This is a genomic window from Modestobacter sp. VKM Ac-2978, assembly GCF_026968025.1.
Taxonomy (GTDB): domain Bacteria; phylum Actinomycetota; class Actinomycetes; order Mycobacteriales; family Geodermatophilaceae; genus Modestobacter.
Map to the genome: position 1 here is coordinate 1 of NZ_JAPVBP010000004.1, position 57,118 is coordinate 57,118.

Genomic DNA, 57,118 nt, shown 5'->3' on the forward strand with positions numbered 1-57,118 from the left:
CGGGGAGGTCAGCCCTCCCCGCGCGACCCGGAGCCGGATCAGGCCTGGTCGGCCTGACGACGGCGGTAGGCGATCGCACCGGCACCCGCGGCACCGGCGGCGGCCAGGACGCCGACGCCGATCACGGCGGTGTTCTCGGTACCGGAGGTGCTGCCGGCACCGGTCTCGGCGCCACCGGCCGGCGTGGCACCCATCTGCGCCACCTCGAGCGCGCCACAGGCGGCGGGGGCGGTGGCCTCCATCGGCAGCGACGGGTCGAGGTCGCTCATGACGTCACCGTCGTAGGCACCCGAGCCGTCCTGGTCGATGCCGTGCACGACCAGGACGGCCGTGCCCGCCTCGAACGCCGCGTGGACGTCGTCGGTGACCTCGAAGGTCCGCTCGTAGCTGATCGTGCCGTCGTCCGCGGTCGGGAAGCGGTCGATGGCCAGGCCGCTGTCCGGGCTGGTGTCGCCGGTGGTGGTCAGCGAGGAGCCGATGGCGCCGTAGTACTTGGCGGCCTCGGTGACGCTCACGAAGCCGTCGCCGTCCGCGTCGTCCGCGAGGTCGTTGGTCGGGCACTCGCCCAGGGCGCCGATGTGGAAGTGCTGGGCGTGCGGCGAGCCGGCGAGCAGCCCGGACGCCTCGACCATCACGGTGGCCGTGTTGCCGTCCAGCGTGACCATGCCGGTGCCGCTGACGCCGGACTGGTTCACCGCACCGAGGTCGGCCTGGTAGCTGGTGGCCCCCTCGTGGGCGAAGGCGGTGCTCATGGTGAGCAGCGGGAACGCTGCGGCGGCGATGGCGATGGCCGGGAGTGCGTGTGCCTTGCGCAAGGTGTGCTCCTCGTGATCGGAGTGCCGCTCCCACCGTGAGGTGGGAGCAGCGGACGGCGGCTGACACCGCTCGTCCGGTCGTTCGGCGGGCGCATCGTTGCCCCCGCCGCGGAACAGGTCTGGCGACCCCGGACAGCCGGCGGATCCCCCAGTGGGGATCACCCCGCTGTCGCGCTGACCACCCTGCATTCGGCAGGTGGTGCCGGATCGGTTCACTGCCCCCTCAGAAATTGCTGAGGCCGGGCTCTGCAGGGGCGGAGCGGGTCTCGTACGCGGGCGGACGACGATCAGCAGGTGCCGTTCGGCGGGGGCCGGACCAACCGGAAGAGCGGTCGCGGACGAAGAACGGGCATGACTGTTCTGCGCACCCTCCCGATCGCCGGTCCGCGCCCCGCGCCGGTGCTGCTGGTGGGGTTGCTGACCGTGCTGCTCCTCGGCATCGGGGCGCCGTCCGCCCGGGCGCACGACGCCCTCGTGAGCAGCAGCCCGTCAGCCGGTGTCGCCGTGCCCACGGCCCCGTCCTCGGTGGAGCTGGAGTTCAGCGGGACGCCGCTGCCGCTGGGCACCGAGGTGCTGGTGCTCGGCCCGGACGGCGCCGTGGCGTCCACCGGGGCCGCCGAGATCCAGGACACGACCGTCGTCCAGCCCCTGACCGCTGGGCTCCCCGCGGGGAGCTACACCGTGCAGTGGCGCAGCACCTCCTCCGACGGGCACCCGCTCACCGGCAGCTGGGACTTCACCGTCGCCGCGGGGAGCACGCCTGCCCCGGACGCGGCGGCCGCGGATGCGGCGCCCCCGTCGGTGGCGGCCGCGACGGCCGACCCGGCGCTCCCGGTCGGCTGGCTGGTCGGTGGCGTCCTGGCCCTCGGCACGGCGGCTGCGCTGCTCCTCGGCCGGCTGCGCAGCCGGCGGTGACCAGCACCGTGGTCCGCCCGGACCTGGGACAGAGCGCGCCGGAGCCGGCCCGGTGGCGGGTGCCGGCGGCCACGGCCGCGGGGGTCGGCCTGCTCGCGGTCCTGGGCTGGGCGCTCGTCGTCGGCAGCGGCCCGGCGGCTCCCTCGGCCTCCGGGCTCCGCGAGGCAGGCCTCCTGGTGGAGTGGGGTGGGCCGGTCGTCACGCTGGCCGGCCGGATCGCCGCGGTGGGCACGGTGGGCACCCTGCTGTTCGCCGCCGTCCTGCTGCCCGGGCGCACCGGGCAACTGGCCCCGCAGGCGCGGCGCGCCGTGACGTCGGCGTCGGTGTGGGCGCTGGCCTGGGCGGTGGCGACCGTGCTCGGCGGCCTGCTCACCGTCAGCCGGCTGGTGGGCGTGGCCCCGACGGCGCTGGACGCGGCGTCGCTGCGGGTGTTCCTCGCCGACACCGGCGCCGGCCGCGCCGTCCTGCTCGTCGCCGGCCTCACCGCGGTGATCGTGGTGGCGGCCCGGTCCTGCAGCGGCCGCGGGGGCACCCGGCTGCTGCTGGCCGGTGCGCTGACCGCGCTGGTGGTCCCGGTGGTGCTCAGCGGGCACTCGTCGGCCGCGGAGGACCACCTGACCGCGGTGACCACCCTGGCGGTGCACGTCGTCGCGGCGAGCCTGTGGGTCGGCGGACTGGGGGCCCTGCTGCGGTACGGCCGGGAGACACCGGCCACCGTCGCGCGGTTCAGCGCGGTCGCACTGGTGTGCTTCGCAGTGACCGCCGTCTCCGGGGTGCTGGCGGCCGGCGTGGTCCTGGGCGGTACCGGCGCCGTGCTGGCCGCGCTGGGCACCGGATACGGCACGCTCCTGCTCGCCAAGACGCTGGGGCTGACCGTGGTCGGGGTGCTGGGCTGGCTGCACCGGCGCCGCACCCTGCCGCAGCTGCGGGCGGGGCGGCCGGGCGCCTTCCGGCGGCTCGCCGTCGTCGAGGTGGCGGTGCTGCTGGCGACCGTCGCGCTGGCGGTCGCGCTCGCCGCGTCCCCTCCCCCGGTCGCCGCTGCGGTGCCGTCAGCCACTGCGGCACCGGCGGCCGCTGACCCGATGGCGGGGCACGACCACGGCGAGCTGTCCGTCGGCGTCCTGGTCGACGAGGACCGCTTCCACGTGGCCGGGCCGGTCGCCGCCGGGTCGCGGGTGACGGTGCACAACGCCAGCGGTCAGCCGGTGACGATCACCGCGGACGACGGCTCGTTCGACGTCGACGTCGCCGCCGGCACGCTGCTGACCTTCCCGGCGCCCGACCAGCCGGGCGCGTACCGGTTCACCAGCGCCCACTCATCGACGCACACCGACGTCCTCGTCGTGGAGTGACCCGTCGGCCCCCCGTGCAGGGCCCCGCGCCGAGCGGAGCGAGGTGTGGGGGGGCACGGGGGTCCTTCTATTCGTCCTCCGTTCGATAACCGAGGTTGGGTGAGAGCCAGCGCTCCGCCTCGGCGACCGTCCAGCCCTTGCGCCGGGCGTAGTCCTCGACCTGGTCGCGGCCGATCCGGCCCAGCACGAAGTACCGCGACTCCGGGTGGGCGAAGTACAGACCGCTCACGGCTGCCCCCGGCCACATGGCCATGCTCTCGGTGAGCTGGATGCCGGTGGCCGCCTCCACGTCGAGCAGCTCCCAGATCGTCTGCTTCTCGGTGTGCTCGGGGCAGGCCGGGTAGCCCGGTGCGGGCCGGATGCCGGCGTACTTCTCCGCGAGCAGCCCGTCGGCGTCCAGGTGCTCGTCGGGGGCGTAGGCCCAGAACTCGGTGCGCACCCGCTCGTGCAGCCGCTCGGCGAACGCCTCGGCCAGCCGGTCGGCCAGCGACTCCAGCAGGATCGCGCTGTAGTCGTCGTTGGCCTTCTTGAACTCGGCGACCTTCTCCGCGGACCCCAGGCCGGCGGTGACGGCGAACGCCCCCACGTGGTCGCGGAGCCCGGTCGCCCTGGGTGCGACGAAGTCGGCCAGCGACTTGCGCGGCGAGCCGTCCCGGCCCTCGGTCTGCTGCCGCAGCTGGTGCAGCGTCGCCCGGACGGCGGTGCGGGACTCGTCGGTGTAGACCTCGATGGAGTCGCCGTCCACCTGGCTGGCCGGGAACAGCCCGAAGACGCCGCTGGCCCGCAGCCACCGCTCGGCGATCAGCTGGTCGAGCATCGCCTGGGCGTCCTCGTACAGCCGGCGGGCCGCCTCGCCGGTGGTCGGGTTGTGCAGGATGTCGGGGAACCGACCGCGCATCTCCCAGGCGTTGAAGAACGGCTGCCAGTCGATGTACTCCCGCAGCTCGTCCAGCGGGTAGTCGGCGAAGCTGCGCACGAACTGGGTGGCCACCCCGTGCCGGTGGTCGCAGCTGGGCCCGGCGCAGACGTCCTTGGTCTGCTGCAGCAGCATCCGCGGCCGCGGCGGGTGGTGGGCGGACCAGTCGATCGGGGTCGCCGCCGCGCGGGCAGCGGCCAGCGGGAGGAGGGACCGGGTGTCCTGCCGGGCCGCGTGCCGCTCCCGCAGCGCGGCGTAGTCGGCGTCGGTCTCGGCGAGCAGGGCCGGGCGCTGCTCGTCGGACAGCAGCGCGGCGACGACCGGCACCGACCGCGAGGCGTCCTTCACCCAGATCACCGGGCCGGAGTACTTCTGCGCGACCTTCACCGCGGTGTGCGCGCGGGAGGTGGTGGCCCCGCCGATCAGCAGCGGGATGGTGAACCCCTGCCGCTCCATCTCGGTGGCCAGGTTGACCATCTCGTCGAGGGAGGGGGTGATCAGCCCGGAGAGCCCGATGACGTCGGCGCCCTCCTCCTTGGCGGCGTCCAGGATCCGCTGGGCGGGCACCATCACGCCGAGGTCGACGACGTCGTAGTTGTTGCACTGGAGGACGACGCCGACGATGTTCTTCCCGATGTCGTGGACGTCGCCCTTCACGGTGGCCATCACGACCTTGCCGTTGCTGCGCTCGACGTCCCCGGGCTGCTTCTCCGCCTCGATGAACGGGATCAGGTGCGCGACGGCCTTCTTCATCACCCGTGCCGACTTCACCACCTGGGGCAGGAACATCTTCCCGGCGCCGAACAGGTCGCCGACGACGTTCATGCCGGCCATCAGCGGCCCCTCGATCACCTCGATGGGCCGGCCGCCGCGGGCGCTGATCTCCTGGCGCAGCTCCTCGGTGTCGGTCTCGACGAACTCGTCGATCCCCTTCACCAGGGCGTGGGTGATCCGCTCCCCCACCGGCAGCGACCGCCACTCCTCGGTGGCGACCTCCTTGGCCGCGCCGTCGCCGGCGAAGTCCGCCGCGATCTCCAGCAGCCGCTCGGTGCTGTCCGGGCGGCGGTTGAGGACGACGTCCTCAATCCGCTCGCGCAGCAGCGCCGGCACCTCGTCGTAGACCTCCAGGGCGCCGGCGTTGACGATCCCCATGTCCATGCCGGCGGCGATGGCGTGGAACAGGAAGACGGCGTGGATCGCCTCGCGCACCGGGTTGTTGCCGCGGAAGGAGAACGACACGTTGGAGACGCCGCCGGAGACCAGTGCGCCGGGCAGGTTCTGCTTGATCCACCGGGTGGCCTCGATGAAGTCGACCCCGTAGGTGGCGTGCTCCTCGATGCCGGTGGCCACGGCGAAGACGTTCGGGTCGAAGATGATGTCCTCGGCCGGGAAGCCGACCTGCTGGGTGAGGACGTCGTAGGCCCGCCGGCAGATCTCCTGACGGCGCTGCAGGCTGTCGGCCTGGCCGTCCTCGTCGAAGGCCATCACCACGACCGCGGCGCCGTACTTGCGGCACAGCCGGGCCTGGGTGACGAACTCCTCCTCGCCGTTCTTCAGCGAGATGGAGTTGACGATCGCCTTGCCCTGGACGCACTTGAGCCCGGCCTCGATGACCTCCCACTTCGAGGAGTCGATCATCGTGGGCACCCGGCAGATGTCGGGCTCGGTGGCGACCAGCTTCAAGAACCGGTCCATCGCCGCGACGCCGTCGATCATCCCCTCGTCCATGTTGACGTCGATGACCTGCGCGCCGGACTCGACCTGCTGGCGGGCGACGGCGAGGGCGGTCGGGTAGTCGCCGGCCTTGATGAGGTTGCGGAAGCGGGCCGAGCCGGTGATGTTGGTCCGCTCGCCGACGTTGACGAACAGGCTGTCCTCGGTGACCGTCAGCGGCTCCAGCCCGGACAGCCGCAGCGCCGGGGCGACCTCGACCGGCGTCCGCGGTGCCCGGCCGGCGACCGAGCCGGCGATGGCGGCGATGTGCGCCGGCGTGGTGCCGCAGCAGCCGCCCACCAGGTTCACGAAGCCGCTCTCGGCGAACTCCCCGACGATCGCCGCGGTCTCCTCGGGCGACTCGTCGTACTCACCGAAGGCGTTGGGCAGCCCGGCGTTGGGATAGCAGGAGACGAAGGTGTTCGCGATCCGGGAGATCTCGGCGATGTAGGGCCGCATCTCCTTGGCGCCCAGCGCGCAGTTCAGCCCCACCAGCAGCGGCTCGACGTGCCGGACCGAGTGCCAGAACGCCTCGGTGACCTGCCCGGAGAGGGTGCGACCGGAGGCGTCGGTGATCGTGCCGGAGATCATCACCGGCCAGCGGCGCCCGCGCTCCTCGAACAGCGTCTCCAGCGCGAAGATCGCGGCCTTCGCGTTCAGCGTGTCGAAGATCGTCTCGATCAGCAGCACGTCCGAGCCGCCGTCGACCAGCCCGTTGGCCTGCTCCAGGTAGGCCTCGACGAGCTCGTCGTAGCTCACGTTGCGGGCGCCGGGGTCGTTCACGTCGGGCGAGATGGACGCCGTCCGGCTGGTCGGGCCGAGCGCGCCGACCACGTACCGCGGCTTCTCCGGTGTGCTGACCGCGTCGCAGGCGGCGCGGGCGAGCCGGGCGGAGGCGACGTTCAGCTCGTACGCCAGGTCGGCCATCCCGTAGTCGAGCAGCGAGATCCGGGTCGCGTTGAAGGTGTTGGTCTCGATGAGGTCGGCGCCGGCCTCGAGGTACTCGCGGTGGATGCCGCTGATGATCTCCGGGGCGGTGATGCTGAGCAGGTCGTTGTTGCCCTGGACGTCGCTGGGCCAGTCGGCGAAGCGCTCACCCCGGTAGCCGGCCTCGTCCGGCCGGTCCCGCTGGATGGCCGTGCCCATCGCCCCGTCGAGCACCAGGATCCGCTGCTGCAGCAGCGCGGTGAGCGCGGTAGTGGCGTCGGGGCGGACGTGCGGGGATGCAGGCACGGGCAGTCCTCGGTGGTCGATCGGGCACGGTCACGGAGGCGTCCGGCGCCAGGGCCCTGGCAACTCCGACGGGCGAGCGGCCTCGTCGTCCTCGAACAGCGCCCCCATCGTCGCACTTCCCTCCCCTGCCCGGGTGCACCCCGGGGCCCGGGCGGTCCCAGACGCCCCACGAGCAGCCGGGCCGGCTGGCCAGATCGACGTAGGCTCGAAGGGTGATCGATCCGAAGTCCGACGCTGACGACCTGCCCGAGCTGGACGACCCCGTGGTCGTGGTCGCGTTCGAGGGATGGAACGACGCCGGGGACGCCGCCACCGGTGCCGTGGAGCACCTGGAGCTGACCTGGAACGCCACCCCGCTCGCTGCGCTGGACCCCGAGGACTACTACGACTTCCAGGTCAACCGGCCGACCGTCTCCCTGATCGACGGCGTCACCCGCCGGGTCGAGTGGCCCACCACCCGGCTGTCGGTGGTCAAGCCGCCGGGGAGTGAGCGGCACGTCGTCCTCATCCGCGGCATCGAGCCGAACATGCGCTGGCGCAGTTTCTGCGACGAGCTGATCGAGCTGATCCAGGAGCTCGGCGCCCAGACCGTGGTCGCGCTCGGCGCGTTGCTGGCCGACACGCCGCACACCCGGCCCACGCCGGTGACCGGCTCGGCCTACGACGCCGAGTCGGCGCGGCAGTGGGGTGTGGAGACGTCCACCTACCAGGGCCCGACCGGGATCCTGGGCGTCTTCGCCGATGCCTGCGTGCAGGCCGGGTTGCCGGCGGTGAGCTTCTGGGCGGCCGTGCCGCACTACGTGTCCCAGCCCCCCTCCCCCCGGGCGACGATGGCGCTGCTGACCCGGGTCGAGGAGGTCCTGGAGGTCACCGTGCCGCTGGGCACCCTCCCCGACCAGGCCGACGAGTGGGTGAAGACCGTCGACGAGATGGCCCAGGAGGACGAGGAGGTCGTCGAGTACGTGCGCTCCCTGGAGGAGCGGCAGACGGCCAGCGACCTGTCCCAGGCCAACGGCGACCAGATCGCCCGCGAGTTCGAGAGGTATCTGCGCCGCCGCGGCGGCACGAGCTGACCCCGGCCCCGTCGCAGGGCCCCGCCGCGAGCCTGCGAGTGGTGGGGGGCGAGGGGGTCCTTCCGCTGCGCCGCCGCGGCGGCACGAGCTGACCCGCCGGCTCATGATCAGCACGGGCTGAGGGTCGTCATCTCCACGGGATGACGACCCTCAGCCCGTTCTCGTCGCCGACCCCTTCTCAGGGTGTGACGAGCAGTGGGCGCATCCGGACGGCGGCCGTGTCGTCGAAGAGCCGGTCGTACGTGGCGAGCGCGAACCGGTCGGTCATCCCGGTCACGTAGTCGACGACCTGGGTGACCAGGTCGGCCTCGGTGTCCCGGTAGCTGGCCGGCATGAGCTCGGGATGGGCCAGGTGGTGGTCGACCAGCCGGCGGATCACCTCGATCGCCACGTGCTTCTGCCCGGCGGCGATCTCGGACTCGTAGACCCGCTCGAACATGAAGGCCCGCAGCTCGTTCATCGCCTCGAGGGCGTCCGGCGGCATCCGCACGGCCGGTGCCGGCGGGCCGCCGGGGACGGCGTGCCGGGCCTCCTCGCGCGCCGAGGCGAAGGTCCCGTCGACGACCGCCTCGATCATCGCGCCGACCATCGCCCCGCCGGGCGGGCCGAAGGTGGCCAGCGTGCGGGCCGGCAGGTCACCGGCGCGCAGCACCCCGGCCCGGACGGCGTCCAGCGCGTCGTGCGAGAGGTAGCCGATCCGATCGGCGAACTTCACGCACTCCGCCTCCCGGGTGGCCGGCGGCGGGGTGATCTTCCAGCTGTGTGCCCGGACGCCGTCGCGCACCTCCCAGGTGAGGTTGAGGTCCTCGAGCACCTCGACGATCCGCACCCCCTGGGCGGCGTGGTGCCAGCCTCCTGCGACGTAGGGCTCCAGGGCCTCCTCGCCGATGTGCCCGAACGGCGAGTGGCCGACGTCGTGGGCCAGCGCGATCGCCTCGGCCAGGGTCTCGTGCAGGCCGAGCGCCCGGGCCAGTGACCGGGCGACCTGGGTGACCTGGAGGGTGTGGGTGAGCCGGGTGACGAAGTGGTCGCCGTCGGGGTGCAGGAAGACCTGGGTCTTGTGCTTGAGCCGGCGGAAGGCCTTGGCGTGCAGCACCCGGTCGCGGTCGAGCTCCCAGCAGGTGCGGAGTCCGTCGTCGGGCTCGGGGCGCGCCCGTCCCCGGCTCCGGGCGGATCGGGCGGCCGCCGGGGCCAGAGCCGTCTCCGCGTCCTCCCGTGCCTGCCGGTCGATCCGGGTGAAGGCAGGCGGGTACGCCAGCCACTCGAACCCCGTCCCGCCCTCGCTCACGGCGTGAGTGCCACGCCGAGCAGTGCGTCGACGAGGTCGCGGACGACGGCCGGCGACTGCTCGTCCCAGTCGTCGGTGGCGTGGGCTGCGGGCAGGCCCGGACCGGACGCGGCCTCGGCGAGGCTGGCGGCGGCCCAGCGGTCGACGGCGGCGATCGCGCCGGGGGTGTCGAGGTCGTCGGCCAGCCGCTCCCGGACCGTGGCCAGCACCGGACCGGCCGGCGCGCCCAGCGGCAGCTCCACGGCGCGCCGCCAGGTGTCCAGCCGCCGCTCCGCCGAGGCGAGCAGATCGGGGGTCCAGGCACGGTCCGTGCGGTAGTGCCCGGACAGCAGCGCCAGGCGGATCGCCATCGGGTCGGTGGAGTCGCCGCGCAGCCGGGAGACGAAGACCAGGTTGCCCCGGCTCTTGCTCATCTTCTCGCCGTCCAGCCCGATCATCGCGGCGTGCACGTAGGCCCGGGCGAAGGGCTTGGTGCCGGTGAGCGCCTCGGCGTGCACGGCGGAGTACTCGTGGTGCGGGAAGACCAGGTCGCTGCCACCGCCCTGGACGTCGAAGCCCATGCCGATCCGGTCCAGCGCGATGGCGGCGCACTCGACGTGCCAGCCCGGACGGCCCGCGACGCCCCGCGGGCCGGGCCAGGACGGCTCGCCCTCGCGGGCCCCCCGCCACAGCAGCGGGTCGAGCGCGTGCCGCTTGCCCGCCCGGTCGGGGTCGCCGCCCCGCTCGGCGGACAGCCGCAGCATGGTGGGCTCGTCGTAGCCGGACTCGGAGCCGAACCCGGGCGCCTGGGCGATGTCGTGGTAGACGTCACCGGTGCCGTCCTCCAGCTGATAGGCCAGGCCGGCGTCCCAGAGCGTCTCCACGTGCGCGGCGATCCGCGGGATCGACTCGACGGCGCCGACGAAGTCCTCCGGCGGCAGCACCCGCAGCGCGGTCATGTCCTCGCGGAACAGCGCCGTCTCGCGCATGCCCAGCACGATCCAGTCCTCGCCGTCGCGGTCGGCCCGCTCGAACAGCGGGTCGTCGACGTCGGTGACGTTCTGCACGTAGTGCACGGCGTGCCGGGCGTCGCGCCACACCCGGTTGACCAGGTCGAAGGCCAGGTAGGTGGCCGCGTGGCCGAGGTGCGTGGCGTCGTAGGGCGTGATGCCGCAGACGTACATCCGGGCGATGCGGCCCGGGGATGTCTCGACCACCTCGCCGCGGGCGGTGTCGTACAGCCGCAGAGCGGGGCCGGACCCGGGCAGGGTGGGGAGCAGCGGGGCAGGCCAGGAGAGCACGTCAGGAGCCTAGATCCGGCCACCGACAGGGCGGCACGGCACCCGGTCCCCGGCCCGCTCCCCCGCCGTCCGGCGGTCCGTCAGGGCCAGGTGGTGGCGTGCCGCTCGAACTCCTCGCCGGTCTGGACGCCGACCACGCAGAACAGCAGCCCGGCGGGGTCCTTCATCTGCCAGAACCCGCCCATGTCGGCCATCCGCAGCGCGCCGAGGGCCTCCAGCCTGGCCACCTCGGCGTGCACGTCGTCGGTCTCGATGTCCACGTGCCAGCGCGGTGGGGTGCCCACCCCGGTGCGCTGGACCTCCAGGTGGAACCCGCCGGCGAAGGAACCGAGCGAGGACCACGCGTCGTCGATGGTGTCGGGCTCCACGGCGTGCCCGGTGGCGGCGGACCAGAACTGCTGGCCCCGGTCGTGCAACTGGGGAGGGAGGTCGATCAACAGGACCGCGAGTCGGCTGCGATGAGGCACCCACCCACCCTGGCAGCCCGCGCCCGGGAAGTCAGCCGCCCGGGCCCCGTCACTGCCGGTGTGCGCTAGAACGGCGGCCAGGGCAGCGCGGGCCAGTCACCGCTGGGCTGGGGGTGCAGCCCGGTGCGCAGCAGCTCGGCCACCCGTTGCTGGGTGCGCCGCACCTCGCGCCGGGTGAGGTGCTCGTGCAGCTGGTCACCCAGGTCGCCGCGGAGCTGCTCGGCCAGCTGCTCCAGCACGGCCAGGTGCTCCAGCAGCAGGGGCTTGCCGGCCCAGCGCCACAACAGGGTGCGCAGCTTGGGTTCCACGGAGAAGCAGATGCCGTGGTCGACGCCGTACACGTGCCCGCCGCGCATCGGGATGATGTGGCCGCCCTTGCGGTCGGCGTTGTTCACCACCGCGTCGAAGACCGCCATCCGGCGCAGCTCGGGGACGTCGCGCCGGACGAACTCGGTGAGCTCGACGGCGGGGTCGGCGTCCATCCACAGCTGGACCATGCCGGGGCCGAATGGGCCCTCGCGCAGCACGGTGGGCGGCACGATCGACCAGCCGGTCGCCTCGGACACCAGGTGCGCGCTGATCTCGCGGCCGGCGAGGGTGCCGTCGGGGAAGTCCCACAGCGGCCGCTCCCCCGCCACCGGCTTGTACACGCAGGTGGCAGCCAGCTGGTCGGTGCGGATCGCCCCGATGAGGGTGACGTTGCTGGCGTCGAGGAGGCGGCCCTCCATGTCCAGCACGCCCTCGCGGAGCAGGGTGGCGACCTCGTCGGCGCCGCTGGGGGGCCGGCGGTCACCGTGGTCGAACGCGGCGACGTCCAGCTCGACGACGTCGCCGTCGTCCTGCTCGAACTCGTCGTCGTCCAGCTCGTCGTCGTCCAGCTCGAGGGGCTCGTCGGTCAGCGGGTGCTCCAGCCGGTCGTCGCGGGGATCAGGCGCGGTCATCGCAGCGCCGGCTCAGCGGCGGTAACCGTTCTGCCGCGGGCAGACGTGACCGGCCGGGTCCAGCGGCAGGGAGCACAGCGGGCAGGAGGGCCGGCCGGCGGCGATGACCCGGCGGGCGCGGGCGACGAACGCCCGGGCCGCGACCGGGGTGATGGTCACCCGCAGGGCGTCGGGGCCCTCGTCGCTGTCGGAGAGGATCACGTCCTCCTCGATCGGCTCCTCGCCGGCGGCGACGGCCTCGACGACGACGGCGTCCTCCTCGCCGTCCCAGGCCAGGCCCATCGCGGCGACGCGGAACTCCTCGTCGACGGGCGCGGTGAGCGGTTCGAGGTCGTCGACGTCGGCGTCGGGCGGGACGACGACGGCGGCGCGGTTGGCCACCTCGTCGAGCAGCTCGCTCATCCGGTCGGCCAGCACCTGGACCTGCGTCTTCTCCAGCGCCACGCTGATCGTGCGGCCGGCCTCGTCGGAGGCCTGCAGGTAGAAGGTGCGGTCGCCGGGCTGGCCCACCGTGCCGGCGACGAACCGGGTGGGACGGTCGAAGAGGAAGACCTGACGAGGCACGGCGATCAGGTTACGCGGCGCCGGAGCCCGCGCCGCCGCCGACGACCGCGTCGGAGGAGGGCTTGCGCCGGCCGCGCTTCTTCTTGGGCGGGATGAGGGCGGAGACGTCGCCGCCGGTGTCGTTGACCCGCACCAGGAACGGCCGGGTGTCGGTGTAGGTGACCACCGACAGGGACGCCGGGTCGACGACGATGCGCTGGAAGGAGTCCAGGTGCATCCCCAGTGCGTCGGCCAGGACCGCCTTGATCACGTCACCGTGGCTGCAGACCAGCCAGACGGCGTCCGGCCCGAGCTTCGCGTTCCACTCCCGGACGGCGGCCACCGCTCGCGCCTGGGTCTGGGCGAGCCCCTCGCCCTCGGGGCCGGGGAAGACGGCCGCGGAGGGGTGCTGCTGCACGACCTTCCAGAGCGGGTCCTTGGTCAGCTCCTTGATCGGGCGGCCGGTCCAGTCGCCGTAGCGGGCCTCGCCGAACCGGTCGTCGGTCTGCACCTCCAGCGCACGCCCCTCGGCGACCGTGCCGGCGGTCTGCTGGCAGCGCTCCAGCGGGCTGCTGACCACTGCGGCCAGCGGCACGTCCGACAGCCGCTGCGCGACCGCCTGCACCTGGGTCTGGCCGGTGTCGTCCAGCTGCACCCCGGGGGTCCAGCCGGCCAGCACGCCGGCGGTGTTGGCCGTCGTCCGGCCGTGCCGGAGCAGGATGACCGTCGTCATGGGGCTTGCCTCCTCGATCGGCCCGCGAGCAGGGGCCCGACGCGAGCCAGCGAGCGGCGGAGGACTCGCTGGCCCGTCCACACGCCGCCGACTCTATGGCCCCGTCCGGAGGCGCGCCCCGAGCTCCTGCGGGGGCGGCTCAGGTGGGCTCGAGGACGCCGGTGCCGACCAGGGCCAGCACCAGCACACCGAGCGCGATCCGGTAGACCACGAACGGGGCGAAGCTGCCGTGGGCCAGGTAGCGCAGCAGCCAGGCGATGACGGCGTACCCGATCCCGAAGGCGATGACGGTGGCCAGGATGGTCGGGCCCCAGGAGAGCGCCTGGCCCGCGGTGTCGCCGGTCAGGGACTCGTACGCCTGGAAGAACCCGGCGCCCAGCACAGCGGGGACGGCGAGCAGGAACGAGTAGCGCGCCGCCGCGGCCCGGTTGTAGCCGAGGAACCGGCCGGCGGTGATGGTGCCGCCGGAGCGGGAGACACCCGGGATGAGCGCCATCGCCTGGGCGAACCCGAACGTCAGGCCGTGCTTGACGGTCAGGTCGGGCAGGTCGCGCTCGGTGCTGCCCACCCGGTCGGCCCAGTAGAGGACCAGCGAGAAGACGATCAGGGCGACGGCGATGATCCGCAGGTCCCGGAACGTCGTCTCGATCGAGTCCTGGAACAGCAGCCCGAGGACGACGATCGGCAGGCTGCCGATGATGATCAACCAGCCCATCCGGGCGTCGGGGTCGCTGCGGGCCGAGCGGTCGGACAGCCCCCGGACCCAGGCGGTGATGATCCGCCAGATGTCGTGCCGGAAGTAGATGAGCACGGCGAGCTCCGTGCCGATCTGGGTGATCGCGGTGAACGCCGCCCCGGGGTCGCCCCAGCCGAACGCCTCGCCGACCACCCGCAGGTGGGCGCTGGAGGAGATCGGCAGGAACTCGGTGAGGCCCTGCACCAGCCCGAGGACGACGGCTTCGAACCAGCCCACGGTCAGCGCCTCCGCTGCTCGGCCGGGCGGTGGTCAGGGCACGCGGAGGACGACTGCACGGCAGGCACCCTAGGTGCCCGGACCCGGCGCAGGGCTGCGACCTCCCGGTGGTCGCCCTCCCTGGAGTGAGACGTTGGCGACGGTAGGTTGACCCGTCGTGGAACAGCGGGCGCTCGGGCGCAGTGGGCTCGTCGTCTCCCGACTGGGGCTGGGCACCCTCACCTGGGGCCGGGACACCGACGAGGACGAGGCCGCGATGCAGCTCACGGCGTTCGTCGACGCCGGCGGCACGCTGGTCGACACCGCCGACGTCTACGCCGACGGGGAGAGCGAGCGCACCCTCGGGCGGCTGCTGGCCGACGTCGTCCCGCGCGACGACGTGCTGGTCGCCACGAAGGCGGCGGGCCGCACCGGGCCCGGGCCGATGGGCCGGGGCGCCTCTCGGGGGCACCTCCTCTCGGCGCTGGACGCGTCGCTGGAACGGCTGGGGATCGACCACGTCGACCTGTGGCAGCTGCACGCCTGGGACGACGCGACGCCCCTGGAGGAGACGCTGGCCGCCTGCGACCTGGCCGTCTCCTCCGGCCGGGCCCGCTACGTCGGGGTGAGCAACTTCTCCGGCTGGCAGACCGCGCAGGCCGCCACCTGGCAGCGCGCCTGGCCCGGGCGCACCCCGATCGTGAGCACCCAGGTCGAGTACTCACTGCTGCAGCGCGGCGTCGAGCGGGAGGTGCAGCCGGCCGCGGAGGCGCTGGGGCTGGGCATCCTGCCGTGGTCGCCGCTGGGCCGGGGGCTGCTCACCGGCAAGTACCGGGACGGCACACCCGCCGACTCGCGTGGCGCGTCCGCCCAGTGGCTGGGGTTCATCGACGGGCTGCGCTCGGCGACCGCCGACCGGGTGGTGGAGGCGGTCGTCACCGCCGCGCAGGGGCTGGGCACCACGCCGCTGGGGGTCGCCCTGGCCTGGCTGCACGACCGGCCCTGCGTGGTCGCCCCGATCGTGGGCGCCCGGACCGCCCAGCAGCTGCAGGCCGCCCTCGATGCCCAGGGGGTCCGGCTGCCGCCGGCGATCACCACGGCGCTGGACGACGTGTCCGCGCCGCACTTCTCCTATCCCGAGCAGCGTCGGGAACACTGAACAGTGAGCACCCCAACCGTGAGCACCGCACCCATGAGCACCGAACCGTGAGCACCCCCACGCCCGCCGGCGACCCCGTCTTCACCGCCTTCTGCGCCGCCGGCCTCTGGCCGGGCCTGGGCAAGCGGACGGCGGCCGACCTGCCGGCCGCCGGCATCACCGGCCCGGACGACGTCAGCGCCGACCGGCTGCTCAAGCTGCCCCGGGTGGGCCGGCAGCGCGCCGAGCGGCTGTTCAGCTCGTTCCTGGCCGCCCGGTCGACCTACGAGGTCGTCGAGCTGCTGGTCGGTGCCGGGCTGAACGCCCGGCTGGCGGTGAACTCCGCGGACGCGCTCGGCCCCGACGCCGCCCGCCGGCTCCGGGACGACCCGTGGGCGCTGCTCGGCCTGACCGGGGTGACGCTGGCCGACGCCGACCGGCTGGCGATCGCCGTCCTCTCCGGCGCCGACCGGCAGGACACCCGCCGCGGCCGGGCGATCGTGGCGCTGACCTTGCGCACCGCGACCGGGGACGGGCACACCGTGCTCCCCGCCGACCTGGTGGTGGCGGCGCTGCGCGCCGAGCAGATCGACGACCCGGCGGCGGCCGTGGTGGCCGCGGTGGAGTCCGGTGAGGTGCTCGAGCACGAACCACCGCTGACCGAGCCGGACGACGACGTCGACGAGCTGCCCGAACCGGACCCGGCGCTGCGCACCCTGTCGCTGGCCCGGTACGGGATGGCGGAGGAGGCGGTGGCGGAGAACGTGCACCGCCTGTCGGCCACCAGCGGGCGGATCGCCGACCCGGCGTCGGTGCGGTCGGTGGCCAAGGGCCTGGACCCGGCGCAGCAGGCCGCGGTGGCCCAGGTGCTCGGCGCCGGCATCTCGCTGCTGACCGGCGGGCCGGGCACCGGGAAGAGCCGGACCGTCGCCTCGCTGGTGAAGCTGCTGCAGGCCAAGGGCACCGAGGTGGCCCTGGCGGCACCGACCGGCCGGGCGGCGAAGCGGCTGGAGGAGCTGACCGACCACCCGGCGGTGACCGTGCACCGGCTGCTCGGCGCACAGGGCATGACCGGCGGGTTCGCCCGCAACGAGGAATGGCCGCTGGACGCCGACGTCGTGGTGGTCGACGAGGCCTCGATGCTGGACGTCGAGCTGACCGCGGCGCTGCTGGAGGCCTGCCCGGACGGCACCCACCTGCTGCTGGTGGGCGACCCGGCGCAGCTGCCCTCGATCGGCCCCGGCCACGTCCTCGGCGACCTGATCGACTCCGGCGTGGTGCCGGTGACCGAGCTGACCACGCTGCACCGCCAGGCCGAGGGCGGGGCGATCGCGCGGCTGGCCACCGGGGTGCGCGGCGGTGAGCTGGTGCAGGTCGACTCCCCCGACCGGGAGGTGGTGATCGTGCCGGCCACCGGGAGCGCCGAGGCGGCCAAGCGGGTGGTGCAGTTGGTCACCGACTCCATCCCGCGCGCGCTGGGCATCGACCCGTCGACGGTGCAGGTCGTCACCCCGGTGCACCGCGGGCCGGCCGGCACGATCGAGCTGAACAAGGCGCTGAAGGCGCAGCTCAACCCCGGCGAGGGCACGGTGTTCGGCTTCGACGTCGGCGACCGGGTGGTCGCGACGGCGAACCACCTCGACCTGGAGCCGATCGGGTTCGCCAACGGCGAGGTGGGCGTGGTGACCGGCACCGGCGAGGGGTCGCTGACCATCGACTTCAGCTCGGGCCCGGTCAAGGTGATCGGCAAGGCACTGTCGGACCTGCGGCACGGCTGGGCGATCACCGTGCACCGGGCGCAGGGCTCGGAGTGGCCCGGCGTCGTCGTGGTGCTGCCGCCGGAGGCCGGCGGGATGCTGTCCCGACCGCTGGTCTACACCGCCCTCACGCGGGCCCAGCGGCACCTGTCGATCGTGCACGCCAGCGGCGCTGCGCTGGCCCGGGCGGTCCGGGAGGTCGACGTCCGGCCGCGGCGGACCCGGTTGGCGACGCTGCTCGCCGAACTGGCGGAGTGACCCACCCGTCAGGTCGACCGCGTTTCACAGGTTGATCTTGAGGGCACTGATGAGGACATGGGCATCATCGGTTTCCTCGTCTTCGGTCTCGTCGTCGGTGCGCTCGCTCGGCTGATCAAGCCGGGCAAGCAGAACCTCAGCATCCTGGCCACCCTGGCCCTCGGCGTCGTCGGTTCCCTGATCGGTGGCGTCGTCGCCAGCCTCCTGGGCACCGGGGACTTCTTCGAACTCAACATCATCGGCGCGATCGTCGCGATCGTCGCCGCCGTGCTGCTGATCGGCGTGGCCGAGGGCATGAGCGGCGGTCGGCGCAAGGTCCACTGACCTCGCCCCCGCTCCACGCACGACTCCCCTGCCCGGGGCGCTGACCTCGCGGTCAGCGCCCCGGGCAGGCGCGTCTCACGGCACAGAGCAGCCGGTGCACCGCCGGCCCGAGATCCTCGGCGCAGGTGACGGGCTCGGCGAACGGCACGCGCACGTCCCGGTGGCCCGCACGCTGCTCGATCCGCAGCCGGAACCCGTACCGGTCCAGGCCCAGCGGGCGGACGACGTCGCCCCTCCCCACCCAGGCGGCCGGCACCCGGGAACACAGCAGGTCCAGCTCCTCGGGGTGGGCGACGTCGAGGTGCTGCAGCGCCGGCCCCTCGACCGCGATCAACGGGTCGGGCACCGCGGTGAGGAAGTCGTCGGGGTCGATCTCGGTGACGGCTCCACACTCCCCCAGCACGACCTCGGCCAGGTCCAGGCGCAGCAGGGTGGCGCTGCGCCCGACGTCCAGCAGCGCGCCCACCGGTGCGACGTCCGCGAACGCCAGCGCGGCGTCCCGCTGGTCGATCTCGAGCAGCGGCGTGAGCCATCCGGACAACCAGACCTGGGCGCGCACCGGCTCGCGCAGCGGCACCGGGGCGTGGTCGGTGACCATCAGCAGCGCCGCGAGGTCGCCGTCGGCGGACGCCTGGACCGTGCGGCACACCTCACCGTCGGTCGGCACGACCACGAGCACCTGCCCCTGGGCGGTGACGGCGTGCCCGAGCACGCGGCTGCCGTCGATGCCGGCAGCGCAGACGGCGGCCGCCGACCGGGCCGCCACGGTGCGCGCCCGTTCGGCTCCGGTGGGCCGGAGGGCGTCGGACGAGGGCCCGGGGGCGGCGGGGCGGGTCGATCGTGTCATGCGGCACTCCGGGTTCAGGGCGACTCAAGATCGGGTAAGGTGAGCCTAACCGAACCGGAGGATCGTGTGAACAGCTCCCGCCCCAAGGTCCGGCGCTCACGTGCGCTGGGCATCCCGCTCACCCCGAAGGACGTCCGCTACTTCGAGCGGCGCCCGTACCCGCCCGGTGAGCACGGCCGCAAGCGCAAGAACACCAGCGACTACAAGACGCGACTGATGGAGAAGCAGCGGCTGCGCGCGCAGTACGACATCAGCGAGACCCAGCTCCGCTCGGCGTTCGACCGGGCCAAGCGCACCGGTGGCAAGACCGGCGAGGAGCTGATCACCCACCAGCTCGAGGCCCGGCTGGACGCGACCGTGCTGCGCGCCGGGTTCGCTCGCACGATCTACCAGGCCCGGCAGACGGTCAGCCACCAGCACGTCACGGTGAACGGCAAGCGGGTCGACCGGCCCAGCTACCAGGTGCAGCCCTACGACGTGGTCGAGATCGCCGAGCGCAGCAAGGCCAAGCTGCCCTTCCAGGTCGCCGCCTCCGGCGCGCACGCCGCCGCCCCGGCCTACCTGGAGGTCCAGCTCTCCGAGCTCCGCTGCGTGGTCCTCCGCCGGCCGCAGCGCTCCGAGGTCCCCGTGGTGTGCGAGGAGCAGCTGGTCGTGGAGTACTACTCCCGCTGAGCCGACCCGGCGACCGGGGCCGATCAGGCCCCGGCGTCGGTCGCCGGAGCGCTGTTGAGCCGGATGGCCCGATGTCGGAGAGCCCTCCGATGACCAGGGCGGAGGCGACGTTCACCACCAGCGCCACGAACCACAGCACGGCCAGCAGGAACACGATCCGCTGAGCCCGTGAGCCGCCGCCGCGCCCCAGGAGAGCCAGCTGGGCCAGGGACTCGCGGGCCAGATCGACCGCAGCGCCACGCAGCCGCTCGTCGGCCAGCGCCTCACCCCGGGTGACAGCAGACCCGACCCGGGCCTGCTCCGCAGGGCTCAGGCCGTGCCGACGCGCGAGGCCACCCCAGGGGTCCGGGCCTCGGCCGGGCTTCAGCCGGCCCCACACCGAACGGCCGCCGATCCACCAGGCCAGCAGCGGCAGCCCCACGAGGATGAGCAGCACGGTGATCAGCGCGGCGGTCACGGGCCAGATCCTCACCCGCCGTGACGGGCGTCGCGGCCGGCCGGCGTCCGGACCACCCGATCAGGCGATGCCCGGCACCCGGCCGCCCGCGGCTCCGGACGGGGTCAGCCGCGCTGCTCGTCCTCGTCGTCGTCCGGCACGGCCGCCCGCTGCTCGAGGACGTCGGCCTCGTCGGCCTCCGGGTCGGCGTCCCGCATCGTCGAGGAGGTGCCCGGCGTCGCGCTGAGCTGCTGCTCGATGCCGTCGGCCTCCGGGACCTCGGCGCCCAGCGGCGTCACCTCGTCGGCGAGCTCCGGGCCGGTCGCGGCGGTGGTCCGCTGCTGCTCCAGGCGGTCGGCGTCGTTGGCTTCGGGGTCGGTCATGAGGGCTCCTCGCCGGTCGGGGGCCCGGCCGGGTGCCGGGCCGCGCCGTCCTCCCCTGCCCGCACTCCGCCGGGGCGACACCCGGACCGGGTGGCTCCGTGGTGACCACCACGTGACCCGCGGGCGTCCGGCAGGCACAATCGACGAGGTGTCAGCACCCGGCGAGTACGAGTACGCCCCGCTGCGCATCCCGGCGGGCATCTCCCGCTCCGCGGCGGCGCAGCTGATGAGCATGCAGTCCGACACCGGCGGCTGGGAACTCGCCCGGCTCCAACTGCACGCCGACGGCACCCGCAAGGTGATCATGCGGCGCCGGATGCGGCTGTCCTACCTCCCCCGCCCCATGGTCTGACGAAGGACCCCGTTGCCCCCCGCCCGCTCGCAGAGTCGCGGCGGCACCCTGCTGATGGCCCCGTCCAGAGGCTCGGCCCGAGCCTGCGAGGGCTGAGGAGGACGGGGTCCTTCTTCAGGGCGTGAGGACGACCTTGCCGACGGTGCTGCGGTCGGCGATCGCGGCCATCGCCTGCGGCAACTCGGTGAGCGGCAGCGACTGACCGACCAGCGGGTCGATCGCCCCGTCGGCGAACAGATCGCACAGCGCCTCGTGCACCAGCCCGATCCGGGCCGGGTCGTGCTTGCGGTACAGGCCCCAGTGCAGCCCGACGATGCTGTAGTTCTTGACCAGCGCGTGGTTGACCGGCGCCTGCGGGATCGTGCCGCTGGTGAAGCCCACGACCACGAGCCGCCCCTCGAAGGCGATGCACTTGCGGGACTTGTCGAACACCTCGCCGCCGACCGGGTCGTAGACGACGTCGGCGCCGTGCCCGCCGGTGATCTCCTTGACCAGCGGGACGAAGTCCTCGGCCGTGTAGTCGATGACGTGGTCGGCGCCGAGCGAGCGGCAGACCTCGGTCTTCCGCTCCCCACCGGCGGTGGCGATGACCTTCGCGCCGGCGGCCTTGCCGAGCTGGATCGCCGCCGTCCCGACGCCGCCGGCCCCGGCGTGCACCAGCAGCCACTCCCCCGCCTGTAGGGCTGCGCGCCGGTGCAGGCCGACGTAGCCGGTCTGGTAGGTCAGGTACAGCGAGGCAGCCTGCTCGTCCGACATCGCGTCGGGCACCGGCCAGGCCGCGGCGGCGTCCATCAGCGCGTACTCGGCGAACGCCCCGGGACCGCCGGACGGTGACCCGAGCACCCGCTGGCCGGTCTCGACGATCTCACCGCACAGCTCCACGCCCGGGGTGTAGGGCAGCGGCGGCCGCTCCTGGTACTGGCCCATCGCCATCAGCACGTCGGGGAAGTTCAGCCCGGCGGCCCGCACCTTGACCAGCACCTGGCCGTCGGCCGGGGTGGGCTGTTCGACCTCGTCGAGGGACATGACCTCGGCCGGGTTCCCGAGGGAGTGGACTCGCCATGCACGCATGCCGGCACCCTGCCAGAACGGCGGTGACGCCGGTCACCCGGGGGCCGAGGACTCGTTGCACGCAACCAGGCACCTCGTACCCTGGAACGGTTGGCGTCGAGAGGACGGCGTCGCAGAACACCGGAGGACGAGAACCCCCGTGAGCTCCACCATCGATCCCGTCGCCGTCCGCACGCTGGGCCGGCTGGGCGCCGACCTGGCTGCCGGCAGCCCGTCGCACGACCTCGTCGAACGCCTCGTCGACGACCTGAGCCGGCCGTTCGGGCTGGACTTCTCCATCCGGTACGAGCTGCCCCCGGCGGCCGGTGAGCTGCGCCTGCACACCACCATCGGCGTGCCTGCGCAGCACCGGACGGACCTCGCAGTCGTCCCGCTCGGTGTCGCCGTCTGCGGGATGGTCGCCGAGCAGCGCCGTCCGGAGGCGCATGCCCGGGTGGACGCGGACCCCGACGAGCGGCTCGCCCTGGCCCGAGAGCTGGACGCCACCGCCTACGCCAGCTTCCCGCTGGCCGCGGGCCCGGCCGTGCTCGGCACCCTGTCGGTCGGCTCCCGGACCCGCCCGGAGTTCGGCGACGCAGAGCTGGCCGTCCTGGGCGCCGCCGCGGACCTGGTCACCGTGGCCGCTGCCAGGGAGCGGGACCGCGCCATGGTCGAGTCCGCCCTCGCCGGGCAGGCCGCGGCCGAGGCGCGCATCGCACACCTGGAGACCGCGCTGGTCACCAACCGCACCATCGCCACGGCCATCGGCGTGGTGATGACCCGCCGGCGCGTGACCGACGAGCAGGCCCACCGGTGGCTGGTCGAGCTCAGTCAGCGGACCAACCGGAAGCTGCGGGTGGTCGCCGAGCAGATCGTGCACACCGGTTCGCTGGAGGTCTGACGTCCCTCAGCGCATGGACGGCCGGCGCAGCGCGGTCGGGACGACGGCGGTCTCACCGCTCGCCGTCCGGGCGGCCGGCACGCCCTTGAACTTGTAGGGCACGGCGCCCACGCCCGGCTGGACGACGTAGGCCGCGCCCGGCTCGGCGCCGGCCCAGGCGGCGACCATCGCCTCGGCCACCTCACCGGCCGAGAGCACCGGGAAGTCGGCGGCGGCGAACTCGTCGCGGAGCGGGTCGATGATGGCGGTGTCGGCGAACCCGGGGCAGATGGCGGAGATGGTGATGCCGTCGTCCACGAGGCGGGAGGACATCGACCGGACGAAGGCCACCGCCCCGCCCTTGGCGACGCTGTAGCCGGGGTCGGTGGCCATCGGCGAGAGCCCGGCCAGCGATGCGGTCACCACGATCGACCCGCCACCGGCGCGGCGCAGAGCCGGCAGCGCGGCCTCGGTGCCGTAGACGACGCCGAAGAGGTCGACGTCGACCACCTTGAGGAACTCGTCGACGTCCAGGGCGTGCCGGGACTGCCCGGCGATGCCGGCGTTGAGGAAGACGGCGTCCAGCCGGCCGTGCTCGGCCTCCACGGCGGCGACAACGGCGGCGTTGGCCGCCCGGTCGGTGACGTCCAGGGCAGCGAAGTGCGCGCCGAGGCCCGCGGCGACCTCGCGGTTGGCCGGGCTGTCGAGGTCGGCGAGGACGACGGTCACCCCGCGCTCGCGGAGCAGCGCAGCGAGGGCGCGGCCGAAACCGCCGGTCCCTCCGGTGACGAGGGCGACGTCGCCCTGGGCGGGCGAACCGGGCGCGGCAGTGGTGTCGGTCACGCCCGGCATCACATCACGCCTGGCGCAGGAACCGGTCGAGCACCCGGATGCCGAACTGCATGGAGTCGATGGAGATGCGCTCGTCGATGCCGTGGAACAGCGAGGCGAAGTCGAGGTCGGCGGGGAGCTTGAGCGGGGAGAAGCCGAAGCAGCGCATGCCCAGCGTCTCGAAGCTCTTGGCGTCGGTGCCGCCGCTCATGGTGAACGGGACGGCGCGGGCGCCCGGGTCCTCGGCCTGCAGCGCCTGGACCATCAGGTCGACCGAGGGGCCGTCGAACGTCGTCTCCACGGCCTGGTCGTAGGTGATCCACTCGCGGCTGACGCCCTCGCCCAGGAGCTCGTCGAGCTGCTTCTCGAACTCGGCCTCCTGGCCGTACAGGAAGCGACCGTCGATGGTCGCGCTGGCGGTGCCGGGGATGACGTTGGTCTTGTAGCCGGCGTCGAGCATCGTGGGGTTGACCGTGTTGCGCAGCGCCGCGCCGATCATCCGGCTGATGCTGCCCAGCCGGGCGAGCGCCTCGTCGGGCTGGTCCGGGTCGATCTCCACGCCGTAGGCGTCGCTGACCGCGTCCAGGAACTCGCGCATCGGCGGGGTGAGCACGGTGGGCAGCCGGGTGGTGCCGATCCGGGCGACCGCCGCGGCCAGCCGGGTGACGGCGTTGTCCTCGTGCACGAAGGAGCCGTGGCCGGGACGGCCCTGGGCGGTCAGTTTCATCCAGGCCAGGCCCTTCTCGGCGGTCTGCACGAGGTAGAGGCGCAGGTCGTCGCGGACGGTGATGCTGAACCCGCCGACCTCGCTGATCGCCTCGGTGCAGCCCTCGAAGAGGTCGGCGTGGTGGTCGACCATGTAGTGGGCGCCCTTGCGTCCGCCGGCCTCCTCGTCGGCGACGAAGGCCAGCACGATGTCGCGGTCGGGCTTGACGCCGGTGCGGGCCCAGTCGCGCACCAGCGCGAGGGTCATCGCGTCCATGTCCTTCATGTCGACCGCGCCGCGGCCCCACACGTAGCCGTCGCGCTGCTCGCCGCTGAACGGGTGGACGCTCCACTCGGCCGGGTCGGCCGGGACGACGTCCAGGTGGCCGTGCACCAGCAGGGCAGGGCGGTCGCGGTTCGTACCTTCGATCCGGGCGACCAGGCTGGCCCGACCCGGCTCGGACTCGTGGATGACGCTGCTGATCCCCACCTCGTCCAGCTTGGCGGCGACCCACTCGGCGGCCTTCCGCTCCCCCGCGCTGGTGGCGGAGTCACCGGTGTTCGTGGTGTCGATGCGGATGAGGTCGGAGAGCAGGTCCGCGACCTCGGACTGGGCACCGGCCAGGGGCGTGGGCTGCGACATGCGGACGATGGTGCCACCGGCCCCCGTCCCGAGCCGGGGTCGGCCTCGGTTATGCTCATCGAGGCGCTCCACGGAGCGCTCACCTTGTCCGGGTGGCGGAATGGCAGACGCGCTAGCTTGAGGTGCTAGTGCCCTTTATCGGGCGTGGGGGTTCAAGTCCCCCCTCGGACACCGAGTTGAACCCTCAGGGCCCTCACAGCCGCTGGGGGTTCACCTGTCTCTGGCATCGGCAGACTTTCTGTATGACTGAACAACTGCTCCGTCTGACAACTGCTCCGTCCGCTGACGTAGTGGAACGCCGGCTGGTCGCTTCGCCTCTCGGGCGAGGAGTTGGACGGGACCGCCGGCCGTTCCGTTCGGTGAACAAAGGGATGGGCCCCGGCACAGCGCTGGGTGCCGTCGATCGCGGTGACTCCTGTCCTTCCATCGAGCAAGCATGAAGGTCAGGGCAGGTCGGACCCCGTCGGCGGCAGTAGTTCGAACGGCGCGGGCCCCGTCAGGACCCCGTTCACCTGCAACGCGATCGCGTGGGCGCCCGGGTAGTAGCGGCGGGTGGTGATCTGCCGGAAGGAGTGCGCCCTGTCGATCTCGAACTCCTCCCCCACGGCCAGGGTCCGGCTGGCGAGCTTGAAGGTCTTTCCGCTCGACCCGCCATTGGCCTTCCGGTGGTGGACGACGTAGTCGATAGCGACCCGGGCGCTCTCGGCACCGACGTTGCGGAGCACTGCGCGGAAACGGACGCTGCCGCCCCACGGGACCTCGTTGTCGAGAACGTGCGGGCCGTCGATGTCCACCGCGGCGGGTGCGAAGCCCAGGAGGCCCAGGGCTCCGGGGTTCCCGCGCTTGACGAGGGTCCGCAGGCCTCGTCGCACGAGCGCAGCTGTCGTGGACGCCGGGGCGTCGAGCCATCGGCCTGCTGTGTCGACGACGAGATCCGGTTCGTCGCGGCTGAGATCGTTCAGATGGTTGGCCACGGAACGGCGCACGTACTCGCTCCCGTCCCGGTACAGCGCGTCGAGGATCGGCACGGTGACGCCGGGACGGGCGAAGAGCTCCGGGACACGCGTCGCCCAGGGCAGATATGGCCGGGTGCCCTCGCTGGCCAGTCGCCGCACGTGCTCGTCGGGAGAGTCCGTCCACATCCGGACGCTCTCGAGTGCCAGGTCCAGGTCGTGGCGCAGAAGCGCGCGGACCGCGAACTCGGAGGTCAGTCTGCCCGTGAGCTCGGCGAGGAGCGCCATGGCATCCACGAAGACCTCATCCGTGCTCTGCTGCACAGCACGGCTGGCGACCGCGCTCGTGACCGGCCAGATCAGCCACCCGCCGAACGCCGGAGACGCATCCCGGGCCGCACGAACGACGTCTGCCAAAGCGCGATAGTCCCCGGGGACGTCCGCGAGGAGGGCATCGCGCAGCAGGTCGGCCCGCGCCCGCAGGGACAAGCCGTCGAGCGCACCGGCGCCCTGCGGCAGCACACGCAGCGATCGGCCGGGGGCCGCAGCCTGGATGGAGCGAGCCAGCGTGTGGGCGACCTGCGGACCGATGAGCTCCTCAGCGAAGGGCATGAGCCCATGATCGCGGCCTTCGACGGACGCTGGCGGGGCGCGCTCCCCTAGGAGCACTGCACCCTGGGCGGGACGGGAGCCAGCGCCCAGAGTCGGCCGTGCCATCCGGCACACCGAGCCTGCTGATCCGCTCCGGAGCGGCGGGCCACCACGAGGAGACCGACATGTCGGGCACCGAGCAGAACACCGCCGTCAATGGACGGACCGCCACCACCACCCGCGACGCAGCCGAGCACCCGCGGCGACGTCCCCGCCTCGATCGAGGCCACCACCGCCGGACGGTGGGAGACCTCCTGCGCACCGCCACTCGTGGCCGTCGCCGTGGGCTCACCGCCGTGGTGGCGGGCGTCATCACCTCACTCCTGGCGATCCTCGGGCTCGCCGGCCCCGCCAGCGCCGGCGGCGGCCACGACAAGCCGACGGTCGTCATCGTCCACGGCGCCTGGACGGACGCGGGGTCCTTCAGCGAGGTCCAGCAGCGGCTGCAGCAGCGCGGCTACCCGGTCCTCGACTTCGCCAACCCGCTGCGGTCGCTCAGCGGCGACAGCGCAGCGCTGGCCTTGTTCCTGCAGCACCGGACGAGCGGCCCGGTGGTCCTCGTCGGCCACTCCTACGGCGGCGCAGTGATCACCGAGGCCGCGACCAGCGACCCTGACGTGCGCGCCCTCGTCTACGTCGACGCCTTCGTGCCGGAGAAGGGCGAGAGCCTGCTGGCCCTGCTCTCCAGTGCGGGCCCGGTCGACCCGTCGGCCCTGTTCGACATGGTGCCCTACCCCGGAGCGCCGGAGGGTGACGTGGACCTGTACCTGCAGGAGGCCGCCTTCCACGCCACGTTCGCCAACGGGCTCCCGCGCAAGGAGCGGGACGACCTCTACGCCCGGCAGCGCCCGATCACGTTCAGTGCGGTGAACGAGGCGGCGGCGAACGAGCCCGCGTGGACGTCGCTCCCCTCGTGGTACGTCGCGGGGACCGAGGACGGCTCCATCCCGTTGGAGCTGCAGGAGCGCATGGCCTCCCGCGCCGGCGCGGAGCTCACCACGGTGAAGGCCGGACACCTCGCGATGACCCGCCACCCCACCGCGGTCGCGAAGGTGATCGAGCAGGCCGCCGCCGCGACGGACCACTCCTGAGTCGATGTCGCCGCAGGGCGAGCAGCCGGTGGTCCATCAACCGCGCGCCCTGCGGCGGCGACGTCGTCCTCACTCTGTGAGACCCGCACGCCATCCGACCGACCAGTCAAGGGAAGGACGTCAGCCATGCGTTCTGTCCAGCTCGGCACCTCGCCGCAGGGCCCCAGCCGTGGCGGAACGCAGCCCGGCCGTCAGGCCGGCAGGACCGCGCTCGTCACCGGAGGCGCGCGGGGCATCGGCGCCGGCATCGTCGCGCGCCTCGCCGCCGAGGGCGCCCACGTCTTCTTCACCTATGCCTCAGCAGCGGCCGACGCCGACGCTGTCGTCGCCGACATCGAATCCAGGGGTGGCCGCGTGACTGCGATCGCGGCGAACAGCGGCGACAGGGAACAGGTGCGACAGCTCGTGAACACGGTCCTGGAGCGCAGCGGTCGCCTGGACATCGTCGTGAGCAACGCCGGCGGCGGAACCATGAAGCACGTCACCGACCTCAGCGATGGCGAGATCGATCGGATGATCGACGTCAACATCCGCGGAACCATCGACCTGCTGCGATACACCGCGCCGATGATGGGCCCGGGCGGCCGGCTCATCACGATCGGCAGCGTCAGCGCCCACCACCTGCCCGACAGTGCGTCCTCGACCTACGGGATGACCAAAGGTGCCGTCGCAAGCCTCGTCCGGGGCTTGGCGCGCGAACTCGGCCCGCGAGGGATCACGGTCAACAACGTGCAGCCGGGCCCCGTCGACACCGACGCCAATCCCGCCGACGGCCCAGCCGGGGAAACCCTCCGGTCACTCATCCCGATCGGACGGTTCGGGACGGTCGCCGAAGTGGCCTCCTTCGTCGCGTACGTCGCCAGCGACGAGGCCAGTTATCTCAACGGCGCTTCCCTGGACATCGACGGCGGCTACAGCGCCTGACGGGCAATCGCTGCTCACCGCCGACTCCGAGGTCGAGACGTCGGCTGGAGCTCCCCGCCACGCGATCTCCTGCCCTGGCCCCCAAGGGCACTGCTTCCTCCATCACCGACCTTGATCCAACCCACGAGAGAACGAGGAACCCGCCATGTCAGACAACCGCTGTACGCCACACCTCCACGCCGCCGACGAGCCCGAGATCGTGCGCGCCCCGGCCGTCCACTACGTCTCCATCAGAGGCTCCGGCGCCCCGGGAACCGACGCGTTCTACCGCAAGAAGGCCGCCGTCGCCGAGGTTGCTCGGGCTCTGCACGACGATGAGTCCGACCCGGTGGTGGAGCTGCAGTACTGGTATCCGGCAGGGTCGACGCCCGTCGAGATCGCCGACTTCTACAGCGTCAACCCCATCCCCTCACTCCAGTACCGAGTACTGGCGATGGTTCCTGCCGACACGACGACGGACGACCTCGCCGCAGCACGTGCCCGTGTGGCGAGCCCCTCGAAGCTCGACGAGATGGAGCTGTTCGCGCTGCCCGAGCAGGACGTCGTGCAGGTGATGCACCACGGGCCATTCGCAGAGGAGTTCGGGACGCTCGCCCGGCTCGGCAGGTTCGCCGAGGGCCTCGGTCTGCACCGCAGCGGGCCCCACCATGAACTTCACCTGGACGGCTTCACCCGGGACACTCCCCAGCAGTCCCTCCGCACGATCCTGCGCGACCCCGTGGCATAGGTGCAGGCTCGGCGTTCGGGCACGGCCGCATGAGAGTCGTCGACCGAAGCATGCCCGCTGGCCATGCGGGACCATGACGACCGCCCGCACGGCACCCACGACTGGCACGGAACGGGCACGTCGCCATCGCGCTGCTGGCACGGACGGGGCGGCTCAACGCGCAGGCGGCAGCTCAGGACTGAGTCGTGGGGTCTGCCGGCCGGGGGGCGAGGCCTCGCTCGATCGTGTCCATCGTGTCCGCGAAGGCAGTGGATATGTCGATGCCGAGGCGCTCGGCGATGACGATCACCCACCACAGCGACTCGGACAGCTTGTGTGCCAGCTGCGCGTCCGCGTCGCCGTCGATCTCCCAGGTCCCCTCGTGGGCCAGGACCAGTCGACCGACGGTGCCGACGCCGTTGCCGAATCCCAGCATGAGCTCCTGGAGGGTCCACACCTGTCCGTTCACCCTGCGTTCGATGGCCTCGTAGAGGGCTCGGACCTCCATCGCCCGCCGACGCGCTGACTCCAAGTCGACCTGTTCCGGGTGGTTCACGAGAACTCCTGTGTCGGTGAAGTGCGGGGAGCACCCGGCTGCCGAAGGCCTGGCGCGCCCTCGCGCTGAGTCGCCTCGATCGTGCCGAGCAGGGCCAGCGCGTCCTCGCTGGGACTGCCTGGCGCAGCACTGGCCACGGTCAACTGCAGTCCCGGGGACTCGCGGACGTCGAACGTCTGGTAGGACAGCTCGAGCTCGCCGACGGCGGGGTGCTGGATGTGCATGTGCACGGTCGTGAGCCCCGCGACCTGGTGGTCGTCCCACATGGCGGCGAACGCCGGGCTGCGGACGTAGAGGCGGCGCACGAGGGCGGCGACCTCGGGGTGGGGCGGCGAGAAGCCCGCAGCGAGGCGGATGCCGCTCACCGCGGCGCGGGCGGCATCGTCCCAGTGCACGAAGTACGTCGGCGCGGTCGGATCGAGGAACATGTACTGCAGCACGTGGCCGTCGTGGTTGGCGGGTGCGATCAGCCCGGTCGCGATGTCGTTGGCGGCGATCACCCGGAAGGCGGGATTCACCACGTAGGCCGCGGCCTTCGGGAACGAGTTCATCAGCTGCCGCAGGTGCGGGCTCGCCTGCTCGTCGGTGACCCGGGTCGTCGGGGCGAGCCTCGCCAGGCGGAAGGCGTGGTCACGGGCATCCGCGCCGAGCTGCAGCGCGCGTGCGACCGCCTCCATGAGCTGCGGGGAGGGGGTGCGCTCGCGACCTTGCTCGAGGCGGGCGTAGTAGTCGGAGCTCACGCCGGCCAGCACGGCGACCTCCTCGCGTCGCAGGCCGATGACGCGTCGGCTGCCGATGCTGCGCAACCCGGCGGACTCGGGGGTGAGCCGGGCGCGTTGAGCTCGGAGGAAGTCGCCGAGCTCGTTGCCTCTCCCGCAGGGGTTCGTTCCGGGCATGGTCAGCTCCGTTCGGTGTTCACCATCACGAACCGGCTGCAGCGGCCGGACTCCTCGAAGGTCACGGTCCAGAGGTTGTCGAAGTCGCCGAGCTTCGCGTACCGGCCGATCCCGGTGATGACGACGTCCCACCCGTCGATGGCGGTGATGGACCACTCGAACTCCCATCCGCCACTCTGCCACTCCCATCGGCTGCGCCAGCCCTCGACGATCGCGTCCCGACCGATCCACCGGGTATCGAAGGGCGACTCGTGGTACTCGGCGTCGACGGTGAAGAGGTCTTCGATATCGCCACGGGCATTGCTCGTCCAGGCCGTCACGTAGTCCTCGACCCACCGGGTGACCGAGGCAGTCGTCGGGCGCGGGCCGGCCGGGGGGCCCGCATGCGCGGGGTCGGGCGTCATGGGTCCGATGCTGCCCGGGGGTGAGGACTCCAGGCAGGGTGCACTGCTCCTAGGGTGTTGCCCCCTTCACCGGCGAGGTGGCCGCCAGCAGGCTCGAGAGCGGAGAGCCTCTCCGATGAACCGCCTCGCTCGCCCCTGAAGGGTGCACCCAGCCATGACCGATCCAGCCCGCAAGCCCACCGTGGTCATCGTCCACGGCGCGTGGACCGACGCGAGCTCGTTCGCGGGAGTCCAGCGCCTCCTGTCCCCGGAGGGCTACACGGTCCTCGAGTTCGCCAATCCGCTGCGCTCGCTCGCCGGCGACGCGGACTACCTCGCCACGTTCCTCCGAGCGCGCACGAGCGGCCCCGTCGTCCTGGTGGGCCATTCCTACGGCGGCGCCGTCATCGGGGCCGCCGGCCTCGCCGTGACCGACGTGCGTGCCCTGGTGTACGTGAACGCGTTCGTGCCGGCCGAGGGCGAGAGCCTGCTCGACCTGCTCAACAGCGTCGGACCCGTCGACCCCGGCCAGCTTTTCGACATGGCGCCCTACCCGGGCGCTCCTGAGGGCGACGTCGACCTGTACATCCAGCGCGGGCCGTTCGAGCCGGCGTTCGCGACCGGCCTCTCCGACGAACTCCAGACGGAGTTCTACGCCAAGCAGCGCCCCATCACCTCCGCAGCGGTGGGAGCGCCGGCGGCCCCGGGCCAGGCTTGGGAGCAGCTGCCCTCCTGGTACGTGGCCGGAACGGTCGACGGGAGCATCCCGCTGGACCTGCAGTTGCGGATGGCCAAGCGCGCAGGATCGGCCGTCACCGAGGTCGAGGCCGGGCATCTGTCCATGGTCAGTCACGCCCGCGAGGTGGCAGACGTGATCAAGGAAGCCGCGAGCGCCACCGCGCAGTAGGCGGTGGCGCGCGCAGTGCTCGCACCAGCGCTCCGCGCGCCACCGAACCGCACGCGCCGGTGAGGGACGCGACCGACCCAAGACGGACTGTGGATCACTGACACCATCGAGCACCCACGAGGGAAGGGAAGTCCAGTGCGTGGCGGTGCTGGCATGTTCAACTGCGCCGGACCGGTACGGCAGCCATCCCGACCGTGGCGGCACCTCTACCCCGCGTCAGAAGTCAGGCAAAGCACGTATGGGCTCGTGATACTGCGAAGGCCCAGCTCAGACGGGGAACTCGCTGGATCGCGGTCTCACTTGCCCCCGAGAGCCAAGCGTGTGCGGAAGTACCGTGTCCCCCCTCGGACACCATCACAGAGCCGCTTCCGTATACGGCCCGAGAAGACGTCCCCGAAGCTCCTCGACGTTGCGAGCGACGAACTGCCACCCCTGGCCCACGCCCCCTGGTATCGCAGCGGCTCCCAGTTCATGCCCGGCCCCTGCAGCGCCTGCAGGCGGGTAAGCAGCTCGTCGCTGTCGTCGCGGCCTCGCTGCTCCTGGGCAAGGGTGTCGAGGATCTCGACATGTCGCTCGAGGTAGTCAAGTGCGGCCTCCAGGTCACTGGTGCGCACGGTTGCGTTGGCGTTCATCGTCATCCTCCAAGGAGTGCGGCGAACCGGAACGCCGGTGGGGGCTCTCCTCCTCCGCGCCCTCGGCGAATCCACCCGCAGGTACGCCGACCAGACCGAGCAGGAACACCAGCGCCTCGCCGATGCCGTGGCGCGCGGCGCCGTCCCCGGTGAGCGGGGTGTGTGACGTGTCCGATGTGCCGGGCACTCGCCGACGACCGCCATCTGTCAGCTTGCGGACCGGTTCCTCTCCAGCCAGTCGACGAGCACCTTTGAGACGTGCCCGGGCTGATCGGTCATCAGCACGTGGTTCGCGTTCGGGATCATCACGAGCTCGGCGCCGGGGATGCGGCCGGCGAGGGTGCGGCCGTTCTCCGGCGGGACGAGCGCATCCCGCTCTCCGTGTACGACCAGCGTCGGCGCGGTGATGCCGTCCAAGCGGTCATGGCCGTCCCATCGTGACGACCCCATCACCTGCGCCAGGTAACCCGCGTTCGTGGCGGCGAGCGGGAACCGCACCGCCCAGTCCTCCTCGATGCGCTCGCGGGGTGTCTCGGGCGCGTAGTTGTAGGGGATGGAGGCTTCCGCCGCCTCCTGGGGTGTCGTCAGCCCGCGCTGCATCAGCATCGCCATCGCCTGGGGGTTCATGACGGCGCGCGCGATGCCCGGGTGAGTGGCGATCAGGCACAGCGAGCGGACCCGCTCCGAGGCGCTGTGCACGATCTCCTGGGCGATCAGGCCGCCCATCGAGATGCCGACAACGTGGGCGGTGTCCACGTCCGCCGCGTCCAGCACGGCCAGGCAGTCCGCCGCCATGGTCTCGACCGTGTACGGCGCTCCAGGGACGTCACCGGTGCGGCCGGCGCCTCGGTTGTCGACGCGGATGACCCGGTGACCCTCGGCCAGCGCGGGCACCAGCCGGAACCACATCGCGGCCGGGTAGGCGAGCCCCATGACCAGCAGGACGGCGGGAGCGTCCTCCGGCCCGTCGGACTCCCAGGCGATGCGGGCCGTGTCAGGACGTTCGATGACCGGCACGAGGCGCTCCGCTCTCGGGGATCGGGGACTCGGTCCATTCTGTACCAGGAGCCGGGCGCCCTGGGTCGTCCGGCCCGTGACAAGGCGAAGGGCGCCTCGTTCCGACTCTGCGGAACGAGGCGCCCTTCATCCGTCCAGCGCTGTCAGGCCATGGAGCGCACGTTGGACCGATCGGCGACCGAGTGCTCGTTCGCCCGGCCCTCGGTGTCGACGATGGCGCGCAGGAACAACCCGCCCTGCAGCTTGACCAGCCGCGACGTCAACGTCGCGACGTACCGAGCGCCGACCCGCGGGTCGAGCAGGGTGCGCGGCGTGATGTCCAGCGCCGCGTGCTTGACCTTGGCCGCGAGCTCAGCGGGGCTGGGCTGGTGGAGCCAGGCGGGACCGGAGGCGCCCTGCGGACCCTGCACGCCGGGCAGACCGACCGGGCCGGCCGCGCCGGCCTGACCCTGCACGCCCTGCGGCCCCTGCAGGCCGCGAACGCCCGACTCGCCCCGCTCACCGAGCACGCCCGGCGCGCCCTGCAGACCGCGCAGGCCCTTCTCGCCCTGTTCGCCCGTCGCGCCGATCACGCCACGCTGCCCCTGGGCGCCCTGGAGACCCTTCGCGCCCGCCGGCCCCTGCTCACCGGGAAGACCCAGCACACCGGCGGGACCCTGCTCGCCCTGCTCGCCCTGCTTGCCAGGCAGGCCCTGCGCACCGACCTCGCCGGGCCGACCGGTCGAGCCGGGCAGGCCCTGCTCGCCCTGCGCGCCGGTCTCGCCCTCGAGTCCCTGCGGTCCCTTCTCGCCCTGCTGGCCGAGCGGCCCCTTCGGACCGCGCTCACCAACCGGGCCGACAGGACCGGTCGGGCCGTTGTCGCCCTGCTCGCCGACGGCGCCGACCGGGCCGCGGGCACCCTTCTCGCCGGGCTCGCCCGCCGCGCCGACCGGACCCCGAGGCCCCTTGTCGCCGGGCTCGCCCGGGGCGCCGACCGGGCCGGTCGGGCCCTTGACGCCGCGGTCGCCCTCCTCGACGGTCACGTCGACGGGAACGGCGATGGTCTCAGTGCTCGTCGTGGTCTTGGACTGTGCCATGTGGATCTGGCCTCTCATGGGTGTCAGGCAGCGTCGTTGGATCGGCTGCCTGTGGTGATGCTCGTGTCGGCCTCTGCCTGGACCGATCGACACCGCAGAGGCGGCGTCGAGAGTGCATCGGCCTCGAGGACCAACACAGTCGTGATGCCCACTGCTAGCCGGAGCAAGCACCCTGCTAGCAGTGAGCCTGGTCACAAGTCCCGCATCACGGACGAGCTGTGCCCGCTGCCCGGTCGCCGGCCACGGCCGCCTCCGGCGTCAGCGGCTCACCCGACGTCCGCGGGACGGCGCAGTGCTGCCCCCGGTACGTCCCGCACCGCGCCGGCCTCGAGGTCAGCCGCGGCGGGGCGTACGGCCGGCGAGCCGCCGCAGCTCCTCGGCCATCACCTCCGGGTACTGCAGCGGCAGGAAGTGCGTGCCGGCCATCTCGCGGAGCCGGGCCCCGGGCACCGACCGAGCTGCGCTGCGCACGTCGATGACGTCGACCAGGGAGTCGTAGCGGCCCGCCACGAAGGTGACCGGGCAGGCCACCCGGGTGACGTCGAGTGGCGCGTGCTGGGCGGTGGCGTCCGCGAGGTGTCGGAACCAGGACCAGTCGCTCCTGGCGAACTCGTGCAGCACCGCGCGCAGCAGGCCCGGGTGGGCCGCCTCCTGCGCGGGTCCGCGCAGCGCCGCCAGCGACAGCAGCTCCTGCCAGGGCGGCAGACTGGCCGACACCAGCGGCAGCAGAGGCCCCATGACCGGCAACAGCCGGCTGCCCAGCCGGCCCATCGGCGACCGCAGCCGTCGGGGCACGCCGTAGGTGCCGAACAGGGCGGAGTAGCTGCCCCCGGGGACGCCGGCGACGGCGAGCACGGCGCTCACCCGGGCCGGGTCCTCCAGGGCCAGCTCGAACGCCACGTTGACCCCGAGCGACCAGCCCACCACCATCGCCGAGCGCATCCCGTAGGCGTCGAGCACGGCTCGTGCGTCGTCGGCGTGGTCCTCGACCCGCACCCGGCTCCGGTCGGCCGGGCGCTCCGACCCGCCGAGGCCGCGCTGGGACCAGCTGACCACCCGGTAGCCGCTGTCCGGGGCGACGATCCGCGGCCAGGCCGCGGGCGGCGCGCCCAGGCCGTTGCACAGCAGCACGGGGATGCCCGTGCCGTCGTTGCACCAGGCGCGGAGGGCGGTCCCGTCCGCGCCGCGCACCTCGCGGGTGCTCATGGCGGCCTGCTCACGCCGGCCTGCTCACCGGCGTGGACTGCCGGCGACCGCCGTCACCCGAAAGCCACCCGCATGTCCTCCGAGGCCGGCGAGGCCCCGTCCGACGCCGGGAGGGCCGGCTCGGCGTGATCGCGCTCCGGGGCGGTCCCCTGCTGTACGGCGACGACCGCGGGGTCCAGCGTCAGGACGGTGTAGCCGGCCACGGCTCCGGCGCCGAAGCCCGGCGCGAAGATGCGCACCGGTGCGGTGATGACGCCGTCCCGCACCGCGTCGTGGATGGCCAGCGGGATGCTCGCGGACGAGGTGTTGCCGACCTCCTCGATGTTGAAGTAGAGCTGATCGGGCGTGAGCCCGGCCTGCTCGGCCAGCTGCAGCACCATGGTCTTGTTGGCCTGGTGCGGGACGATGAGGTCGATGCTCTCCAGCAGGGAGCCCGCCCGGCCGTCGGGGTCGGGCAGGGCCGTGATCTCCTCGATCATCTGCGCGAGGTAGCGGCCCGCCAGCGCCTTCACGTGCGGGCCGAAGACGGTGATGTTGTTGTCGAACACCGGGTTGGGCCAGATGATCGAGTTGACTTCGCTGGCCGGACCGCTGGCGTAGGTCTGGAGGTAGTGGAAGTCGGGCGCCGCGCCGTCCGGCGCTGGTCCCACGACCATCGCCGCCGCGCCGTCCCCGAAGATCATCCGGGAGGTGCGGACGTTGCCGATCTTGTCCGAGAACTTCTCGACGCACACCACGAGGACCGGCCGGTCGACCTCCTGCAGCAGCCGGGTCGCCTCGGCCAGCCCGTACGGCATCCCCGCGCAGGCGGCGACGAGGTCGTAGGCGGCGTGGGTCTGGTGGATCCCGAGCTGACCGCAGATGTAGGTGGCCAGCGAGGGGATCAGCCGGGAGCTCGTGCAGGTGCAGACCAGGACGCCGCCGATCTCCTCCGGCTCCCGCCCCGCCTTCGCCAGCGCCGCCTGCGCAGCCTGCAGGCCGAGCTCCTCGAGGCTCAGCGAGCTGTACTGGCGCTGCCGGATGCCGGTCTTGGCGCCGATCTCGTCGGCGCCCATCGGCGACCAGTTGTAGGCGGAGTTGCGGATCAGGTCCTCGTTGCTGCACACCTGGTCGCCGTGCACGGCGGCCAGCGACTCCAGGCGGGGCAACACGGCGAACTGCCGGCGCACGTCGATCTCCGGGAACGGTCGCACCGGCGGCCGACTCTCCCGCGCCGGCGCCGCGGGACGGCTCCGGACGCCGGCGTCCAGGCGCCGCAGGAAGGCCCGCACCTCGGCGTCCCGCGGGTGGAAGGTCACCACGTAGTCGTCGTCGGCCAGCTGGCCGGCCTCGACCAGCTCCACCTGCGACCGGTCCCACGGGTACTGGTTGTGCAGCACCATCGCCCACCGCAGCAGCGCCTCGAGCTCGGGCACCTCCTCGTCGCAGTCGAGGATGTCGGTGTAGTCGTAGACCGGGTAGTCCGGGTCGTAGTCCGGCAGCCGGAAGGTGAGGTTGGCCGGCGTCTCCAGGAACTGGGCGACCGTGGGCTTGACGGCCGGGAGCGTGGTCGCGTGGTTCCTGCGGTTGCCGAAGACGTCGAACAGGATCTCGAAGATCCGGTCCTCGACGGGCTCGTCCCACTGGGCCGGCAGCGTCGGGTAGGCGGCCTGGACGGCGGCGATCTTGGTGTCGCCGTCCTCCCACGGCTCCAGCACGGGCAGGAACACGTCGGTCCGGGTCCGCGGCACGTCGGCCCAGCGGGTCGGCCGCTTGTCGTACATGGTCATCGCGAAGCGGTTGGCCCAGAACAGGTTCAGCGCGAGGTCGCGCATCAGGGCGTACCGGCTCTCGTAGCCGCCGACCCGGACCTTGTCCAGGATGTCGGTGCCGCTGGGGGCCTTGGTCTCGAAGTCCCGGCGGATGACGCTGTCGAGCTGCTCCAAGGACTCCATGGTGGAGAAGTCCAGCTGCGGGAAGATGTTCGTGGGCAGTACCAGACGACCGTGCTTGTTGAGGGCGAACGCGTTCATGTCGACTCCTCCTGGAGTGCGTGCGACGGGTCCTGCGTGGCGCGCTGCATCCCTCGCTCCACGGCGTCGATGAGGCGGGGGCGCAGCTCGGCGGCGGGGATGATGGCGTGCACGGAACCCATCCGGCGGGCCCGCTCGATGTCGTGCACCGCCTCGAACTCGGCCCCGACCTCGCCCAGCTTCTCCGAGCGGACCGTGCTGCGGAGGGTGGCGAGCTCCACCCGGAGCCGGGCCTGCTCCACCCCGTCGGCCGCGGCCACCGAGGCCTCCAGGTCGCGCACCCGGGGATCGGCGGCGGTGCGCTTGTCGACCTCGCCGGTGAACACGACGGCGGCCGCGGGCGCCCCGCCCAGGACCGAGGCGTAGGAGCCCTCGACGGCCAGCACCTCCATGTTGTCGTTCAGGGCGCCGGAGAAGACCACGAAGGCGCCGCCGTGGTACCGGGAGACGACGCAGAAGACGATCGGGCCGTCGAAGTTGACGATCGCCCGGCCGATCTCGGCCCCGTTCTCCAGCTGCACGTTGCGCAACGACTCCGGCGAGCCGTCGAAGCCCGACAGGTTCGCCAGCACCACCAGTGGCCGGTTGCCGCTGCACGCGTTGATCGCCCGCGCGGCCTTCTTCGACGACTTCGGGAACAGCGTGCCGGCGGTCCACTGGTCGGGGCCGTCCGCCGGGAAGCTGCCGCGCCGCGGGATCGGCCGCGACTCGATCCCCAGGATCGTGACGGGGTGGCCGCCGAGATGCGCGTCCTGGACGACGGTGGTGTCGGCCTCCGCCATGCCCGCCCAGCGCTCGAGCACCGGGTGGTCCTGGTCGGTGACGGCCCGCATGACCGTCCGGATGTCGAAGGCCTTCTTCCGGTCCGGGTTCGTCTCGGCCGAGAAGATGTCACCGACCGTGGTGAACTCGCTGGACGGGTGCTGGTGCGGGAACGAGCGCACGTCACGGTCCACCGGGTCGCCGGTGTCAGAGCGCCGGGCCCAGCGCTCGCCGGGGGCGACGTAGGCGTACTCGTAGTGCTGGAACAGCAGCTCGACGGCCGCGGTCAGGTTCGGCGCCCAGTACTGCGCCTGACCGTTGGGTCCCATCACCCGGTCGTAGCCGCCGATCCCGAAGTTGTCCTCGGCCGACACGCCCCCGGAGTAGTCCAGGGAGTGCTTGCCGGTGAGCACCATCGCGCTGTCCGGGGTCATGACCAGGATGCCCTTGGTGTGCAGCAGCATCGTGGCCTCGGCGTTCCAGTACGGCTGCGCACCCACGTTGATGCCGGCCACGACGACGTTGACCTCCCCGCCGGCCTGGGTGAACGTGATCAGCCGGCGCAGCGCCCGCGCCACCCCGTCCATGTTCTCGGTCCCGCTGTCCATCGAAATCTTGGCCCCGGACGACAGCGCGAACCACTCGACCGGGATGCCGCGCTCCTCGGCGAGGTCGATCGCGGCGACGACGAGGGCGCACTCGGGGACCGCGACGGTGCCCAGGGCCTTCGTGGGGTCGCCGAAGAGCACCACCCGGGTCATGCCCTCGGGGTGCCGCGTGGTCGGCGTGGTCACCACGCCGACCACGATGCCGGCGCGGTTGCGGCCGGGTGGGCGCTCGACCGGCATCAGCCGGCCGGCGTCGTCCAGGTCGTGCTCGACGAAGGTGCCGCCCGGACCGGCGAGCAGCGGCGCGAGCTCGTACGGGTACACGGTGCCGCGGGCGCGCGAGCGCAGCACCTTCTGGGTGTAGTCGTCCAGCGGCCTCATCGGCTCGGTCGGCCGGTCGGTGACCCGCATGCTCACGCCGGTGCCGGGTGCGTAGGCGAAGCGCAGCGCCACCTCGCGGGGCGTCGCGGAACCCTCCTCCTGCAGCCGGGCCAGCAGGATGATCTCCTCCAGCCCCGCTCCCGCGGTGAGCGGCGCCGACGCCCGGGCGAGGCTCGCGAGTTCCGCCAGCGGGACCTCGATGGACGGCCAGGCGTAGAGGAACACCCGGTTGTGGTCCAGGGGACGGCGCGACCTGCGGTGGGACTGCGCCCGGCGCAGCCCGTCGAGACAGGCCGTGAGCTGCCGCTCGACCGTCGGGTACGCGACGACCTCGCCCGCGTCGTCCCGGACCGGGGTCAGGTCGCGGACCTCCGCCATCGCGATGAACCGTTCGTCGTTCGGGTTCTCCTTCGCGCCGATGTGGAACAGGTACGTGTCCTCGGCCGACGGCAGGCGCACACCGTCGAAGTTCTTGAGGCGCCACAGGTTGAGTCGCTGCGCGGTCAGCGGGTGGAGTCCACGGATGATCCGGTCCTCCACGAGCCCGCCCGCGTCCCGGCCGTCCGCTTCTGCGCCGTCCGCTCCTGGGCCGTCCGGCGCCGGTCGGAAGGTCACGGTCTCCGCGTCACCGTCGGGGGTGGAGACCGTCACCGTCACCCGGCGGGCCGTCCGCAGCGGCGCCACGGCGTCCAGCAGGTCGCGCAGTTCCGCCGCCATCGTGTCGGCGTCCGCCGGACGGTCCGGCCAGGACAGGTAGAGGTCCACCAGCAGGTGCGGGGGGTCGGCGACGTCCTCGGCCGCCCGCGCGAGCGCGGACAGTGCGGCGGGGAGGGCCTCCCGCTCGGCCATCAGGGCCACCAGGTGCAGCCGGGACCCGTTCAGCTCGTAGTCCGCCGAGACGCACGAGTGACCGCCGAGCAGGGAGGTCCGCACGTGCTGCAGGTCGCGGCTGCGGTAGTAGCGGCGGGTCAGCACCTCCAGCACGGGATCGGGCTCCGTCGTCGGCCGTCCGGCACGCTGGCCCAGCAGCCGGATCAGGGGCTCGGGGCTGGCCACCAGCGTCTCGATCCGGGCCATGCCGGCGCCGGTGTCGCCGCGCGCGCCGGCCTCGTCGAGCTCGGTCAGCAGCCGGTCGGCCTCGTCGAGCACCTCCTGTCGGGCCCGCTGCAGCACCGGCTCCTCGAACCAGCTGAAGCGCACGGCGCGGGCCAGGTCACCGACGGTCGGGTAGCGCAACTGCGTCGCGGTGACGAGCCGGTCGAGCACCTCCCCCACCTCGGCCCGCGACGGCCCGGGAGGAGGGCTGCCGGCGTCGAGCCAGCGCTCCAGCAGCGCCTGGACCGCGGGGAGCTGGTCGGCGATGCGCTGCTGGGCGAGGAAGATGCGGTGCACCGCCTCCTCCAGCGCCGGGCCCGGTTCGAGGTCGCGGACGTCGTAGTGCAGCAGCGCCCGGGAGAGCCGGGCGCGGAAGCTCTCCGGCAGCGCCTCCCGCTCGACGTCCAGGGAGTGCAGGTAGGCGTGGAAGTACTCCCGCGGGCTGTGCACCTGCTGATCGGCTTCCTCCTCCTCACTCGCCGGACGGTTGCGGGCCAGCTCGCAGAGGTCGGCGAACGTGGTGAGCACGGCGAGCTCGCCGCGGAGCAGTTCCGGGTCGTCCACCGGCAGATCGCTGCGGCCCGTGCAGTACTCGGCGACCAACGCCCGGGCGTGGTCGGCGCTGACGTCCCAACCGGTGATCAGCGCCTCCAGCTCGGCCAGCAGCGGCGCCGCCGTCGCGTGCGGGTCGGGCTGCGCGTCCGCGGGTCCGGGGAGCGCGATCCGCTCGCCCGTGGCCTCCTCGACGTCCCCACCGGTCCGTTCCAGGTCGAGCAGCGCGACGCCGGCATCGACCTGCACGTTCGGCCCGACGAGCAGCTGGCGGACCCGGCCGGCGAACGGCGCCCGCACGGCGGTCTCCATCTTCATGCTCTCCAGCACGGCGACCGTCTGGCCGGCCTCGACCTCCTGCCCGGCCTGGACCCGGAGGGCGACGACGACCGACGGGGCGGGCGCACGCACCAGGCCGCCGGCGTCGCGGGTGACCCGGTGGGACACGCCGTCGACCTCGACCAGGTGCGAGCCGGCGGCCGTCACCGCGACGACGGAGAAGCGCCGGCCGTCGACCGTGAGACGGCTCTCCAGCGGGCTCAGCCGGTCGACGTCCACGTCGACGGACCGGCCGTCGAGCTGCACGCGGTAACGGTCGCGGCTGACCTTGGCGGCGGTCAGGCGGTAGACCTGCCCCCGGTGGCCGAGCTCGACCGCGCGCCCCACTTCGTGCGGCGCGCGCGGTCGTCCGCCCCGGGCGGACGCCAGGAAGGCCGCGCGTTCCCGGGCCTCCTCGGAGTCGGAGGCGTCGACGGCCACCTGGAGGAGGGCGACGAAGCCGTTGGGCATGGTCTCCGCCTGCTCGTTGCCCGTGCGGTCCAACCAGCCGGTGTCGGCGGTGCCCGCCACGACCTCCGGCCGGTCCAGCAGGTCGAGCAGGAAGGACTTCGTGGTGGTGCCGCCCCGCAGCACGACGGTCGTCTCGCGCAGCGCGCACCGCAGGCGCGCGAGCGCCTCGGGGCGGTCCCGCCCCCAGGCGATGACCTTGGCGACCATCGAGTCGTAGAGCGGCGGGACGACGTCCCCGACGCCGATGCCGGTGTCCACGCGGACGCCCGGGCCGGTGGGGAGCCGCATCAGCTCGACCCGGCCGGGTGCCGGGGCGAACCCCTGCTCGGCGTCCTCGGCGCTGAGCCGCGCCTCGACGGCGTGCCCGGACTCCGCCGGCGGGTCCCCGACGAGCCGGCCGCCGGCGGCGACGTGCAGCTGGAGCTTCACGATGTCGATCCCGGTCGTCACCTCGGTCACCGGGTGCTCGACCTGCAGCCGGGTGTTGACCTCGAGGAAGGTGAACAGCTGCTCGGTGGGCTGGTACAGGAACTCGACCGTGCCGGCACCGACGTAGCCCGCGGCCCGGACCAGCGCGATGGACGACTCGCGCAAGGCGGTGTCCTGCTCGCGGCTCAGGACCGGCGAGCTGGACTCCTCGAGCACCTTCTGGTTGCGCCGCTGCACCGAGCAGTCCCGTACCCCGGGCGCCCACACCGCCCCGTGCTGGTCGGCGATCACCTGCACCTCGACGTGCCGGCCGCCCTCGACCAGTCGCTCCATGAACACGATCGGGTCCCCGAAGGTCCGCGCCGCCTCGGCCTGCGTGCGGGTGAGGGCCTCCTCCAGCTCGTCCTGGGTGCGGACCACCCGGATCCCCCGGCCGCCACCGCCGCTCCTGGCCTTGACGATGAGCGGATAGCCGATGACGGCAGCGTGCCGGTGACCGTCCTCGACGGTCTCGACCGGGCCGCCGCTCCACGGCGCGACGGGGACGCCGGTCTGCTCGGCGAGGACCTTGGCTTCGATCTTGGCGCCCAGCAGCCGCATGGCCCCCGGCGGCGGCCCGATGAAGGTCACGCCGAGGTCGGCGCACAGCTCGGCGAACGCGGGGTCCTCCGCGACGAAACCCCAGCCGACCCACGCGGCGTCGGCTCGGCCGGCCCGCAGCGCCCGGCCGAGTTCTCCGTGGTCCAGGTACGGGGTCCCCCCACCGGTCTCCCGGAGGACGACGGCCTCGTCGGCAGCGCGGACGAAGGAGGCTCGGCGCTCGGCCTCGGTGTGCAGCGCGATCACGCGGATCGCGGTGCCGTGCTCGGCGTTGAGCTCGCGCACGGCCCGGATGAGCCGCAGAGCGGGCTCGCCCCGGTTGACCACTGCGATGCGGTGGAACACCCGCACACCCCTCCCCCGTCGACGGATCGGTCAGGTCATCGGCGCAGGGCCGAGGTCGCACCGCTGGAACGGGCTCACATGTCGAGCCCGCCGTTGACCCCCCACACCTGGCCGGTGATGTAGGACGAGGCGTCGGCGGCCAGGAAGTGCACGACGCGGGCGACCTCCTCCGGCTGTCCGAGCCGACCCAGCGGGATCTTCGCCCGGAGACCGGCGACCACCTTCTCCGGAACGGCGTCGAGCATCTCGGTCGCGGTGTACCCCGGCGTCACGGCGTTGACGGTGATGCCGATGCCGTCGGTGTGACCGGCGCGCTGCAGCTGCATCGCCGCCTCGCGGGCGAGGGTCTTCGTGAGCCCGAACAGCCCCGACTTGGCCGAGGCGTAGTTGACCTGCCCGATCCCACCCGTCTCGCCGATCACCGAGGAGATCATCACGATCCGCCCACTCCCCCGCTCGAGCATGTGCGCCAGCGCGGCCTGGGACAGGTAGAAGGCCCCGGACAGGTTGACGTCGATCACCCGTCGCCAGTCGTCGTCGACCATCTTCGCCACGGTCCGGTCGACGGTGATGCCGGCGTTGTTGACCAGGATGTCCAGCCGGCCGTGCTGCTCGACCACCTCGGCGACACACCGGCGGCAGTCGTCCGCGGAGCCGATGTCACCGCGGTGCATGGTGACCTGCCGGTCGGGGAAGGTGTCGCCGAAGCCCTGGGCGAACTTCTCCGCCGCCTCCTGGTTGCCGCTGTAGCCGGCGGCGACGTCGGCGCCCTGGGCGGCCAGACTGCGGCAGATGGCCGCGCCGATCCCGCGGGTCCCGCCGGTCACGAAGGCCACCTTGCCCAGGAGCTTGTCGCCCGTCCTGGTGCCGCTCTCCTGTGTCGCTGTCATCGCGTCCCCCTCGGTCGCGGCGCACCCGCGACTCCTCGGAGCTGGAGCCCCCATGGCTCCACCTGCGCAGCTCCGGGCACGGGCGAGCATGGCCCCGGCCTAGCAAGGCCGTCAACGCGAGACGGGCGAACGGGCGAGTCGACGCGACCCGCCTCGGGGCCACGGATACAGTGACCGATACGTGAGGTGCGTCACCCCGCACCCACTCCGTCGTGAGGACAGGACCGCATGCTCTACACCGCCTACGACCTCCAGCGCCGCATCGCCTCTCCGCTGGTGACCGCGTCGGAGCGGACCGCACGGGCGCTGAACGCGGTGCCGGCCCCGCTCGCCGGGTTGGGCGTCCGTCACGCCCGGGCAGCCTGCGACATCCTCGCCCATGCCCGCCCCACCCACGACCGTCCGCCGTTCGGGATCGACGCCGTCCCGGTAGGCACCGAGATGGCCGTCGTGACGGAGCGCCCGACGCTCCAGACGCCGTTCGCCACGCTCATCCACTTCCAGAAGCCGTCGGTGACCGGGCAGCCACGCGTGCTCGTCGTCGGGCCGATGTCGGGACACTTCACGACGCTGATCCGGCCCACCATCCAGACCCTGCTGGGTGACCATGACGTGCACGTCCTGGACTGGCACAACGCCCGGGACATCCCCGTCGCGGACGGCACGTTCGGGCTCGACGAGTACATCGAGCACGTCATGCAGGCGCTCCGTCACCTCGGTCCGGACACCCACGTCGTCGCGGTGTGCCAGCCCGCCGTCCCCGTCCTGGCGGCTGTCGCATTGCTCGCCGCCGAGGGCGACGTGGCCCAGCCGAGCAGCCTGACGCTGATGGCCGGACCGGTCGACACCCGGGTGAACCCCAACCGGATCAACACGATGGCCGCGACCAAGCCGCTGGCCTCCTTCGAACGCAGACTCATCGACACCGTGCCGGCGCGGTACGCCGGCGCCGGCCGCCGCGTGTACCCGGGCGTCGTCCAACTGACGGCGTTCATGTCGATGAACCCCAAGCGGCACCTGGAGGCCCACCTCCGGCTCTACCTCGACCTGGTGACCGGCGAAGAGGAACGGGCGGCGACGACCCGCGCCTTCTACGACGAGTACGGCGCGGTGATGGACGTCCCTGCGGAGTTCTACCTCGAGACGGTCGGCCGCATCTTCCAGGAGAACCGGCTGGCCACCGGGCGGCTCACCTGGCGGGACGTCCCGGTCGATCCGGGGGCCATCACCAGCACCGACCTGCTCACCATCGAAGGTGCCCGGGACGACATCTGCTCGCCCGGTCAGACCCTGGCCGCGCACGGCCTCTGCACCGGGCTCCCGGACCACCGCAAGCACCAGCACCTGCAAGCCGGCGTCGGCCACTACGGCGTGTTCAGTGGCTCCCGTTGGGAGGCGGAGGTCTACCCCGTCCTCCGTGACTTCATCGCCGACGTCGAGTGCCGGGAGCCGCTGGCCCCCCCAGCCTGAGCTGCCCGCGCACCGGCGGGAGCAGGCGGGCCCGAGGTCCCACACGCTCGCCCCCCGGCACAGGGAAGAGGTCAACTGGATCGGGGCAGTTCCCCATTTCGTACCGCTCGTGGTGCGCGGCCACGCCGAGCCGGCCGCCCGGTGTGCCGTGCAGTACGAGCAGCGAGACGCCGTCCGGAGCGCCGTCCTCGGCTCAGCTGGAGCGGCGGCCGTCCCGGAGGGTGCAGGCCGACAGCTCGTTCACGATCGCAAGCTCACGCGGGCGTCGGTCAGCTCGCCGGTCGTGGTCACTCCGAGCAGCTGCATGGTCCGCTCGTACTCGATGCGCAGGATCGTCAGTGCACGCTGCACGCCGGCCTCACCTCCGGCCATCAGGCCGTAGAGGTAGCCGCGGCCGAGGAATGCGGCCGTGGCCCCGAGGCCGACCGCGGCGGCGATGTCGGCTCCGCTGCGCACGCCGCCGTCGAGGAACACCGCCATCTCGTCGCCTACCGCTTCGCGCACGTGCGGGAGCAGGTCGAGCGGGGCCGGTGCGCGGTCGAGTTGCCGGCCACCGTGGTTGGAGACGACGAGGCCATCGACCCCGATGCCGGCCAGGCTCTGCGCGTCGACGACGTCCTGCACGCCCTTGACGAGGAGCTTGCCGCCCCAGGCACTCCGGATCCACTCGATGTCGGCGAGCGTGACGCCCGGGTCGAACATCGTGTTGATGATCCCGGCCAGGTCGCCCGGAGCGCCGCCGACGGTGGCGAAGGCGAGGGGCTCGCTGGTGAGGAAGTCCGCCCACCAGGCGGGACGGCGCACGGCCTGCAGGGCACTGCGCCATCGCAGCGACGGGGGCATGGTCATGCCGTGCCGGACGTCGCGCAGCCGGGCGCCCGCGACCGGCACGTCCACGGTGAGCACGAGCACGTCCATGCCGGCATCCCGGGCCAGCTGGAGACTGTCCCGGCTGCGGCCGCGGTCCCGGACCACGTAGAGCTGGAACCAGTTCCACCCCTCCGGGGCGGCTGCGGCGACGTCGGTGGCGGTCGTGGTCCCCATCGTCGACAGCGTGTACGGGATCCCGGCCGCTGCAGCGGCGCGGGCGACGGCCGACTCCCCCTCGCGGTGCATCATCCGGGTGAAGCCCGTCGGGCCCAGCACGAGCGGGAGAGCGACGCTGCGCCCGAGCACGTCCGTGCTGGTGGACACGGTGCCGACGTCGCGGAGGACGCGCGGTCGGAAGGTGACCCGGTCGAACGCCTCGACGGACGCCCGGAGCGAGCGCTCGCTCTCGGCACCGCCATCGACGTAGTCGAAGACCATCCGGGGCGCGCGCCGGCGGGCGAGCAGCCGCAGATCGCCGATGTCGGCGGCCTGCGCGAGCCTCGTGGTGGTCGTCGGCAGGGTGGGGACGGGCGGGAGCATCGGGCGCAGCTCGCGCCACCGGGGGCGACGGCGCGGGCCGGCTGTGCTGGTCATGAGAGGTCCTCGTGGTCCGGGCGGGATGGGGACGGGCGGTCGAGCGGGGGCAGCCTGCTACCGGCGTCGCACCACAGCGGCTGCACGTCCGGGGCCGACGGGCCGCCCGCCGTCAACCGCCGCTCTCGACCCCCAGGTACGCCTGCACGACGCGCTCGTCGGCGAGCAGCTCACCGGCCGGGCCGGAGTGCACGACCTCCCCGCTCTGCAGCACGTACCCGTGGTCGGCGGCGCGCAGCGCCCGGCGGGCGTTCTGCTCCACGAGCACGACCGTGGTCCCCGAGGCGCGGATGTCCTCGATGACACGGAACACCTCGGCGACGATCTTGGGCGCCAGCCCCATCGACGGCTCGTCCATGAGCATCACCTTCGGCCCGGCGATCAGGGCGCGGGCGATGGCCAGCATCTGCTGTTCGCCACCGGACAGGGCACCGGCCGGCAGCGCCCGCCTGTCGGCCAGCACCGGGAACCGGTCGTACATGGCGTCGACGGAGCGCGCGCCGTCGGTCCCCGAGTGCCAGCCGCCCATCTGGAGGTTCTCCTCGACGGTGAGCGTGGCGAGGATCTGCCGCCCCTCCGGCACCTGCACCAGCCCGCGGCCCACCAGTTTGTGGGCCGGCGTCCGGGTGATGTCCTGGCCCTCGAAGGTGATCCGCCCGCCGGCCGGCCGCAGCATGCCCGAAACGGCGTTGATGACCGAGGACTTGCCCGCCCCGTTCGCCCCGACCAGCGTCACCAGCGAGCCCTGCTGCGCCTGGAACGAGACGTCCCGAACCGCCTCCACCCGCCCGTAGGTCACCCGCAGGGCCTCCACGGTGAGGATGGGGTCGCTCATGTCGCCTCTCTCGGGCTGGTGTCCGGTGTGTCCAGGGTGCCGGCGTCACCGGTCCGCAGGTTCATGACCGCATCCGGTGGCGCATCCTCGGCCGGGGTCGCGTCCGCGCGGGTTCCCTCGGCGAGCAGGCCGCCGTCCACGTCGTCGTCGTCCGAGCCCAGATAGGCCTCGATGACCGCGGGGTCGGCAGCGATCGCCTCCGGCGCACCGCTGGCGATGACCTCGCCGAAGTTGAGGACGACGACCCGGCTGCAGGTCTGCAGGACCATGCCGACGTTGTGCTCGATGAACAGGATGGTCAGCCCGTCCTGCGCCAGGGACCTGATCAGCTGCGACAGCTGCGCCGCCTCGACGTGGTTCATCCCGGCGGCCGGCTCGTCCAGGATCAGCAGGGACGGGTCGGAGGCCAGCGCGCGGGCGATCTCGAGCCTGCGCTGGTCGCCGTAGGACAGCGCCTCGGCGCGGGTGGCGGCGAGCGAGGTCAGCCCGACCCGCTCCAGGCAGCGGGCCGCCTGCCGCAGCGCCGCCCGTTCGTCCCGGCGCGCCGACGGCAGCCAGAGCAGCCGCCGCAGGAAGCTCGGTCGGCTGACGAGGTGGGCGCCGACCAACACGTTCTCCAGCGCCGACAGCCGGTTGAACAGCTTCGAGTGCTGGAACGTGCGGCTCACCCCCGCCGCCGCGATGCGGTGCACCGGCGTGCTGCCGACCGTCGTGCCGAGCACCGTCGCGCTGCCCGTGCTGGGCGGGACCAGACCGCTGATCATGTTGACCAGCGTCGTCTTGCCGGCCCCGTTCGGGCCGATCAGGCCCACCACCTCGCCGGCCCGGATCTCCAGGTCCACGCCGCGGACGGCGTGCACCCCGCCGTACTCCTTGCCCAGCCCGGCGAGGGTGACCACCGGTTCGCCGGCCGCCGGGTGACGACGACCGGCCAGGCCGGCGGCGTCGTCGTCGGCAGCCCCGGACGGCATGCGCGTCCGGCGTGGGATGAGGCTCGCCAGACCGCCGGGCAGGAACAGGATGACGACCAGCAGCAGCAGGCCGGCGAGGAACGGCCGGATCCAGCCGGCCTCCACCCCGACCGCGCGCTGGACCTCCGGGACGATCGTCTGGAACCCGCTGCCCAGCAGCGGCCCCAGGAACATCGTGGACCCACCGACCACCGCGGTGACCAGACCTTCGACGGCCGCGATGAAGTCGAAGTCGTTGGGGGCGATGAGCCGGACGTAGTAGGCGTAGAGGACGCCGTACAGCCCGGCGACCGCCCCTGCCGTGACGAAGGCGGCGAGCCGGTGGCGGCCCACGTCGATGCCCATGGAGCGGGCGGCCAGCTCGTCCTCGCGGATGGCCTCCAGGGCGCGGCCGTACCGGGAACCGCCCATCCGCCAGAACCAGTAGGCCACCAGCGCGAGCGCGGTCCACGCCATGCCGACGGTGAGGACCCTGGGCACCCCGAGGCCCTGGGCGCCGCCGGTCCACTCCTGGTTGAGCAGCACCACTCGCACCGCCTCGGCGAACCCGAGGGTGGCGATGGCCAGGAAGACCCCGCGCAGGTGCATGGTCGGCAAACCGAGGACGACGGCGGCGAGCGCGCCGACCGACATGCCGATCACCACGGCGATCAGCAGCGCGGGGATCTCGCCGACGTCAGCTCCGCTGGGTGCCAGGGAGGCCCCGGAGAACGCCGCCAGGGAGGCGAAGCCGGCCTGGCCGAGGCTGAGCTGCCCGGCGATCAGGACGGCGTAGAAGGAGTAGGCGAAGATCGCGCCCAGCGCGATGAAGGTCAGGGTGGTGGCGTACTGGTCCAGCATCAGACCTCCCGGACCTTCCGCGCGCCGAGCAGCCCCTGCGGGCGCAGCAACAGGATCACGAACAGCAGGCCGAAGGCGATGACGTCCCTCCAGGACGAGCCGATGTACTGGACGGCGAACACCTCGGCCAGGCCCAGCAGCAGCCCGCCGATGAGCGCGCCGGGCAGCGAGCCCATGCCGCCGACGATGATGACGGCCAGGCCCTTGAGCTCGATCGCCGAACCCATGCCCAGCTGGGCGGTGTTCACGTTGATGGCGAACAGCACGCCGGCGACCGCGCCGAGCGCCGAGGAGATCGCGAAGGTGATCGCGGTGACCCGGTCGACGTCCACGCCGAGCACCCGCGCCGCCGTCGGGTTCTCTGCGACCGCGCGCATCCCCCGACCCAGCCGCGTCCGGGTGACCATGTACGTGAGGCCCACCATGAGGGCGAGGGAGATCCCGAGGATCACCACCTGCACGAGGGTCACCTGAGCGCCGGCGAGCTCGAACCGGGTGTCGGGGAACGAGCCCGGCGGGAAGCGGCGGGTGTCCGGACCGTAGCGCCACTGCAGCAGCGCGACCAGCATGCCGGCGAGCGCGATGGAGGAGATCAGCCCGGCGAAGTGGGCGTCGGCCCGGCCCTTGAGCGGCCGGAACGCCACGCGCTCGATGACCAGGCCCAGGACGGCGCCGAAGACGAACACGATCGGCAAGGCGGCCCAGAGGGACAGCCCACCCCGCTCGACCAGCTCGATGCCGACGAAGGCGGAAGCGGCGAAGACCGCGGGGTGCGCCAGGTTCAGCCGGTCGAGGATGCCGAAGACGAGCGTGAAGCCGATGGCGAACAACGCGTAGATCGAACCGATGAAGATGCCGTTGAGGAGCTGCTGCACAGCGTTGCCTGTTCTCGTCGTGGGTGCCCGGGCACGGTAGCCGAGACGCGCGCCCGGGGCCCCGGTCCGAGGACCGGGGCCCCGGCGGGGTCGCAGCGCGGCGCCGGCCGGTCAGCCGGCGGCGCCGCGTCCGGGTCATTCGAGGACGGCGAACTCGCCGTTCTGGACCACCTGCACGACGGCCGGGTGGTCGGCGTCCCGGTTCTCGTCGATGGAGAACTCACCGAGGACGGTGGGCAGGCCCTCGATCTGCCCCAGCGCCTCCTGGATGTCGTCCCGCTCCGCGGAGCAGTTGGCGCGCACGGCGTGGTCGACCAGCTTGAGCCCGGTGTAGGCCTGAGCGGCGAACTGGTCGGGCTGCGCGCCGTACTCGGCCTCGTAGGCCTCGAGGAACGCCTGGTTCTCGGGGTTGTCGGACGACGAGTTCCAGGCGGCGCCGACGACGACGCCCTCGGCCGCCTCGCCGGCGTCGGACATCAGCTGCGGGTTGTTGAACCCGTTGCCGCCGATGATCGGCACATCGATCCCGAGCTCACGGGCCTGGGTCACCAGCGGCACCGCGGCCTCGATCAGTGCGGAGACGACCAGCGCGTCCGGGTCGCTCTGCTGCGCCTGGGTCAGCAGGGCGCGGAAATCGGTGTCGGACTTGGAGAAGGTGATCGTCTCGCTGACGTTCACGCCCTCCTCCTCGAGCGCGGCGGTGAACGCCTCGTACCCGGACTCGGTGAACGCGTCGTCGTTGCTGTACATGACGACGACGTCCTGGAGCCCGAACTGTTCGGTCGCCTGGGCGATCGTCTGCGGGATCACCGCTTGCTCGGTGAGTGAGTCGCGGAAGATGTAGTCACCGATCTCGGTGACGCCCGCGGCGGTGTTGGAGATGCCCAGCACCGGGACGCCGGCCTCCTGGGCGATCGGGTCGGCCTGGACGGCGGCGTTGGACAGCGTCGGCCCGATGATGAGACTCGCGCCGTCGGAGACGAACTGGTCGAACAGGGTGATCCCCTGCCGGGGATCGGTCTGGTCGTCCTCGATCGTGAGGTCGTAGGTGACGCCGTCCTGCTCGGCGAGCTCCGCGGCGGCCAGCTCCAGGCCGCGCTGCTGGGACTCGCCGTAGCTGGCCGCTGCGCCGGTGAGGCTGAGCACCGCGCCGAGGGGCACCTCGCCCTCGATGGTGCACGATTCGCCGCTGCCCTCGCCGGTCAGCCCCCCGGAGGCGGTGGAGTCCCCACCGCCGTCGCTGGAGGAGCAGGACGCGAGGACGACGACCGCGGCGCCGGCCGCGGCAACGGTGTGGAGCTTGGTGCGCATGTCTCTCCCTTGTCGAGCACGACGACCACGTCGGCCCCGACGAGGCGACCGCGCGTCCCCGGGGGCGGACGGGCGTGCCCGTGCCGCCCGGACGTCGTGGGCCGACCGAGGCGGTCGGCCGGTTACCTGAGTCACAGTAGGCACTTGCTGTTCACGCCTCGGCAGCGGCGGGCGAAGCGTGTGCAGAACGTGATCCACCAGGACCGTGGGACGTGGGCGCATCGCCGACTGCTGGTCCGCCCGCAGAGGTCGGTACCGCGTCGTCTACTCCATCCACGACGACGAAGTGTTCGTACGGGTCTTGCGCATCTCGCACCGAGCTGATGCCCACGACTGACGGTCCGCCTGGCGAGGACCGGATGTCAGCCGACGTCGTCAAGGCGTGTGCGGACGTACCGTGTCGCCCCTCGGACACAGCTTCACCCCGGTGTCCCTGCAGGTCAGGGACTCGGGGTGTCTTGCTGTCGGGGCTGTTGAGGCCCTCGTGATACCGCCGTGATGCCTCGCGCCTGGGATCAGCCCTCGAGCAGCGCCGCGAAGCGGTCGGCCGCCTCGCGCCCCGTACCGGGGTGGTCGCGCTGGTACACGGTGAGCGTGATGGTGGCGCTGGCGTGGCCCAGACGCTGCGAGACCACCTTCACCGGACGAGCTCAGCCCGGTTGGCGCCCAGCGGTCGGCTCCGGCGCGCGGGTGTCCCGGCTCAGCCGGCGCCACACCCAGCCGGCCGGCACTCGGTTCCCGGAGACCACGTACTCCCGGACGGAATCCACCGTCAGCGTGGTCGCGAGCGCGCGGCGGGCGGCGGCCCACCCGGTCAGCAGCAGCTCGTCCCCCGGGGCCAGCAGGAAGTCCGCACCGGGGGTCGGGATCGCCTGCCCGTCGCGCACGACCAACAGCACCAGTGCGTGCAGGGGCCGGTCGCGGTCGTCGGGGTTGCGCAGCAGGTCACCCAGGCGCGCGTCACCGCCGGCGAGCCAGCTCCCGAGCGCCGGTGCCGCCCGAGGGGTCAGCGGGAGCGTCCACAGCCCCTCCAGGTGCCGGCCGCACAACGCGGTGAGGCGCTCCACCAGCTCCGCCGCCCAGGCGTCGCCCTGCCGGGGCATCTCCTGGATGAAACGCCACAGCAGGGGCGTGGCCAGTTGGGCGTACACATCCCGGGCGACCACCTCGGCGGGGACGAGCAGGGTGTCGATCCCCATCGCCGCGAACAGCGGGGCGCTGGCCGGCCGGTTCTGCCGGGCACCGACGAACAGGCCGGGGTTGGCCCGGCGGGCGGCGGCCACGAGGGAGAGATTGGTGATGTCGTTGTCCGTACCCGCGACGAACCCCACCGCGGTCGCCACTCCCGCACGGGCCAGCACGTCCGGGTCGACGCCGTCCCCCACCACGAGGTCGTCACCGGCGTCCTCATCGGCCCCGCCCGATCCCGGGTCGACGACGGTCACCGCGAGGCCCTCCGCGCGCAGGTCCGCGGCCAGCGACCGGCCGAGCCGGCCGTACCCGCAGACCACCCAGCGGCCCTCCCGCGGTGGGTGGCTGAGGGCGGGCAACTCCGCGCCCGGCCCGCGCTCGAGCCAGGTCAGCAGCCGGTAGGTGGCCGGTGCGCGCGCGGCCAGGCACAGGTGGTCGCCGTAGCGGTCGAAGGGGTTGACCACGGAGGGCGAGCCGAAGGCCTGCATCCGCTCGGCCATCGCCACGGACGTGGCCCGGGCGATGACCGGCAGCTCAGGACGGAGCAGGGCCGCGGCCATGACCACGGCGAGGTTGGCCTCGTCATCGTCGGTGAGGGCCACGACCGCCTCGCACGACGGGGAGCCCAGACCCATGACGGCGAGGTGGCCGGGGTCCCGGGCGTCACCGACCAGGGCGGGGATGTCGGCGTGGAAGGAGTCCAGTTCCAGGTCGTCGATCCGCTCGTTCGCGTGGTCGAGCACCACGAAGCGGCGGCCGAGCCCGTCGAGCGCGTGCCCGAGCAGCTCCCCGGCGCGCCCGTAGCCCGCCAGCAGCAGGAACGGCTCCCCCAACCGGCCGACCTTGCGGGTGACGTGCTGGAGGGCCAGCGCGGCGCGGAAGGCGCGGTCCTGCAGCAGGGCCAGCAGCGACCCGATGGCGTACGCCCAGCCGATCACGCTCAGGTAGATCGACACCATCGCCCACATCCGCTGGGCGGGGGTGAACGGGTACGGGATCTCGCCGAAGCCGATCGTCGTCGCGGTGTAGCTCATGAAGTAGAAGGCGTCGAAGAAGCCCATCCGCCACGGCCGGCCGGCCGCGTCCTCGCCGGGGACCAGCGTCAGCCCCAGCACGCTCACCGCGAACACGACGATGAGCACGATCAGGGGGGCGCGCATCCGCCGCAGCACGAGGAACACCGGGGCCGACGCCTCGGCGTGCGGTACGGCGACCTCGGGCGGCGGGAGTCCGCCGGCCCGCCGGCCGTCGTCGTCCCACGCGAGCAGGCGCCACCACATCAGCAGCAGGGGGTTGCCCACAACGCCCTCCGATCACCCGCGGTGGAACGACGCCGTCTCCACGACCAGCAGCACGACCGAGACCAGGTTCGCCAACAACGCCCCACCGGACAGCGACACGATGCTCGCCGTCGTGGCGGCGGTGAGACCGGCGGTGGAGACGTAGGCCGCGTAGCCGAGCACGAGGGCGGCGGCGATGAGCTGGAGGTCGGCGACGAGACTCGTGGCCAGGTGTACCGCGCCGAGCTGCGTGCGGTCGCCGAACTTGAGCACGGTCGCGATGAGGTTGACGACGACCGCGGCGAACAGCTCGTACCGGTTGTGCACCGTCGGGTCGTCGATGTCGCCGAGGAAGAACCCGAAGTTCAGGGTGGCGGCGAGCACGACGAAGAACCCGAACACGACCTTCTCGAGGTTCACCCCGCCCCCCCCATCGCCGCCGACCGGGGCCGCCGCGCGCCGCTGCGGAACGTGTCCCGGCGGCATCGTGCACCCCCGGCGGGGTCCGGCGCAGCAGCAACCGCCCCGCCGCCGATCATCTGCACCGGTCGACACGGTGCCGCACGGTCCCGGCACATGCCGCCCAGTGGACTCATGCGCCATCACCGCACCAGAGCCTCCAGGTCACCGACGACCTCCGACGGATCAGGCATGGTGGCGATCTCGGCGGCCACCTCGCCGGCCGTCGCCCGCAGCACCGGATCCGTCGCGAGCCGCTCCAGCGTGGCGGACGTCAGCTCGTCGAGCGGCACGGCCCGTGATGACGCTGCGCGGGGGCCGGAGGTGACATCGTCATGCGAAAGACGTGTGATCACGCACTGGGCTGGAACTCCCTGGCCCGGTGGCATGGGTGCATGAACTCCGACTTCGTCGAGGACCTCATCATCCAGCTCACCGAGTTCGCCGCCGGACTGGAGCAGTGGCAGCAGGTCGGCACGCTCCTCCTCTTCGGCATGATCCCGTTCGTCGAGTCCTACCTGGGCAGCTTCATCGGCACCATCGTCGGTGTCGACCCGCTCCTGGCCGTGCCCGCCGCCGTCATCGGCAACATCGTGGCCACCTTCCTGACCATCGCCCTTGCCAGCGGTGTCCGAGATGCGGCCACCCGGGGCCGGTCGGGCAAGGCGCCGTCCAAGGGCAAGCGGAAGGTCGCCAAGTACTTCGAGCGTGTGGGTGTTCCTGGCGTCTCACTGCTCGGAGCGGTCCTCCTGCCCACGCAGATCACCGCGCCGACCCTGATCGCGCTCGGAGCACGCAGAGGTGCCGTCTACGTGTGGATGGCCATCGCGATCACCGTCTGGGGCATCGCCTTCGGGTTCTTCGGAGACCGCGTCGTCGCCTGGTACGGCTGAGCGGTCGCCTGGTACGGCTGAGCGGACACCACGCTCGATGTCCAGCGCCTCGACCGGTTCGATCCCTTGCGTCGATCCGGCCCCGACACCGAGGACCATGACCGCGTGGCCTCGAAGTGGCGGGCCACGACGTCCGGCATGCGGTTCGCCGCCCCGAGGATGAACTCGGCGACCTCCGCGATGCCTTCCTCGCTCCTCAGGTCGATGGCGACGTCGGCCGACTGGCTGACCTTGCTCTTCCGACGCCCGTTCGTCGTCGCCTCCTGGGCAACGGTCAGCTGAACCGGGGGCAGTCCTTGGACCGCGCCCGCGGCGCTGCTCATCACCGCGGCCGTCGACGGACCGTGTCGTGCCCCTCCGTGGGCGGTCACCGGTGACCGCGCGTTACCGATCGGGTGACCGAGCGTCCGCCTGGGGTCGATCAGTGTCGTGCCGAGTGGCCTGACGCAGCCAGCCGGCCCAGACCTCAACGGGGGTCGGGCGTTGCGGCAGACGGCCCATGGGACGGTGCGACGAAGGCGCAACTGCCGGCGTGATCCTGTGACTCCTGGCAGACGCGGCCGGTGTGCAGGTCTGTCATGCCGCAGTGGCCGGCAGCCGCGGCCGACTCGTCGATGCTCGCGTTGTGCAGGTCCAAGCGCTCGGCGTCGGCCGGTCGCGGTGCTGAGCTGGTCATGAGGTCCTCGAATCAGGTCGGGAAGAGGCGGTCGGGACCGACGAAGCGCGATTCGGGTCCGAGCGGAGCACGGGACTCCGACGAGAGTCCCCCCTGGCGGGGCCCGGCGACAGGGCCTTCGGTCCCTGCCCGCGACCAGGGAACTCTCCTGGCCGGGACTGCGGCGGCCACCCCGGGCAGCTCCGGACCGATCCAGATCAGGCGTCGAACCGCAGGCGTGTGCGGAGGTACCGAATCGCCCCTCGGACACCAGATCGAACCCTGACAACCCAGGGCCGTGGGGGTCCTGTCGCTCCTGGCTCCGGTACGTCCGGTCTCGGATGAGCCGCAGCGGACGCCCCCGCTGGGGCTCAGCCGAGACGGTGGGCGGCGGTTGCAGCCAGCGCACCCAGACTGTTCGTCGCCAGATGGAGGAGGACGGGGGCCAGCAGGCTGCCGCTCCGGAGGCGCAGCCAGGCGAAGAGGACCCCCGCTGCCGCCGTGAACGTACATCCGAGCAGGACGGCGACGACGAGTCCCGCAGACCCGTCGATCAGGGTGTTGGCAGTGGCCGCGCTCAGCGTGGGACGGATGTGCCAGATCCCGAAGAGGACCGCCGAGACCGCGATGGCCGCACGCGGCGCCGCCACCCGCATCAGCGCCGCCAGCAGGACGCCACGGAAGGCCATCTCCTCCCACAGGACGGTGCCGAGCGGGATCCGGACCAGCACCTGGTAGGCGACCTCTGCGGAGCTGGCACCGGCGAGCCGTGCATCTGCCAGGAGGGGGCGGACCGGCGAGGCCATGAGGCCGGCCGCGTAGCCGGCGGCGACCACGGCGGAGCACGCCCCGCCCCATCGCAGCCCTGCTCGGGCTCCACGCGGATCGAGGCCCAGTTCCTTCCAGGTGAGGCCGA

52 protein-coding genes and 1 tRNA gene (1 of these 53 cut by a window edge) are annotated in these 57,118 nt (G+C 72.7%); 18 read left to right on the forward strand and 35 right to left on the reverse strand.

Going from position 1 to position 57,118, the window contains the following annotated elements; translation table 11 throughout:
• Positions 1–38 precede the first annotated feature (38 nt).
• Positions 39–815 carry a hypothetical protein gene (locus O2W53_RS11015; RefSeq protein WP_269163064.1) on the reverse strand — a complete coding sequence of 259 codons (777 nt, stop codon included), beginning with the start codon at positions 813–815 and terminating at the stop codon, positions 39–41.
• A gap of 351 nt (positions 816–1,166) precedes the next feature.
• Here O2W53_RS11015 and O2W53_RS11020 point away from each other — a divergent pair, with 351 nt between their 5' ends.
• Both O2W53_RS11020 and O2W53_RS11025 read left to right on the forward strand, forming a co-directional pair.
• Positions 1,167–1,730: a copper resistance CopC family protein gene (locus O2W53_RS11020; RefSeq protein ID WP_269163065.1), complete on the forward strand. Its 564-nt coding sequence runs from the start codon at positions 1,167–1,169 to the stop codon at positions 1,728–1,730.
• On the forward strand, positions 1,727–3,082 hold the full coding sequence (locus O2W53_RS11025) for a CopD family protein (protein WP_269163066.1): 1,356 nt from the start codon (positions 1,727–1,729) through the stop codon (positions 3,080–3,082). The genes O2W53_RS11020 and O2W53_RS11025 overlap by 4 nt, the downstream gene beginning before the upstream one ends.
• A 67-nt stretch (positions 3,083–3,149) precedes the next feature.
• Here O2W53_RS11025 and metH read toward each other — a convergent pair whose 3' ends face one another.
• Positions 3,150–6,944: a methionine synthase gene (gene metH / locus O2W53_RS11030; RefSeq protein ID WP_269163067.1), complete on the reverse strand. Its 3,795-nt coding sequence runs from the start codon at positions 6,942–6,944 to the stop codon at positions 3,150–3,152.
• Positions 6,945–7,156: 212 nt separating this feature from the next.
• Here metH and O2W53_RS11035 point away from each other — a divergent pair, with 212 nt between their 5' ends.
• Positions 7,157–8,017 (forward strand): PAC2 family protein, encoded by an 861-nt coding sequence (locus O2W53_RS11035; protein ID WP_036332690.1) that lies wholly within the window; start codon positions 7,157–7,159, stop codon positions 8,015–8,017.
• A gap of 178 nt (positions 8,018–8,195) precedes the next feature.
• Here O2W53_RS11035 and O2W53_RS11040 read toward each other — a convergent pair whose 3' ends face one another.
• From O2W53_RS11040 to O2W53_RS11070, 7 genes are all read right to left on the reverse strand, one after another.
• Positions 8,196–9,305 carry an HD domain-containing protein gene (locus tag O2W53_RS11040; protein WP_269163068.1) on the reverse strand — a complete coding sequence of 370 codons (1,110 nt, stop codon included), beginning with the start codon at positions 9,303–9,305 and terminating at the stop codon, positions 8,196–8,198.
• Complete coding sequence (gene mshC / locus O2W53_RS11045) at positions 9,302–10,585, reverse strand: cysteine--1-D-myo-inosityl 2-amino-2-deoxy-alpha-D-glucopyranoside ligase (protein WP_269163069.1); 1,284 nt, start codon at positions 10,583–10,585, stop codon at positions 9,302–9,304. The genes O2W53_RS11040 and mshC overlap by 4 nt, the downstream gene beginning before the upstream one ends.
• 80 nt (positions 10,586–10,665) lie before the next feature.
• On the reverse strand, positions 10,666–11,052 hold the full coding sequence (locus O2W53_RS11050) for a VOC family protein (RefSeq protein WP_269163070.1): 387 nt from the start codon (positions 11,050–11,052) through the stop codon (positions 10,666–10,668).
• 65 nt (positions 11,053–11,117) lie between these two features.
• Positions 11,118–11,993: an SCO1664 family protein gene (locus tag O2W53_RS11055; protein ID WP_269163071.1), complete on the reverse strand. Its 876-nt coding sequence runs from the start codon at positions 11,991–11,993 to the stop codon at positions 11,118–11,120.
• Between the two features lie 12 nt (positions 11,994–12,005).
• Positions 12,006–12,557 (reverse strand): DUF3090 family protein, encoded by a 552-nt coding sequence (locus tag O2W53_RS11060; RefSeq protein WP_269163072.1) that lies wholly within the window; start codon positions 12,555–12,557, stop codon positions 12,006–12,008.
• Positions 12,558–12,567: 10 nt separating this feature from the next.
• Positions 12,568–13,269, reverse strand: coding sequence for a histidine phosphatase family protein (locus O2W53_RS11065; protein WP_269163073.1), 702 nt, complete (start codon positions 13,267–13,269; stop codon positions 12,568–12,570).
• Between the two features lie 139 nt (positions 13,270–13,408).
• Positions 13,409–14,242: an undecaprenyl-diphosphate phosphatase gene (locus O2W53_RS11070; protein WP_269163074.1), complete on the reverse strand. Its 834-nt coding sequence runs from the start codon at positions 14,240–14,242 to the stop codon at positions 13,409–13,411.
• Positions 14,243–14,399: 157 nt separating this feature from the next.
• Between O2W53_RS11070 and O2W53_RS11075 the strand changes: the two genes are divergently transcribed.
• From O2W53_RS11075 to O2W53_RS11085, 3 genes are read left to right on the forward strand one after another with little or no spacing between them, the layout of a single operon-like run.
• Positions 14,400–15,380, forward strand: coding sequence for an aldo/keto reductase (locus O2W53_RS11075; protein ID WP_036332704.1), 981 nt, complete (start codon positions 14,400–14,402; stop codon positions 15,378–15,380).
• Positions 15,381–15,427: 47 nt separating this feature from the next.
• Entirely contained in the window at positions 15,428–17,374 is a 1,947-nt protein-coding gene (locus O2W53_RS11080) for an AAA family ATPase (protein ID WP_269163075.1), read from the forward strand.
• A 57-nt stretch (positions 17,375–17,431) separates the two neighbouring features.
• Positions 17,432–17,698, forward strand: a complete 267-nt coding sequence (locus O2W53_RS11085; protein WP_269163076.1) for a GlsB/YeaQ/YmgE family stress response membrane protein — start codon at positions 17,432–17,434, stop codon at positions 17,696–17,698.
• Positions 17,699–17,750: 52 nt separating this feature from the next.
• Here O2W53_RS11085 and O2W53_RS11090 read toward each other — a convergent pair whose 3' ends face one another.
• A complete protein-coding gene (locus O2W53_RS11090) occupies positions 17,751–18,545 on the reverse strand; it encodes a DUF2470 domain-containing protein (protein ID WP_269163077.1) in 795 nt (264 codons plus the stop codon).
• A 66-nt stretch (positions 18,546–18,611) separates the two neighbouring features.
• Here O2W53_RS11090 and rpsD point away from each other — a divergent pair, with 66 nt between their 5' ends.
• A complete protein-coding gene (gene rpsD / locus O2W53_RS11095) occupies positions 18,612–19,217 on the forward strand; it encodes a 30S ribosomal protein S4 (protein WP_269163078.1) in 606 nt (201 codons plus the stop codon).
• Positions 19,218–19,778: 561 nt separating this feature from the next.
• Here the strand turns inward: rpsD and O2W53_RS11100 are convergent.
• Positions 19,779–20,036, reverse strand: a complete 258-nt coding sequence (locus O2W53_RS11100) for a hypothetical protein (RefSeq protein ID WP_269163079.1) — start codon at positions 20,034–20,036, stop codon at positions 19,779–19,781.
• Positions 20,037–20,184: 148 nt separating this feature from the next.
• Between O2W53_RS11100 and O2W53_RS11105 the strand changes: the two genes are divergently transcribed.
• The gene (locus O2W53_RS11105; protein ID WP_036332716.1) at positions 20,185–20,388 is read left to right on the forward strand and encodes a DUF5703 family protein; all 204 of its coding nucleotides are present in this window, start codon (positions 20,185–20,187) and stop codon (positions 20,386–20,388) included.
• Positions 20,389–20,502: 114 nt separating this feature from the next.
• Here the strand turns inward: O2W53_RS11105 and O2W53_RS11110 are convergent, their stop codons facing one another.
• The gene (locus tag O2W53_RS11110; RefSeq protein WP_269163080.1) at positions 20,503–21,459 is read right to left on the reverse strand and encodes an NADPH:quinone oxidoreductase family protein; all 957 of its coding nucleotides are present in this window, start codon (positions 21,457–21,459) and stop codon (positions 20,503–20,505) included.
• 139 nt (positions 21,460–21,598) lie between these two features.
• Here O2W53_RS11110 and O2W53_RS11115 point away from each other — a divergent pair, with 139 nt between their 5' ends.
• Positions 21,599–22,339, forward strand: a complete 741-nt coding sequence (locus tag O2W53_RS11115; RefSeq protein ID WP_269163081.1) for a GAF and ANTAR domain-containing protein — start codon at positions 21,599–21,601, stop codon at positions 22,337–22,339.
• Between the two features lie 6 nt (positions 22,340–22,345).
• On the opposite strand, the gene O2W53_RS11120 is transcribed toward O2W53_RS11115, so the two are convergent.
• Positions 22,346–23,161 carry an SDR family oxidoreductase gene (locus O2W53_RS11120; protein WP_269163082.1) on the reverse strand — a complete coding sequence of 272 codons (816 nt, stop codon included), beginning with the start codon at positions 23,159–23,161 and terminating at the stop codon, positions 22,346–22,348.
• Between the two features lie 13 nt (positions 23,162–23,174).
• Positions 23,175–24,497, reverse strand: a complete 1,323-nt coding sequence (locus tag O2W53_RS11125) for a M20/M25/M40 family metallo-hydrolase (RefSeq protein ID WP_269163083.1) — start codon at positions 24,495–24,497, stop codon at positions 23,175–23,177.
• A gap of 86 nt (positions 24,498–24,583) precedes the next feature.
• On the opposite strand from O2W53_RS11125, the gene O2W53_RS11130 reads away from it, so the two are divergent.
• Positions 24,584–24,668, forward strand: a tRNA-Leu gene (locus O2W53_RS11130).
• A 272-nt stretch (positions 24,669–24,940) separates the two neighbouring features.
• Here the strand turns inward: O2W53_RS11130 and O2W53_RS11135 are convergent.
• Complete coding sequence (locus tag O2W53_RS11135; protein ID WP_269163084.1) at positions 24,941–26,062, reverse strand: DNA alkylation repair protein; 1,122 nt, start codon at positions 26,060–26,062, stop codon at positions 24,941–24,943.
• Between the two features lie 164 nt (positions 26,063–26,226).
• Here O2W53_RS11135 and O2W53_RS11140 point away from each other — a divergent pair, with 164 nt between their 5' ends.
• The 3 genes from O2W53_RS11140 (at position 26,227) to O2W53_RS11150 (ending at position 28,843) form a co-directional block, all read left to right on the forward strand.
• Positions 26,227–27,192: an alpha/beta fold hydrolase gene (locus tag O2W53_RS11140; protein WP_269163085.1), complete on the forward strand. Its 966-nt coding sequence runs from the start codon at positions 26,227–26,229 to the stop codon at positions 27,190–27,192.
• A gap of 126 nt (positions 27,193–27,318) precedes the next feature.
• The gene (locus tag O2W53_RS11145; protein WP_269163086.1) at positions 27,319–28,116 is read left to right on the forward strand and encodes an SDR family NAD(P)-dependent oxidoreductase; all 798 of its coding nucleotides are present in this window, start codon (positions 27,319–27,321) and stop codon (positions 28,114–28,116) included.
• 145 nt (positions 28,117–28,261) lie between these two features.
• Positions 28,262–28,843, forward strand: a complete 582-nt coding sequence (locus tag O2W53_RS11150; protein ID WP_269163087.1) for a GyrI-like domain-containing protein — start codon at positions 28,262–28,264, stop codon at positions 28,841–28,843.
• Between the two features lie 172 nt (positions 28,844–29,015).
• Here O2W53_RS11150 and O2W53_RS11155 read toward each other — a convergent pair whose 3' ends face one another.
• From O2W53_RS11155 to O2W53_RS11165, 3 genes are read right to left on the reverse strand one after another with little or no spacing between them, the layout of a single operon-like run.
• Positions 29,016–29,378 carry a hypothetical protein gene (locus tag O2W53_RS11155; protein ID WP_269163088.1) on the reverse strand — a complete coding sequence of 121 codons (363 nt, stop codon included), beginning with the start codon at positions 29,376–29,378 and terminating at the stop codon, positions 29,016–29,018.
• Positions 29,375–30,274 (reverse strand): helix-turn-helix transcriptional regulator, encoded by a 900-nt coding sequence (locus O2W53_RS11160; protein ID WP_269163089.1) that lies wholly within the window; start codon positions 30,272–30,274, stop codon positions 29,375–29,377. Before O2W53_RS11160 ends, O2W53_RS11155 begins: the two co-directional genes overlap by 4 nt.
• Before the next feature lie 2 nt (positions 30,275–30,276).
• A complete protein-coding gene (locus tag O2W53_RS11165; protein WP_269163090.1) occupies positions 30,277–30,678 on the reverse strand; it encodes a nuclear transport factor 2 family protein in 402 nt (133 codons plus the stop codon).
• A 154-nt stretch (positions 30,679–30,832) separates the two neighbouring features.
• Between O2W53_RS11165 and O2W53_RS11170 the strand changes: the two genes are divergently transcribed.
• Complete coding sequence (locus O2W53_RS11170; RefSeq protein ID WP_269163091.1) at positions 30,833–31,564, forward strand: alpha/beta fold hydrolase; 732 nt, start codon at positions 30,833–30,835, stop codon at positions 31,562–31,564.
• 296 nt (positions 31,565–31,860) lie between these two features.
• On the opposite strand, the gene O2W53_RS11175 is transcribed toward O2W53_RS11170, so the two are convergent.
• From O2W53_RS11175 to fabG, 7 genes are all read right to left on the reverse strand, one after another.
• Positions 31,861–32,196, reverse strand: a complete 336-nt coding sequence (locus O2W53_RS11175; protein ID WP_269163092.1) for a hypothetical protein — start codon at positions 32,194–32,196, stop codon at positions 31,861–31,863.
• Between the two features lie 207 nt (positions 32,197–32,403).
• A complete protein-coding gene (locus O2W53_RS11180) occupies positions 32,404–33,213 on the reverse strand; it encodes an alpha/beta fold hydrolase (protein WP_269163093.1) in 810 nt (269 codons plus the stop codon).
• A 143-nt stretch (positions 33,214–33,356) separates the two neighbouring features.
• Positions 33,357–34,382 carry a collagen-like protein gene (locus O2W53_RS11185; RefSeq protein WP_269163094.1) on the reverse strand — a complete coding sequence of 342 codons (1,026 nt, stop codon included), beginning with the start codon at positions 34,380–34,382 and terminating at the stop codon, positions 33,357–33,359.
• Between the two features lie 240 nt (positions 34,383–34,622).
• Positions 34,623–35,495, reverse strand: a complete 873-nt coding sequence (locus O2W53_RS11190) for an alpha/beta fold hydrolase (RefSeq protein ID WP_269163095.1) — start codon at positions 35,493–35,495, stop codon at positions 34,623–34,625.
• 53 nt (positions 35,496–35,548) lie between these two features.
• Positions 35,549–37,507 carry a 3-oxoacyl-ACP synthase III family protein gene (locus O2W53_RS11195; protein WP_269163096.1) on the reverse strand — a complete coding sequence of 653 codons (1,959 nt, stop codon included), beginning with the start codon at positions 37,505–37,507 and terminating at the stop codon, positions 35,549–35,551.
• Positions 37,504–43,068, reverse strand: a complete 5,565-nt coding sequence (locus O2W53_RS11200; protein WP_269163097.1) for an ATP-binding protein — start codon at positions 43,066–43,068, stop codon at positions 37,504–37,506. The genes O2W53_RS11195 and O2W53_RS11200 overlap by 4 nt, the downstream gene beginning before the upstream one ends.
• A gap of 74 nt (positions 43,069–43,142) precedes the next feature.
• A complete protein-coding gene (gene fabG / locus O2W53_RS11205; RefSeq protein ID WP_269163098.1) occupies positions 43,143–43,958 on the reverse strand; it encodes a 3-oxoacyl-ACP reductase FabG in 816 nt (271 codons plus the stop codon).
• Positions 43,959–44,186: 228 nt separating this feature from the next.
• Between fabG and phaZ the strand changes: the two genes are divergently transcribed.
• Complete coding sequence (phaZ, locus tag O2W53_RS11210; protein ID WP_269163099.1) at positions 44,187–45,428, forward strand: polyhydroxyalkanoate depolymerase; 1,242 nt, start codon at positions 44,187–44,189, stop codon at positions 45,426–45,428.
• 240 nt (positions 45,429–45,668) lie between these two features.
• On the opposite strand, the gene O2W53_RS11215 is transcribed toward phaZ, so the two are convergent.
• The 5 genes from O2W53_RS11215 to O2W53_RS11235 all read right to left on the reverse strand — a co-directional run bounded on the left by O2W53_RS11215 (position 45,669) and on the right by O2W53_RS11235 (position 51,724).
• Positions 45,669–46,892 (reverse strand): alpha-hydroxy acid oxidase, encoded by a 1,224-nt coding sequence (locus O2W53_RS11215; RefSeq protein ID WP_269163100.1) that lies wholly within the window; start codon positions 46,890–46,892, stop codon positions 45,669–45,671.
• Positions 46,893–47,004: 112 nt separating this feature from the next.
• Complete coding sequence (locus O2W53_RS11220; RefSeq protein WP_269163101.1) at positions 47,005–47,727, reverse strand: ABC transporter ATP-binding protein; 723 nt, start codon at positions 47,725–47,727, stop codon at positions 47,005–47,007.
• Entirely contained in the window at positions 47,724–49,538 is a 1,815-nt protein-coding gene (locus O2W53_RS11225) for a branched-chain amino acid ABC transporter ATP-binding protein/permease (protein ID WP_269163102.1), read from the reverse strand. The genes O2W53_RS11220 and O2W53_RS11225 overlap by 4 nt, the downstream gene beginning before the upstream one ends.
• The gene (locus tag O2W53_RS11230; RefSeq protein ID WP_269163103.1) at positions 49,538–50,413 is read right to left on the reverse strand and encodes a branched-chain amino acid ABC transporter permease; all 876 of its coding nucleotides are present in this window, start codon (positions 50,411–50,413) and stop codon (positions 49,538–49,540) included. Before O2W53_RS11230 ends, O2W53_RS11225 begins: the two co-directional genes overlap by 1 nt.
• Before the next feature lie 135 nt (positions 50,414–50,548).
• Positions 50,549–51,724: an ABC transporter substrate-binding protein gene (locus O2W53_RS11235; protein WP_269163104.1), complete on the reverse strand. Its 1,176-nt coding sequence runs from the start codon at positions 51,722–51,724 to the stop codon at positions 50,549–50,551.
• A gap of 205 nt (positions 51,725–51,929) precedes the next feature.
• Here O2W53_RS11235 and O2W53_RS11240 point away from each other — a divergent pair, with 205 nt between their 5' ends.
• Positions 51,930–52,061: a type II toxin-antitoxin system RelE family toxin gene (locus tag O2W53_RS11240; protein WP_269163105.1), complete on the forward strand. Its 132-nt coding sequence runs from the start codon at positions 51,930–51,932 to the stop codon at positions 52,059–52,061.
• Between the two features lie 178 nt (positions 52,062–52,239).
• Here the strand turns inward: O2W53_RS11240 and O2W53_RS11245 are convergent, their stop codons facing one another.
• From O2W53_RS11245 to O2W53_RS11260, 4 genes are all read right to left on the reverse strand, one after another.
• A complete protein-coding gene (locus O2W53_RS11245) occupies positions 52,240–52,365 on the reverse strand; it encodes a hypothetical protein (protein WP_269163106.1) in 126 nt (41 codons plus the stop codon).
• 9 nt (positions 52,366–52,374) lie between these two features.
• Entirely contained in the window at positions 52,375–54,216 is a 1,842-nt protein-coding gene (locus O2W53_RS11250; RefSeq protein WP_269163107.1) for a potassium channel family protein, read from the reverse strand.
• A 12-nt stretch (positions 54,217–54,228) separates the two neighbouring features.
• Entirely contained in the window at positions 54,229–54,615 is a 387-nt protein-coding gene (locus O2W53_RS11255) for a DUF6394 family protein (RefSeq protein WP_269163108.1), read from the reverse strand.
• 182 nt (positions 54,616–54,797) lie between these two features.
• Positions 54,798–54,947 (reverse strand): hypothetical protein, encoded by a 150-nt coding sequence (locus O2W53_RS11260; protein WP_269163109.1) that lies wholly within the window; start codon positions 54,945–54,947, stop codon positions 54,798–54,800.
• 102 nt (positions 54,948–55,049) lie between these two features.
• Between O2W53_RS11260 and O2W53_RS11265 the strand changes: the two genes are divergently transcribed.
• Together O2W53_RS11265 and O2W53_RS11270 are read left to right on the forward strand one after the other, a co-directional pair.
• Positions 55,050–55,547 (forward strand): hypothetical protein, encoded by a 498-nt coding sequence (locus O2W53_RS11265; RefSeq protein ID WP_269163110.1) that lies wholly within the window; start codon positions 55,050–55,052, stop codon positions 55,545–55,547.
• A gap of 105 nt (positions 55,548–55,652) precedes the next feature.
• On the forward strand, positions 55,653–55,829 hold the full coding sequence (locus O2W53_RS11270; protein ID WP_269163111.1) for a hypothetical protein: 177 nt from the start codon (positions 55,653–55,655) through the stop codon (positions 55,827–55,829).
• A gap of 744 nt (positions 55,830–56,573) precedes the next feature.
• Here the strand turns inward: O2W53_RS11270 and O2W53_RS11275 are convergent.
• Positions 56,574–57,118, reverse strand: the 3' portion of a protein-coding gene (locus tag O2W53_RS11275) for a CPBP family intramembrane glutamic endopeptidase (protein WP_269163112.1). It continues 172 nt past the right edge of the window; the window shows 545 of its 717 coding nt (coding positions 173–717); the start codon falls outside the window, past its right edge — the gene reads right to left on this strand; it ends in the stop codon at positions 56,574–56,576.

What these genes read in the sequence shown, in the direction of transcription:
- O2W53_RS11175 (WP_269163092.1), bottom strand. Translation starts at nt 32,196, where the DNA reads ATGAACGCCAACGCAACCGTGCGCACCAGTGACCTGGAGGCCGCACTT.
- O2W53_RS11170 (WP_269163091.1), top strand. Translation starts at nt 30,833, where the DNA reads ATGACCGATCCAGCCCGCAAGCCCACCGTGGTCATCGTCCACGGCGCG.
- phaZ (WP_269163099.1), top strand. Translation starts at nt 44,187, where the DNA reads ATGCTCTACACCGCCTACGACCTCCAGCGCCGCATCGCCTCTCCGCTG.
- O2W53_RS11215 (WP_269163100.1), bottom strand. Translation starts at nt 46,892, where the DNA reads ATGACCAGCACAGCCGGCCCGCGCCGTCGCCCCCGGTGGCGCGAGCTG.
- O2W53_RS11235 (WP_269163104.1), bottom strand. Translation starts at nt 51,724, where the DNA reads ATGCGCACCAAGCTCCACACCGTTGCCGCGGCCGGCGCCGCGGTCGTC.
- O2W53_RS11165 (WP_269163090.1), bottom strand. Translation starts at nt 30,678, where the DNA reads ATGACGCCCGACCCCGCGCATGCGGGCCCCCCGGCCGGCCCGCGCCCG.
- O2W53_RS11265 (WP_269163110.1), top strand. Translation starts at nt 55,050, where the DNA reads ATGAACTCCGACTTCGTCGAGGACCTCATCATCCAGCTCACCGAGTTC.
- O2W53_RS11020 (WP_269163065.1), top strand. Translation starts at nt 1,167, where the DNA reads ATGACTGTTCTGCGCACCCTCCCGATCGCCGGTCCGCGCCCCGCGCCG.
- O2W53_RS11055 (WP_269163071.1), bottom strand. Translation starts at nt 11,993, where the DNA reads ATGACCGCGCCTGATCCCCGCGACGACCGGCTGGAGCACCCGCTGACC.
- O2W53_RS11220 (WP_269163101.1), bottom strand. Translation starts at nt 47,727, where the DNA reads ATGAGCGACCCCATCCTCACCGTGGAGGCCCTGCGGGTGACCTACGGG.
- O2W53_RS11145 (WP_269163086.1), top strand. Translation starts at nt 27,319, where the DNA reads ATGCGTTCTGTCCAGCTCGGCACCTCGCCGCAGGGCCCCAGCCGTGGC.
- O2W53_RS11160 (WP_269163089.1), bottom strand. Translation starts at nt 30,274, where the DNA reads ATGCCCGGAACGAACCCCTGCGGGAGAGGCAACGAGCTCGGCGACTTC.
- O2W53_RS11140 (WP_269163085.1), top strand. Translation starts at nt 26,227, where the DNA reads ATGTCGGGCACCGAGCAGAACACCGCCGTCAATGGACGGACCGCCACC.
- O2W53_RS11065 (WP_269163073.1), bottom strand. Translation starts at nt 13,269, where the DNA reads ATGACGACGGTCATCCTGCTCCGGCACGGCCGGACGACGGCCAACACC.
- O2W53_RS11100 (WP_269163079.1), bottom strand. Translation starts at nt 20,036, where the DNA reads ATGACCGACCCCGAAGCCAACGACGCCGACCGCCTGGAGCAGCAGCGG.
- O2W53_RS11135 (WP_269163084.1), bottom strand. Translation starts at nt 26,062, where the DNA reads ATGCCCTTCGCTGAGGAGCTCATCGGTCCGCAGGTCGCCCACACGCTG.
- O2W53_RS11125 (WP_269163083.1), bottom strand. Translation starts at nt 24,497, where the DNA reads ATGTCGCAGCCCACGCCCCTGGCCGGTGCCCAGTCCGAGGTCGCGGAC.
- fabG (WP_269163098.1), bottom strand. Translation starts at nt 43,958, where the DNA reads ATGACAGCGACACAGGAGAGCGGCACCAGGACGGGCGACAAGCTCCTG.
- O2W53_RS11085 (WP_269163076.1), top strand. Translation starts at nt 17,432, where the DNA reads ATGGGCATCATCGGTTTCCTCGTCTTCGGTCTCGTCGTCGGTGCGCTC.
- O2W53_RS11225 (WP_269163102.1), bottom strand. Translation starts at nt 49,538, where the DNA reads ATGCTGGACCAGTACGCCACCACCCTGACCTTCATCGCGCTGGGCGCG.
- O2W53_RS11195 (WP_269163096.1), bottom strand. Translation starts at nt 37,507, where the DNA reads ATGAACGCGTTCGCCCTCAACAAGCACGGTCGTCTGGTACTGCCCACG.
- O2W53_RS11190 (WP_269163095.1), bottom strand. Translation starts at nt 35,495, where the DNA reads ATGAGCACCCGCGAGGTGCGCGGCGCGGACGGGACCGCCCTCCGCGCC.
- O2W53_RS11090 (WP_269163077.1), bottom strand. Translation starts at nt 18,545, where the DNA reads ATGACACGATCGACCCGCCCCGCCGCCCCCGGGCCCTCGTCCGACGCC.
- O2W53_RS11110 (WP_269163080.1), bottom strand. Translation starts at nt 21,459, where the DNA reads ATGCGTGCATGGCGAGTCCACTCCCTCGGGAACCCGGCCGAGGTCATG.
- O2W53_RS11150 (WP_269163087.1), top strand. Translation starts at nt 28,262, where the DNA reads ATGTCAGACAACCGCTGTACGCCACACCTCCACGCCGCCGACGAGCCC.